General features: G+C 62.6%; 54 protein-coding genes and 3 tRNA genes (2 of these 57 only partly in view). 26 read left to right on the plus strand and 31 right to left on the minus strand.

What is annotated here, in order from left to right; translation table 11 throughout:
- The 8 genes from D3250_RS11350 to D3250_RS11385 all read right to left on the minus strand — a co-directional run.
- A protein-coding gene (locus D3250_RS11350; RefSeq protein WP_119903482.1) for a rhodanese-like domain-containing protein crosses the window boundary here: on the minus strand, window positions 1-545 show its 5' portion. Its footprint begins 37 nt before the window's first position; only the first 545 of its 582 coding nucleotides appear in the window; its start codon is at window positions 543-545; the stop codon falls past the left edge of the window.
- A gap of 61 nt (window positions 546-606) precedes the next feature.
- On the minus strand, window positions 607-1140 hold the full coding sequence (locus D3250_RS11355) for a DUF421 domain-containing protein (protein ID WP_119903483.1): 534 nt from the start codon (window positions 1138-1140) through the stop codon (window positions 607-609).
- Between the two features lie 53 nt (window positions 1141-1193).
- Window positions 1194-2147 carry an acyltransferase family protein gene (locus D3250_RS11360; protein ID WP_158583135.1) on the minus strand — a complete coding sequence of 318 codons (954 nt, stop codon included), beginning with the start codon at window positions 2145-2147 and terminating at the stop codon, window positions 1194-1196.
- Between the two features lie 61 nt (window positions 2148-2208).
- Window positions 2209-3834 (minus strand): peptide chain release factor 3, encoded by a 1626-nt coding sequence (locus D3250_RS11365; protein WP_119903485.1) that lies wholly within the window; start codon window positions 3832-3834, stop codon window positions 2209-2211.
- A 111-nt stretch (window positions 3835-3945) separates the two neighbouring features.
- Window positions 3946-4683 (minus strand): ion transporter, encoded by a 738-nt coding sequence (locus D3250_RS11370; RefSeq protein WP_147383531.1) that lies wholly within the window; start codon window positions 4681-4683, stop codon window positions 3946-3948.
- Window positions 4684-4783: 100 nt separating this feature from the next.
- Window positions 4784-4856: transfer RNA gene (locus D3250_RS11375), tRNA-Arg, on the minus strand.
- Window positions 4857-4917: 61 nt separating this feature from the next.
- Window positions 4918-5232 carry an antibiotic biosynthesis monooxygenase family protein gene (locus D3250_RS11380; RefSeq protein WP_119903487.1) on the minus strand — a complete coding sequence of 105 codons (315 nt, stop codon included), beginning with the start codon at window positions 5230-5232 and terminating at the stop codon, window positions 4918-4920.
- A gap of 65 nt (window positions 5233-5297) precedes the next feature.
- Complete coding sequence (locus D3250_RS11385) at window positions 5298-6368, minus strand: Rv2578c family radical SAM protein (RefSeq protein ID WP_119903488.1); 1071 nt, start codon at window positions 6366-6368, stop codon at window positions 5298-5300.
- A gap of 174 nt (window positions 6369-6542) precedes the next feature.
- Here D3250_RS11385 and D3250_RS11390 point away from each other — a divergent pair, with 174 nt between their 5' ends.
- Window positions 6543-7556, plus strand: a complete 1014-nt coding sequence (locus D3250_RS11390) for a CorA family divalent cation transporter (protein ID WP_158583136.1) — start codon at window positions 6543-6545, stop codon at window positions 7554-7556.
- Window positions 7557-7645: 89 nt separating this feature from the next.
- On the opposite strand, the gene D3250_RS11395 is transcribed toward D3250_RS11390, so the two are convergent.
- On the minus strand, window positions 7646-8680 hold the full coding sequence (locus D3250_RS11395; RefSeq protein ID WP_158583137.1) for a YeiH family protein: 1035 nt from the start codon (window positions 8678-8680) through the stop codon (window positions 7646-7648).
- A gap of 54 nt (window positions 8681-8734) precedes the next feature.
- Here D3250_RS11395 and tgt point away from each other — a divergent pair, with 54 nt between their 5' ends.
- From tgt to D3250_RS11415, 4 genes are all read left to right on the plus strand, one after another.
- A complete protein-coding gene (gene tgt / locus D3250_RS11400; protein WP_119903489.1) occupies window positions 8735-10012 on the plus strand; it encodes a tRNA guanosine(34) transglycosylase Tgt in 1278 nt (425 codons plus the stop codon).
- Between the two features lie 83 nt (window positions 10013-10095).
- On the plus strand, window positions 10096-10758 hold the full coding sequence (locus D3250_RS11405; protein ID WP_119903490.1) for a hypothetical protein: 663 nt from the start codon (window positions 10096-10098) through the stop codon (window positions 10756-10758).
- Window positions 10759-11027: 269 nt separating this feature from the next.
- Window positions 11028-11579: a copper chaperone PCu(A)C gene (locus D3250_RS11410; protein WP_158583138.1), complete on the plus strand. Its 552-nt coding sequence runs from the start codon at window positions 11028-11030 to the stop codon at window positions 11577-11579.
- The gene (locus D3250_RS11415; RefSeq protein WP_119903492.1) at window positions 11569-12837 is read left to right on the plus strand and encodes a Dyp-type peroxidase; all 1269 of its coding nucleotides are present in this window, start codon (window positions 11569-11571) and stop codon (window positions 12835-12837) included. The genes D3250_RS11410 and D3250_RS11415 overlap by 11 nt, the downstream gene beginning before the upstream one ends.
- Before the next feature lie 116 nt (window positions 12838-12953).
- Here D3250_RS11415 and D3250_RS11420 read toward each other — a convergent pair whose 3' ends face one another.
- Entirely contained in the window at window positions 12954-13922 is a 969-nt protein-coding gene (locus D3250_RS11420) for a 2-hydroxyacid dehydrogenase (protein ID WP_119903493.1), read from the minus strand.
- 117 nt (window positions 13923-14039) lie between these two features.
- On the opposite strand from D3250_RS11420, the gene D3250_RS11425 reads away from it, so the two are divergent.
- Genes D3250_RS11425 through D3250_RS11440 form a run of 4 tightly spaced genes read left to right on the plus strand, consistent with a single transcriptional unit; the run spans window position 14040 to window position 17993 of the window.
- Window positions 14040-14741: an NUDIX hydrolase gene (locus tag D3250_RS11425; RefSeq protein WP_119903494.1), complete on the plus strand. Its 702-nt coding sequence runs from the start codon at window positions 14040-14042 to the stop codon at window positions 14739-14741.
- Window positions 14738-16012, plus strand: a complete 1275-nt coding sequence (nadA, locus tag D3250_RS11430) for a quinolinate synthase NadA (RefSeq protein ID WP_119903495.1) — start codon at window positions 14738-14740, stop codon at window positions 16010-16012. Before D3250_RS11425 ends, nadA begins: the two co-directional genes overlap by 4 nt.
- A gap of 38 nt (window positions 16013-16050) precedes the next feature.
- Window positions 16051-16887, plus strand: coding sequence for a carboxylating nicotinate-nucleotide diphosphorylase (gene nadC, locus D3250_RS11435; protein WP_225973295.1), 837 nt, complete (start codon window positions 16051-16053; stop codon window positions 16885-16887).
- Window positions 16884-17993 carry a cysteine desulfurase family protein gene (locus tag D3250_RS11440; RefSeq protein WP_119903497.1) on the plus strand — a complete coding sequence of 370 codons (1110 nt, stop codon included), beginning with the start codon at window positions 16884-16886 and terminating at the stop codon, window positions 17991-17993. The genes nadC and D3250_RS11440 overlap by 4 nt, the downstream gene beginning before the upstream one ends.
- 20 nt (window positions 17994-18013) lie before the next feature.
- On the opposite strand, the gene D3250_RS11445 is transcribed toward D3250_RS11440, so the two are convergent.
- The gene (locus D3250_RS11445) at window positions 18014-18421 is read right to left on the minus strand and encodes a DUF294 nucleotidyltransferase-like/CBS domain-containing protein (protein ID WP_119903498.1); all 408 of its coding nucleotides are present in this window, start codon (window positions 18419-18421) and stop codon (window positions 18014-18016) included.
- Complete coding sequence (locus tag D3250_RS11450) at window positions 18418-18720, minus strand: STAS domain-containing protein (protein ID WP_147383532.1); 303 nt, start codon at window positions 18718-18720, stop codon at window positions 18418-18420. Before D3250_RS11450 ends, D3250_RS11445 begins: the two co-directional genes overlap by 4 nt.
- A 186-nt stretch (window positions 18721-18906) precedes the next feature.
- Between D3250_RS11450 and D3250_RS11455 the strand changes: the two genes are divergently transcribed.
- Window positions 18907-19638 (plus strand): GAF and ANTAR domain-containing protein, encoded by a 732-nt coding sequence (locus D3250_RS11455; RefSeq protein WP_119903500.1) that lies wholly within the window; start codon window positions 18907-18909, stop codon window positions 19636-19638.
- A gap of 21 nt (window positions 19639-19659) precedes the next feature.
- Here the strand turns inward: D3250_RS11455 and D3250_RS11460 are convergent, their stop codons facing one another.
- A complete protein-coding gene (locus D3250_RS11460) occupies window positions 19660-20394 on the minus strand; it encodes an SOS response-associated peptidase (protein WP_119903501.1) in 735 nt (244 codons plus the stop codon).
- 117 nt (window positions 20395-20511) lie between these two features.
- On the opposite strand from D3250_RS11460, the gene D3250_RS11465 reads away from it, so the two are divergent.
- The 3 genes from D3250_RS11465 to D3250_RS11475 all read left to right on the plus strand — a co-directional run bounded on the left by D3250_RS11465 (window position 20512) and on the right by D3250_RS11475 (window position 21985).
- Entirely contained in the window at window positions 20512-20751 is a 240-nt protein-coding gene (locus D3250_RS11465; protein ID WP_119903502.1) for a DUF6480 family protein, read from the plus strand.
- A gap of 42 nt (window positions 20752-20793) precedes the next feature.
- On the plus strand, window positions 20794-21483 hold the full coding sequence (locus tag D3250_RS11470) for an SDR family NAD(P)-dependent oxidoreductase (protein WP_119903503.1): 690 nt from the start codon (window positions 20794-20796) through the stop codon (window positions 21481-21483).
- Between the two features lie 124 nt (window positions 21484-21607).
- Complete coding sequence (locus D3250_RS11475) at window positions 21608-21985, plus strand: DUF1622 domain-containing protein (RefSeq protein ID WP_119903504.1); 378 nt, start codon at window positions 21608-21610, stop codon at window positions 21983-21985.
- Window positions 21986-21999: 14 nt separating this feature from the next.
- Here D3250_RS11475 and D3250_RS11480 read toward each other — a convergent pair.
- Window positions 22000-22073: transfer RNA gene (locus D3250_RS11480), tRNA-Pro, on the minus strand.
- Between the two features lie 189 nt (window positions 22074-22262).
- Here D3250_RS11480 and D3250_RS11485 point away from each other — a divergent pair.
- A complete protein-coding gene (locus D3250_RS11485; RefSeq protein ID WP_119903505.1) occupies window positions 22263-23705 on the plus strand; it encodes a serine hydrolase in 1443 nt (480 codons plus the stop codon).
- Window positions 23706-23711: 6 nt separating this feature from the next.
- On the opposite strand, the gene der is transcribed toward D3250_RS11485, so the two are convergent.
- The 8 genes from der to D3250_RS11525 all read right to left on the minus strand — a co-directional run bounded on the left by der (window position 23712) and on the right by D3250_RS11525 (window position 32412).
- A complete protein-coding gene (der, locus tag D3250_RS11490) occupies window positions 23712-25244 on the minus strand; it encodes a ribosome biogenesis GTPase Der (protein ID WP_119903506.1) in 1533 nt (510 codons plus the stop codon).
- Window positions 25244-25906: a (d)CMP kinase gene (gene cmk, locus D3250_RS11495; RefSeq protein WP_225973315.1), complete on the minus strand. Its 663-nt coding sequence runs from the start codon at window positions 25904-25906 to the stop codon at window positions 25244-25246. Before cmk ends, der begins: the two co-directional genes overlap by 1 nt.
- A gap of 50 nt (window positions 25907-25956) precedes the next feature.
- Window positions 25957-27087 carry a prephenate dehydrogenase gene (locus D3250_RS11500; protein WP_119903508.1) on the minus strand — a complete coding sequence of 377 codons (1131 nt, stop codon included), beginning with the start codon at window positions 27085-27087 and terminating at the stop codon, window positions 25957-25959.
- On the minus strand, window positions 27080-28015 hold the full coding sequence (locus D3250_RS11505) for a pseudouridine synthase (RefSeq protein WP_225973296.1): 936 nt from the start codon (window positions 28013-28015) through the stop codon (window positions 27080-27082). Before D3250_RS11505 ends, D3250_RS11500 begins: the two co-directional genes overlap by 8 nt.
- A 48-nt stretch (window positions 28016-28063) precedes the next feature.
- Window positions 28064-28687, minus strand: a complete 624-nt coding sequence (gene scpB, locus D3250_RS11510) for an SMC-Scp complex subunit ScpB (RefSeq protein WP_119903510.1) — start codon at window positions 28685-28687, stop codon at window positions 28064-28066.
- Window positions 28680-29510, minus strand: a complete 831-nt coding sequence (locus D3250_RS11515) for a segregation and condensation protein A (RefSeq protein WP_225973297.1) — start codon at window positions 29508-29510, stop codon at window positions 28680-28682. The genes scpB and D3250_RS11515 overlap by 8 nt, the downstream gene beginning before the upstream one ends.
- 2 nt (window positions 29511-29512) lie before the next feature.
- Window positions 29513-30400, minus strand: coding sequence for a ParA family protein (locus D3250_RS11520; protein WP_119903512.1), 888 nt, complete (start codon window positions 30398-30400; stop codon window positions 29513-29515).
- Between the two features lie 92 nt (window positions 30401-30492).
- Window positions 30493-32412 carry an acetate--CoA ligase gene (locus D3250_RS11525; RefSeq protein ID WP_119903513.1) on the minus strand — a complete coding sequence of 640 codons (1920 nt, stop codon included), beginning with the start codon at window positions 32410-32412 and terminating at the stop codon, window positions 30493-30495.
- 160 nt (window positions 32413-32572) lie between these two features.
- Between D3250_RS11525 and D3250_RS11530 the strand changes: the two genes are divergently transcribed.
- From D3250_RS11530 to D3250_RS11545, 4 genes are read left to right on the plus strand one after another with little or no spacing between them, the layout of a single operon-like run.
- The gene (locus D3250_RS11530) at window positions 32573-33214 is read left to right on the plus strand and encodes a GntR family transcriptional regulator (protein WP_119903514.1); all 642 of its coding nucleotides are present in this window, start codon (window positions 32573-32575) and stop codon (window positions 33212-33214) included.
- Window positions 33215-33230: 16 nt separating this feature from the next.
- Window positions 33231-34748 (plus strand): MmgE/PrpD family protein, encoded by a 1518-nt coding sequence (locus D3250_RS11535; protein ID WP_119903515.1) that lies wholly within the window; start codon window positions 33231-33233, stop codon window positions 34746-34748.
- Window positions 34748-35674, plus strand: coding sequence for a methylisocitrate lyase (gene prpB, locus D3250_RS11540; protein ID WP_119903516.1), 927 nt, complete (start codon window positions 34748-34750; stop codon window positions 35672-35674). Before D3250_RS11535 ends, prpB begins: the two co-directional genes overlap by 1 nt.
- Complete coding sequence (locus tag D3250_RS11545; RefSeq protein WP_119903517.1) at window positions 35671-36807, plus strand: bifunctional 2-methylcitrate synthase/citrate synthase; 1137 nt, start codon at window positions 35671-35673, stop codon at window positions 36805-36807. The genes prpB and D3250_RS11545 overlap by 4 nt, the downstream gene beginning before the upstream one ends.
- A 106-nt stretch (window positions 36808-36913) precedes the next feature.
- Here D3250_RS11545 and D3250_RS11550 read toward each other — a convergent pair whose 3' ends face one another.
- Window positions 36914-37996 carry an alcohol dehydrogenase catalytic domain-containing protein gene (locus D3250_RS11550; RefSeq protein WP_119903518.1) on the minus strand — a complete coding sequence of 361 codons (1083 nt, stop codon included), beginning with the start codon at window positions 37994-37996 and terminating at the stop codon, window positions 36914-36916.
- A gap of 210 nt (window positions 37997-38206) precedes the next feature.
- Between D3250_RS11550 and D3250_RS11555 the strand changes: the two genes are divergently transcribed.
- The 4 genes from D3250_RS11555 (at window position 38207) to nrfD (ending at window position 45192) form a co-directional block, all read left to right on the plus strand.
- Complete coding sequence (locus tag D3250_RS11555; RefSeq protein ID WP_225973298.1) at window positions 38207-39745, plus strand: OFA family MFS transporter; 1539 nt, start codon at window positions 38207-38209, stop codon at window positions 39743-39745.
- Window positions 39746-39818: 73 nt separating this feature from the next.
- Window positions 39819-43121: a formate dehydrogenase gene (gene fdh, locus D3250_RS11565; RefSeq protein ID WP_225973299.1), complete on the plus strand. Its 3303-nt coding sequence runs from the start codon at window positions 39819-39821 to the stop codon at window positions 43119-43121.
- Entirely contained in the window at window positions 43118-44128 is a 1011-nt protein-coding gene (locus D3250_RS11570; protein WP_119903521.1) for a 4Fe-4S dicluster domain-containing protein, read from the plus strand. Before fdh ends, D3250_RS11570 begins: the two co-directional genes overlap by 4 nt.
- 92 nt (window positions 44129-44220) lie before the next feature.
- Window positions 44221-45192, plus strand: a complete 972-nt coding sequence (gene nrfD / locus D3250_RS11575; RefSeq protein ID WP_318778955.1) for an NrfD/PsrC family molybdoenzyme membrane anchor subunit — start codon at window positions 44221-44223, stop codon at window positions 45190-45192.
- Window positions 45193-45214: 22 nt separating this feature from the next.
- Here nrfD and selD read toward each other — a convergent pair whose 3' ends face one another.
- Window positions 45215-46228, minus strand: a complete 1014-nt coding sequence (gene selD / locus D3250_RS11580; protein ID WP_119903523.1) for a selenide, water dikinase SelD — start codon at window positions 46226-46228, stop codon at window positions 45215-45217.
- Between the two features lie 97 nt (window positions 46229-46325).
- Between selD and D3250_RS11585 the strand changes: the two genes are divergently transcribed.
- From D3250_RS11585 to selB, 3 genes are all read left to right on the plus strand, one after another.
- Window positions 46326-46420, plus strand: a tRNA-Sec gene (locus D3250_RS11585).
- A 40-nt stretch (window positions 46421-46460) separates the two neighbouring features.
- Window positions 46461-47804, plus strand: coding sequence for an L-seryl-tRNA(Sec) selenium transferase (gene selA / locus D3250_RS11590; RefSeq protein WP_119903524.1), 1344 nt, complete (start codon window positions 46461-46463; stop codon window positions 47802-47804).
- The gene (selB, locus tag D3250_RS11595) at window positions 47804-49591 is read left to right on the plus strand and encodes a selenocysteine-specific translation elongation factor (protein ID WP_119903525.1); all 1788 of its coding nucleotides are present in this window, start codon (window positions 47804-47806) and stop codon (window positions 49589-49591) included. Before selA ends, selB begins: the two co-directional genes overlap by 1 nt.
- A 22-nt stretch (window positions 49592-49613) precedes the next feature.
- Here selB and D3250_RS11600 read toward each other — a convergent pair whose 3' ends face one another.
- From D3250_RS11600 to D3250_RS11615, 4 genes are read right to left on the minus strand one after another with little or no spacing between them, the layout of a single operon-like run.
- Window positions 49614-51134, minus strand: coding sequence for a bifunctional PIG-L family deacetylase/class I SAM-dependent methyltransferase (locus D3250_RS11600; protein ID WP_119903526.1), 1521 nt, complete (start codon window positions 51132-51134; stop codon window positions 49614-49616).
- Window positions 51131-52099: an acyl-CoA dehydrogenase family protein gene (locus tag D3250_RS11605; protein ID WP_225973300.1), complete on the minus strand. Its 969-nt coding sequence runs from the start codon at window positions 52097-52099 to the stop codon at window positions 51131-51133. Before D3250_RS11605 ends, D3250_RS11600 begins: the two co-directional genes overlap by 4 nt.
- Window positions 52096-52785: a glycosyltransferase family 2 protein gene (locus D3250_RS11610; protein ID WP_158583139.1), complete on the minus strand. Its 690-nt coding sequence runs from the start codon at window positions 52783-52785 to the stop codon at window positions 52096-52098. The genes D3250_RS11605 and D3250_RS11610 overlap by 4 nt, the downstream gene beginning before the upstream one ends.
- 9 nt (window positions 52786-52794) lie before the next feature.
- Window positions 52795-53526 (minus strand): YwaF family protein, encoded by a 732-nt coding sequence (locus D3250_RS11615; protein WP_119903528.1) that lies wholly within the window; start codon window positions 53524-53526, stop codon window positions 52795-52797.
- 233 nt (window positions 53527-53759) lie between these two features.
- Between D3250_RS11615 and D3250_RS11620 the strand changes: the two genes are divergently transcribed.
- Window positions 53760-53975, plus strand: coding sequence for a YciI family protein (locus D3250_RS11620; protein WP_192892601.1), 216 nt, complete (start codon window positions 53760-53762; stop codon window positions 53973-53975).
- A gap of 46 nt (window positions 53976-54021) precedes the next feature.
- On the opposite strand, the gene D3250_RS11625 is transcribed toward D3250_RS11620, so the two are convergent.
- The 3 genes in view from D3250_RS11625 to pyrG are tightly spaced (at most 27 nt apart) and all read right to left on the minus strand, a layout consistent with a single transcriptional unit that may run on beyond the window.
- The gene (locus D3250_RS11625; RefSeq protein ID WP_119903529.1) at window positions 54022-54648 is read right to left on the minus strand and encodes a trimeric intracellular cation channel family protein; all 627 of its coding nucleotides are present in this window, start codon (window positions 54646-54648) and stop codon (window positions 54022-54024) included.
- Window positions 54649-54675: 27 nt separating this feature from the next.
- Entirely contained in the window at window positions 54676-55677 is a 1002-nt protein-coding gene (locus D3250_RS11630; RefSeq protein ID WP_119903530.1) for a site-specific tyrosine recombinase XerD, read from the minus strand.
- Between the two features lie 6 nt (window positions 55678-55683).
- On the minus strand, window positions 55684-57140 hold the 3' portion of the coding sequence (pyrG, locus tag D3250_RS11635) for a CTP synthase (protein ID WP_119903531.1). It continues 229 nt past the right edge of the window; the window shows 1457 of its 1686 coding nt (coding positions 230-1686); its start codon lies off the right edge, out of view; it ends in the stop codon at window positions 55684-55686.

Genomic DNA, 57140 nt, shown 5'->3' on the forward strand with positions numbered 1-57140 from the left:
GTCTCTACAGTGGGATTCTCACACGTGCGATTCCACGGCAGAAGGCTCAACGCCCTGGCCATGGCGCAGGTGTTCGTAGCGGCGGCGAAGATCAGTCCGCTCCCCACACCAGCGGACACATACGCAAGTCTCGGATGAATGAGCTTGGCTCCGATGAGCCCTCCCACCACCAGCGTCCCGGCAACCATGCGGACCTGACGTTCCATGGCCCAGCGCTGCTCGTCACGGAGTGCCTCGCCGCCGCAGTTCTGATACCCGATAATGCCACCAGCTAACACTGAGGTGTGTTGTGAACCGGCAGCGCCCAGCGTCTCGGCGGCTTCCCTGGAGCGGGCGCCAGAGTGGCAGATCAGGACCGTCTCTGCAGGCAACTGTTCGGCAAGTTTCTTAGGGTTTCGACGCAGCTGGTCCAGCGGGAGGTTCCGAGAACCTTCAATGCGGATGCTCTCAAACTCGGCTGGAGTCCGGACATCCACTAGAAACGGAGGCTTACCGTCGGTTTTCTTGTCGCTCAGATCTTCAGGAGCGTACAAAGCGATAGTCATATAAAGCTCAACCTTCAACGATGATCGGGGGAATCATGGGGCGGGTGCTGGATGTGGGTGGTTAGGTGGGCTCGGCGTTGCCGGTGTAAGGCAGGATGCTGGAGGAGTCGCCTATGACGTCATCCCCGATGACCTCCAGGCTTCCGTCCTGTTCCAGAATGATCGCTGAGACATCCTCGAGCGAGCCCTTGCTGGATGAGCGCACGGCTGTGTGGACATCATCTTCGACCAATTGGTGCTTGCGCATCGCTTTGCGTTGAAAATTGCCTTGGTAGTAGATGAGCACCGGTGGGGAATCGACGAGCCGGCGCAGCCGGGGTGAGCGTCCCCGCAGCCACGCGAGAACCCACTGCAGGAGGACCAGGAGGACCAAGGCGAAGACGGTCTGCGCCAGGGGCACGTCCACTGCGGTGACTGTGCGGCCAAATGCTGATCCGATGGTAATAGCGATGATCAGGTCAAGCGGTGTCATTGAAGCCATGGTGCGCGCCCCAGAGATGCGCAGCAGCACTAATAGGGTCAGATAACCGGCCACCAAGGTGACCAGCGTGTGAACGATCGGATCCCAACCGTCCCAGTACTGTGAAATATCCATGGGTGGACCCTGTCAGGTCTCGTGTGTGATGTCCATATCAGGCCTGGCAGGGCTTATCTAAGAAGCGTCATAACTCGCGTGCTGCGGGGCAGCACATACAACCACGGCGTCCACGGCCGTGCCCACACAATGGCTAACGTCAGGCTCAGCGCCAGTACCGTAATCGCAGTGACGTACACCCCAGCCGGTAGCTCTGCACCTGAAAGCACCGTATCTCTCAGAAAGATCACTACGGGGAAGTGCGCCACATAGACCACAATCGAGTTCCGGCCCGTCCAGCTGAACAGGCGAACCACCCCTGAGCGAGGAGTCCGCGGGGCCAGCCACACCACCACCGCAATCCCCAATACGGCGAGAACACCCAAAGCAGGTGTGCGGAGGTTCGCGCTCGCCCCGTTCACGCCTATGACTGATACTCCGGCGAGCAGCACAAGAAGCAGTGCGACGACCCACCAGGGCGCGGTGATCCAAGAAGTAAGACGCTCCTGAGCCCATGCGCCGAGAAAAAAGAAGGAGCCATACCACAGGATATTGCCCAGTAACCCGAGAATCGGCTCGCTGAGCACTGAGGCCGTCATCATCAGGACGAAGACCCCAAAGAAGACCCAGTCGCATCTCTTAGGATCCCGAACCATCAGCGGCCTAAACACGGCAGCGAAGAAGTAACAAGCAAGGAGCGCCATGAGGAACCACAGGTAGTCACCCGTCACCACGAAGTCACCCATATCGTCTGGCCAGCCGACCCCGCCGCGCACCAAGAAGCCGTAGAGCACCAGCCACACCGCGAGCGGCCACCCCACGGCCGCTACTTTGCCCCAGAGATAAAGAGTGAGCGGCTTGAGCAGCGAGCGGGCCAACAGAATGCCAGATAGAAACATCAATAGCGGCATGCGGAATGGCGCGAGGAATCGGTTGGCCTCGTCCCACCAATGCACAGTTGCTCCTCCGTGCTGGGCGGCGTGCAGCACCACCACAAGAACAACTGCCAGGCCGCGGAGAAAGTCCATCCAGTGCATCCGAGAGGCTCCAGAAGTCACAGCTCTCCGGCCATCTTCGGGGGCATCAGTGTCACTTCTGCGGTTGGGCTGAATACTGCAGCTGTTCGGCGATTCCGCGCATTGGCTCCAGAGTGAGGTCGGGGTATTGACGTTTCACGCTGCGCAGCTTCCATGAATTGGGGAACAACCCCAACAGCGTCCCGTCCTCTCGAGCGACGACTTCACAGTCACGGTGACCGGTGAGAACTTCCCCAGCCTCCTGGTCAATCTGGCAGGCAAAACTGTAGTCGAGCACGTCGAGGTGGAGCGGAGCGTTGAATTCACCCCGCATTCGCTCCACGACGACATCAAACTGCATGGGACCCACGGCTCCGAGCACGGGATGTTGTGCACCACGACGTTCTGAATGGAGGACCTGAACTATTCCTTCCTCCCCAAGCTGGTGAATGCCGCGGCGGAACTGCTTGTGCTTCCCGGCATCCGCGCACCGCGCCTCACGAAAGTACTCTGGTGCGAAGTGCGGCAGCCGTGGATAGACGACTGTTCTTTGCCCGCCGTAGAGCGTATCGCCGGGTCGCAACGCGGCCGCGTTCACCAGGCCCACCACATCACCGGGCCATGCGGTGTCGACGGTCTCACGCTCGCGCCCGAAGGCCTTCTGCGCGTACTTAGTGGCGAAAGGCTTTCCCGTCTGCGCGTGGGTGGCCACCATGCCACGCTCGAAGACACCCGAGCATACGCGCGCAAACGCAATCCGGTCCCGGTGGGCCGGGTCCATCCCTGTTTGAATCTTGAACACATAGGCCGAGAAGTCTTCATCCACGGGGTGCTTACGGCTATCGGTATCAGCGCGGGCTCCAGGAGGCGGAGCTTCTTCAGCCACGAACGCGAGCAGCGCTTCGATGCCTATGTTCTGAACTGCCGAGCCGAAGAACATTGGCGTAGCTTCCTGAGCAAGGAAAGCACGGCGGTCATATGAGCCCGCATCGCTTTCGAGCAGGCAAGCCTCTTCCTTGGCCGTTGCCCATGCATCTGAGTATTCGGCCTGCGCCTGCGCGTCACTCAGCTGGTCCGCGACCACTTTCTTGGTTCCACCGGGGGTACGTCGAAAGCGCTGCATTGTCTGGTGTTGGGGGTCCAAGAGGCCATGAAAGAAACCCGCTTCGCCCACCGGCCAAGTCTTGGGCATCGACCGCATACCGGTCCGCTCTGCTATTTCATCGACAAGAGCCAACGCCTCCTTGCCGGGCCGATCCCACTTGTTGATGACTGTGATGACAGGCAGTCCCCGCTCCCGGCAGACGTCGAAAAGTTTCATGGTTTGAGTCTCCAAACCTTTCGAGGCATCAACCAGCATGATGGCAGCATCCACTGCCGTGAGGACGCGGAAGGTGTCCTCAGAGAAATCCGCGTGGCCTGGGGTGTCCACGAGATTGATCAGTGCCTCGTCATACGGAAACTGGATCACCGTCGAGTTCACCGAGATCCCGCGGGCGCGCTCCATGTCCATCCAGTCAGAGACCGTGCTCCTACGTCCGGCTTTTCCGTGCACAGCCCCCGCTTCGCCGATGGCACTGGCATGCAGCAACAGCGCCTCGGTCAAGGTCGACTTGCCCGCATCCGGATGTGAGATGACGGCAATACTGCGCCGTTTGTGCGCCTGCTCTCTCACCTGGGCGCTGCTCTCATTTGCCACAGCTACGACTGTACCCTCACGTCGAGCTGCTTGAGCTCGAGCACATGATCGCCAGGAGCTCCAGTTATGGCCTCCCTGCCGGAAATGCTGAGCTCAGAGGCGACTGTCACTTCAGTCTTCGCTCTGGTCTTCTTCCTCGTCGTCCTCGTCACTTCGAGGTCGACGCACCAGCAGGTACGTGGCTCCGAAGAGCAGCAGACCGGCGCCGGTCGCCGTCGGAACAGCCCACTCCTCGCCCACAAGGTCGTCGAGGAACGATCGAACTGGTGACTCCTCGTCCACCAACGCGACCACGACGAACGCGGAGACCACCAGGGTGGCCAACAGCGTACCGAGATGCCGCCACCAGCGTGAGGAGCTCGTCTTCTGCAGCGAATGTCCCGCTTTGGCCACCTGCTTGGCGCGCAGCACGCGCAGCGCTCCGACGCTGCGCAGCAGCCGCAGGATCTGCATCGGCCCGATGCTGAAGACCACTCCCACAATGACGAGGATCGTGAGCCCGACCAGCCACCAGTTGCGGCGCAGCCAATCGACCTTCTTAGGTGAGACGAGAAAGAGCACCACAGTCTCGAACACTAGAACGACGCTGGTGGCCCAGAGGCCTATATGGCCGATCATTTCGAAAGGTTCGTCCAACAGAGTGAGGAAGACCGCGGGAACTGAGACGATCGCCGCAATCATCACCGGCCAGGCCAGCCAGCGCTCCCACCGCTCTTCTATTTTGCGAGTGCGCTCTTCAGACAACCTCCCTCTCGCCGTATCAGCGAGCTCCCGCGCTGCGGCGGATGCGCGCGCCGTAGGATTCTGCTGCTGGCGCTCGTCGCTATGGTGGAAGGGGCGGGAGTTCATGCTCTTAGGTTAACGGCCCGCACACTGGCTGCTCTGGCACCCCGCACACAAGAAAAAGTGCCAACCCACCGAAATAACGATGTCCTGACACTTTGTACGGTGCCCCCGAGAGGATTCGAACCTCTGGCCTTCGGTACCGGAAACCGACGCTCTATCCCCTGAGCTACGGAGGCGGGGTTCCTCGCGACGTCGTCGCGCTGACCGATCCAGATTACCAGGAAGTGCCCATGCCACCTAGCCGGTGGTGAAGACTGTGTAACTCCACAGCTCGCTCGACATCCCCACCGGCTTCTTGGGGGCTCCACCCTCGCCGTGCCCGTGGGACTCACCGAAACTCTGTGATTTCCGCCAGTCTTCGAAAGCTTCCTCCGAGTCCCACCGCGTAAGCACCAGCCAGGAGGTGCGCCCATCGGTGGGCTGCAGCAGCTCGAACCCTTGGAAGCCTGGGGTCCCCTCCATAGAGTCCCGACGGGCGGCAAAGCGCTCCCCCAGCTGGTCGCCGGAGTCTTCGGGAACGGTGATGGCGTTGATCTTGATGACACTGCTCATGGACCTATTCTGGCACCGCCTCCGAGTCATAGACGAAACTGGACTCCCTACCACCAGGAACCTGGTCAGAATAGCGCCGGCTGAGCGGGGCCTGATGGAATGTCCAGAGGCAACAGCTGAGATTCTTGGTCAGGGATCGACTCCTCAGGTGACGAGCGCTCGCGCCAGGTGGCCTCGACCCGATCCAAGAATCCGTGGCGTTGTCGTGCCGCAGCAGCTTGCTGGGCCAACCACTTCTTGTAGTCCCTGGAGGCGTAGGTGGTGAAGCCCCCGCGTGGCCCTCGGTAGAGCTCCTGATAGCGCGGAACGAGCGCCGGATACTCCTGCTGCAACCATTGCATAAACCACTCTCGTGCCCCCGGGCGCAGGTGCAGCGCTCCCGTAGTGACCCAACCGGCGCCCACCCCAGCCAATTCCCCGTGAAGCTGGTCGAGGTGCTCGGCGGAGTCGGTCAGCCACGGCAGGATCGGCATGGCCAGCACGTTGCACTCCAGTCCTGCGTCAGTGATTGCCCTAACCAAGTTGAGCCTGGCTCTCGGATCGGGGGTTCCTGGCTCCACCTTCTGCTGCAGGTTGGTGTCCATGATGGCCAGTGAGACGGCCACAGAGACGGGGACTCTTTGGGCAGCTTCCTGCAGCAGAGGGAGGTCTCGCTTCAGCATTGGGCCCTTGGTAAGGATCGAAAACGGCGTACCAGACTCGGCCAGCGCTCTGATGATTCCGGGCATCAACCGGTAACGCCCTTCGGCCCGCTGGTACGGATCTGTGTTGGTGCCCAGGGCGACATGTTCCCGCCGCCAACTGGGTTTTGCCAATTCAGCTCGCAGCACCTCAGCCACATTGGTCTTCATCACGATCTGAGTGTCGAAGTCACGCCCGGAGTCCATCTCCAAGTACTCGTGCGTCTTCCTAGCGAAGCAGTATCGGCACTTGTGCAGGCATCCACGCGTGGGGTTCACTGTCCAACCGAAAGGCATGTTCGACGCCTGCGGCACCTTGTTCAGTGCGGTCTTCGCCGCGACCTCATGGAAGGTGACACCCTCAAACTCGGGGGTCTGCACTGTCCGTACCAGGTTCTGAAGTGGAAGCAGCGCGGGAGCCGAGGGCCCATCGATCTTCTGACTATCCCACCGCATCACACTATTCGAACACATATTCGATTCATCTTCAATAGTCATCGTTCACCGTCCAACACCTCAGGCACAGCGGTGCCAACGCCACAAACTCGCAGAGGTGCATCTCACCAGTTATGGTTTGCTGCAGGCAGCCGTTACAGAACATTCGCCGTTCGACGATCAGTGAGGCCCCCGATGAGCATCACCCAACAATTGCTCGGGCCAGGGTGCGATTCCAGTGCAAGTGCCTCTCTGAAACTCGCCGAGGGTAGGCCTCCGGCGGGGACCGTGCTCTGGGTCGACCTTACGAACGAGGACCTACCTCAGTTCGACGCGACTGCTCAAGCCCTGGAGCTCAGAGAAGAAGAGCTCAGCTTCCTCACAGGCAGTCACGTGGCGATGTCGACCCCCGCCAAGGATTCCATCACCACCGTGGCCCACTGCGTCACGATCAACGGGGAAGGACAACTGACTTTCGATGAGTTGCGCCTCCTGACAACACAAGGCCTCCTTATCTCTGTCCGCGTCCGGGACAAGAGCCCAGAGCATCCACTGGATATTGCCGAAGCCCTGCCTATCTCAGATCGGGAACTCAGCTCGGTAGATGCACTTGCGGGGCTACTCAGTGCTTTGCTGAGCAACTACCCCTTAGCCGCGGACACGCTCGAATCAGCCATCGAAGAGATGGAGGACTTGTTAGTTCTGCAGACCGATCTAGATTCCCTCTTAGCCCATCGGCTCTACCAACTGTTGCAGACGGCTCATAGATTTGAGTGGGCTCTGAGACCATTGGAATCACTAGCTTCCGAGATCGTGGGCACTCCCGGTGGGCCTGCGAGCCTGGTACCCGCCCTGCCGCTTTGGCCCGACTTAGCTCGGCGAATCAAACGACTGCGTTACAGAGCGGAGTTGCTTCGGTCTCACCTGCAGAACACCGTGACGCTGTATTCCACGATGCTCACGCTGGAACAGAACGATGCGACACGGCGAATCGCTGATGCCTCTTATGCGCAGGGTGAGCAGAGCAAGAAGATCTCTGCCTGGGCTGCAATCATCTTCGCCCCTACGGTCATTGCCTCAATGTATGGCATGAATTTTCGTCATATGCCAGAGCTGGAGTGGATCGCCGGCTACCCCTTGGCTGTGGCACTGATGCTCATTGTCAGCCTGACCCTGTGGCTGATCTTCCGAGCAAGACGCTGGCTGTGAAGCGCCTCGACCCCCCCCCTAGTGTTCACAACTGAGTGACCATGGGAACCGAGGGCCCCTGTGCGTTCAGATCCGAGGGGGTCTTCAAGTCACAGGAACAGCACGACGCCGCCGAGGGCAGTGGAGGCCGCCAACACGCTGCCTGCACCGCCCAATAACAGCGCGGGGGCACCGGTGCGCAGGAGCTGCCTCAGGTCTACGGCAGCACCGATGCCGACCATAGCGAAGGTGATGAGCATGGTGGTCAGTTGGGCGATGAAGTCCGCAGTCTCACCCGGGATGTCAGCCACCGAGTTCACCACTACAGCCATCAAGAAACCCAGCACGAACCACGGCATGATGGGTGGGCGCTTTCCTCCCGCGGCCGTGCCGCCGGCATCACTCAGGCGCAGCGCCACCACGGCCGGGGCCAGCAGCAGCACACGCGCCAGCTTCACCACGGTGGCAACGGTCAGTGCCGTGGCGCCGACCATGCCGCCAGCTGCCACCACCTGGCCCACTTCATGGACACTGGCGCCGATCCACACACCTGCTGGTCGGCCCCCTAGACCCAGTGCGGCACTGAGTGCAGGGAGCGCGACCATCGCAACCGTCCCCCAGATCGTCACCACCGCCAGAGCAGTGGCCGTGGGACCGGCGATGTCCCGGGCCTGGCGGTCCCGCCCGTCGCCACGATCCAGAACCGCTGAACCTGCCGCCACCGCAGACGCCCCGCAGATCGCGGTGCCGGTGGCCACCAGCGCAGAGGTGGTCCGGTCAGTCCGGAACAATGGGCCCAGCACACGTATGCCGATGAACGTCACGGCGACAGTCGCGGCCACAATGACCAGCACTTCCCACCCCAGGCCCAGGATGTCAGCAAGCGCCAGCTGCAGGCCCAAAAGCACGATTCCTAGACGCAGCGGAAACTTCGCCGCCCATTTCAGCCCAGCTTCCCCCCACACCGGAACCCAACCGAAAGTGCGAATCGTCATGCCGATCACAATGGCTATCAGCAGGGAGGAAACTGGCAGCCATTCGCCTAGGAAACGATGAGCCAGGACAGCGCCCACAAAGGCCAACACCGCCCCGGGCAATATCTCGTAACCGCGGTCTGCCCACCGCTCAGGATCAAAGTGTGGCACCGGATTAGTGTAGGTGCACTCCGGGTACGTTCGTGGCACCGGTAGAATCTTCGGGTGCTTGACCCCCAGACCAGCTCCACGCGGCAGCCCCTTCATCCCGACCACGTCCAAGGTGGGTTCGCCTTCGAAGTCCAAGACCGTGTGCCTGGGGAGTTGGGTCGGACCGGGACCATCACCACTCCGCACGGGATCATCCGGACTCCGGCGTTCATCCCGGTCGCTACCAAGGCCACTGTCAAAGCAGTCCGTCCGGAGGAAATGTCCGAACTCGGCACGCAGGCAGTGCTGGCCAATGCGTACCACCTGAACCTGCAGCCCGGCACGGACGTGCTCGACGCCGCCGGGGGGCTCAGTAAGTTCATGAACTGGCCGGGCCCCACCTTCACTGACTCCGGAGGTTTCCAGGTGATGAGCCTGGGGGTGGGGTTCAAGAAGGTGATCCAGATGGATGCCAGTAGGGTCACCAATGATGAGGCTATCTCCGCCGAGCATGAGCGCAGGGCATTCGTCGACGACGACGGGGTGACGTTCACGTCCCATATCGACGGCAGCAAGCACCGCTTCACCCCGGAGATCTCGATGCGGCTGCAGCACGAGATCGGCGCCGACATCATTTTCGCCTTCGATGAGCTCACCACCCTGTTCAACACCCGCGACTACCAGGAAGAGTCACTGGAGCGGACCCGGCTGTGGGCGGAGCGTTGCCTCAGCGCGCACCGTGACCTCACGGAGCAGCGCTGCCACAAGCCGTATCAGGCACTGTTCGGCGTGTTGCAGGGCGCTCAGTATGAGGACTTACGCCGCAAAGCCGCCGGTGACCTCGGCCGGATGGTGGTCGACGGTCAGGAGTTCGACGGTTTCGGCATCGGCGGCGCCCTGGAGAAGGAGAACCTGGGCACGATTGTGCGCTGGGTCAGTGAGGAGCTGCCGGAGAATAAACCACGGCACCTTCTGGGCATCTCGGAGCCGGAGGATTTCTTCACCGCCATCGAGAACGGCGCGGACACGTTTGACTGCGTTCAGCCCTCACGAGTGGCCCGCACTGGTCGTGTGTACACCCCGGATGGGTACTTCAATATCCCCCAGGCCAAGTACAAGAAAGACTTCTCTCCCATACAGGAGGGCTGCGGATGCTACACCTGCCAGCACTACAGCAAGGCATATCTCCATCACCTGTTCAAGGCTAAAGAGATGCTCTACTCCACTCTGTGCACCATCCACAACGAATACTTCACAGTGAAGTTGGTGGACGATATTCGCACCTCGATCACCGAGGGCAGGTTCGCCGAGTTCCGCGACGACGCCCTCGACCGCTACAAAGGAAAGACCTAGTAGCCCCGAAACCTGAGAGCCTGGCGTTTTCTACGCTGTGTAGAATTGTGCCGACGCGGGACGAGAGGAGCGGTCGCTCAGCCATGAATACGCTGGCCAGCCATAGTGCTCACTCTGCCAGCGTGCCCCCTGGGCTGCGTCTGAAGCGGGGGGCCCTCGGTGCATTGATCGCTGTTGCGTCAGCCATCCTGGCGCACACGGGAGCTGGTCATCACGTTCCGCACGCTGTGGTGATTGTGCTGAGCCTGGCCGTGAGCGTCCCCCTCTGCGTAGGCCTAGCAGGTGTGAGACTTAGTCGGTGGCGCATGGCTTTGGGCATAGTGGCTAGCCAAGGCGCCCTCCACGCACTGTTCGCGCTTTTCCCCCATGCAGGATCGTCCGGAAGTTCATTGTCACTGTCCGGACCTGCCGGACACGAGCATCACGTGGACCACGTGGTGGTGACCAACGCCGGGGGTGCGGCAGCCTCTCAAGGGGTTGTTCCGGACGCCCCGATGGCAATCGCTCACATTCTGGCAGCCGGGGTGACATATCTACTGCTTCGTCGTGGTGAGGTACTTCTAGAGGCCCTCGTGGAATGGCTGGTCCTCCGGCCCGCTTTGATACTTTGGGCTCCGTCTCCGGTCGCAGAGAGTTCACGCACTGTGCGTTGGACACAATCGGCTCCGGAAGCCCAGGGGCTCCAGGACCTCTGGCCCGGGGCAGGCCCCCGCACTGTGCGAGGTCCACCACAGCTCGCTGCGTGATCTGCTCTTCTTCACTTTTCTCTCGTCTGTTCATCGCGGTGTCACCTCACCAGGCATGAATGTGCCGATCTTTCGCAGCACCTCGTGAGCCCTCGTAGTCACCAGTAACGCGGTGTGGAGACATGCACTGTGGTGCCCCGAAGCAAATCCGCAGAGACAGCACCGTTTTCGAGCGGATCTCTTTCAAGACTTACTCCTATCTCTCGCTGCCCTGCGACGGAAAATCGCGGGCACAGGGGCCTGCGCGCCCGAAAGGATGCAACATCAAAATGAAAAACTCTTCATGCAAAATCACAGTTCTCTGCGCTGCATCACTCGTTGCTGTGACAGCCTGCAACACCGACACTTCACCGCAGGAGGGGCCCGACCAGGGTCCCACTGAGGAGGGCGGCGCTGACACGCGGATCCACAGTGAAAACGACGACCTGTGGGTCCGTTCAGCTGGGTCCGGAATGACCAGCGTGTTCGGCACTCTCGAAAACCTCACTGATGACGACCTTGAGATCGTGGCAGCTGAGACGCCTGTGGCTGAAAGCGTCGAGCTGCACGAGATCATCCTTGACGATGACGGGCAAGAGGCCATGCAGGAGATTGAGGGCGGTTTTCTCATTCCTGCCGATGCTGCCCTTGAGATGGAGCCGGGAGGAGATCATCTGATGCTCATGGGCCTTCATCACGAACTGCCCCCCGGAGAACTTGTGGAATTCACCCTTGAATTCGAAGATGGCAGCGCGGAGACCATCGAAGCGATCGTCAAGGACGATGGTGGGCAGGACGAACCGTACGAGAGCGACGATCACGGTGATCAGAATGACCACTGACCCGGAACGCTCCGAAAGCAATTTTGATAGCAAGGCTCATCGAGACCTGTCTCGAAGAGGACTCCTGCTGGGCGCAGGAGGCACCGGGCTAGCGGCTACCGCTGCTGCAGCTTTCGGCTTTGGCCGATCGACTGCACCAGCAATCGATCCACGTGAGCCGGTCCATGGAACTAGCACTATCGATTTCTATGGGAACCGACAAGCCGGCATCGATACACCAGCACAGGCTCACGCGGTTCTTCTGGCCCTGGATCTCGATCGCAATGACGACCCTGATGCGGCACGGCGCCTACTTCGGCTACTCAGTGATGATGCGGCTCGGTTGACTCAGGGAAGACCTGCATTAGCGGATACCGAACCGGAACTCGCCGAGACTCCTGCACGGCTGACGGTGACATTCGGCTTCGGTCCGAGCCTAGTGCGAATGCTCAGTCCAACGTCCGTGCCCCATTGGCTAAGGGACCTGCCGCATTTCGACATTGATCGGCTTGAGTCTGATCTGTGCGGAGGTGACCTGCTGCTGCAGATCTGCGGTGATGATCCGGTGTCGGTCGCTCACGCCCGTCGCATCCTGCTCAAAGACGCCCGTGGCTATGGTGCCCCGCGCTGGATACAGGATGGTTTCCGGTCCTCCCGAGGTGCGCGCCCCCGAGGTGAGACTATGCGCAATCTCTTCGGTCAGGTCGATGAGACCGTCCAACCTCGTACTTCTGACGGCTCACGGGAGTTCGTGGTCTGGGGCAACCCTCCACCGGATTCCACGAGCACGGTGCGGCCGTGGATCACGGACGGAACCTCGCTGGTAGTTCGACTGATTTCGATGGACATGGATGGATGGGATGAGCTCTCGCGCAGAGGTAAAGAATCCTCGATCGGGCGCGACCTGCGCGTGGGCGCTCCTCTCACGGGTGTGCATGAGACCGATGAGCCGGACTTTGAGGAAACCTCTGACATGGGCTTTCCCGTGATTGAAGAGTTCGCTCACATCCGACGCGCTCATCCGCATGCCGTGGAGGAGCAGATTCTTCGTCGCAGCTACAACTACGACAGGCCTCCCAAGGACACGGACAGGATCAGCGACACTGGGCAGCTCTTCCTGAGCTATCAGGCCGACGTCGTTGAGCAGTTCCTTCCGATTCAACAGCGCCTAGCTGAAGGAGATCGACTCAACGAATGGACCACGCCTATCGGCAGTGCTGTCTTCGCAATTCCGCCGGGATGCCGCCCAGGTGGTTACATCGGCGACTGCCTCACCTAACCCCCGCCACAAGAAGGAAGAGACATTTCATGGCTCTGGACATCGAGCAACCAACACCACAGAACGCAGCGAAACCGCCATGACCCCGCCCCCGGCACCTGGGAACTAACCCGGGATCAACCTACGGGGGTAATGGGCTGTTCTCCATTCAGTACAGCGATTGCGTTCCGGAACGCAAGAGAGGCCATTTCATCGCGGGTGACGTCACCCGCGGAGCCGATATGCGGAAGCATGACCACCTGCTCCATAGTGCGAAGCCTGGGGTTCGTCGCCGGCTCAAACTCGTGGACATCCAGCCCTGCTCCACCGAGGTGTCCGGAGTCTATGACATCAGCCAAGGCTTCCTCATCCACCAAGGGCCCGCGGGCGGTGTTGATCAGGTAGCTGCCTGGTTTCATGGCTGCGAGCTGCTCGGCGCCGATCAAGTGCTTGGTGTCCTCGGTCAGCGGGCAGTGCAGACTGACAATATCCGCAGTCTCCAGCAGCTCATCGATGGAGGATGCGGGGCTCACGCCCAAGCTTCGGGCGTCGTCGTGATGTGCCCGCCGCCCGGTGGCTATGATCGTCATGCCGAATGCTTGGGCGCGTTTGGCTACCGCCATGCCGATTCGCCCCAATCCCAAGATCCCCAGCGTGGCACCAGCGGAGACATCGAGACCCACATAGCTTTCCGGACTCCAGATCCACTCGGTGCCGGTGCGGATGAAACGGTCCCCTTCGGCCACGCGCCTCGTGGTGGCGAGCAGTAGTGCCAGAGTCAGGTCTGCCACTGCCTCGTCCAGGACCCCAGGGGTGTTGGTGACAATCACGTTGCGTTCAGCTGCAGCGTCCAGATCAATATTGTCGTAGCCGACGGCCACATTAGCCACTACTTTCAGCTGGTCTCCGGCGGCGTCGAGGACCTCGGCATCGATCCGGTCGGTCACGAGGCTGATGATGGCTTCAGCACCCTGGACAGACTCTAAGAGCTCCTGGCGTGTAGGCGGTAAGCCTGAGGTGCGGTGAACACGCAGCTCGCCGGGTAGTTGCTGACGGAACTGTTCTACGACATCGCCCAGCGGGCGGGTGAGATAGACGTGACCCATGCCTCACAGAGTACAGGGGGCACCCTCGAATGACTTCAGGTTGACCTGACCACAACTAGTAAGGGATAGTGTCAACTAAACCAGAAGTCCTTCAGATGTGATCCCCAGGGCGGTGAGATGTCCGCAGAACCGGAACAGCACCTGGTGCTGGCTGTTTCCACAGTGATCTTTTCGCTGCGTCCGCACCCGGACACTGGCGAGTTCACCCTCTGGCTCCCCCTAGTGCGCCGCATCCGCGAGCCCTTCAAGAACCGATGGGCGCTGCCCGGGGGGCCCCTGGACAACACGCATGACCTCTCGGAGTCGGCCAAGAGGACAATGCATGAGACTACTCGGGTGCAGCCGCGCCACCTCGAGCAGCTCTACGCCTTTGGTGATGTTGACCGATCCCCGCAGGCGCCCGAACGAGTCGTATCAATCGTCTACTGGGCGCTGGTCCGTCAGGATGAGGACCTCCAAGTGGTGGACGCCGACAACGTGGAGTGGCACCCGGTGGAGGAGATTCCTGGCCCGTTGGCGTTCGACCATGATCTGATAGTCCGCTACGCAGTGGACCGGTTACGTGCCAAGGTCACCTACTCCCCCATCGCGCATGCCTTCCTGCCCGATGAGTTCTCTCTGGCTGACCTGCGGCGGGCCTACGAGGCGATCCTGAACCGGGCACTGGACCCGTCGAACTTCCGCCGCCAGATCCTGTCTCAGGGCACGGTGGAGGACACCGGACGCAGGATGACCGGCACCGCGCATCGTCCACCAAAGCTCTACCGCTCCGCACCGCAGAGCAGCCGCTACGCACTCACCATTAAGGAGAACCCGTGACCGCGTCTGTCACACAACGAATCGACCTGGCACCCACCAGGTCCTGCAACCCAGAACTGGCCGCTGGCCCCTGGGCGTTCGACTCACAGCCCGGCTATGGGCCCGGCGCTTCACAGGCCGACCCGATGCCGAGTCCAGTCACGCACCCGGGACAGCTGCCGCAGGCCTACCGGGAGATGTCCTCAGATCAGCTTCATGACAGGATCCGCCGCGCGAAAGCGATCTTGGCCGAGAGGTTAGTGATTCTAGGTCACTTCTACCAACGCGACGAGGTGGTTCAGCACGCCGATTTTCTGGGTGATTCATATCAACTGGCCAAGGCTGCGCTGTCCAAACCGGAAGCGGAGCACATTGTCTTCTGCGGGGTGCACTTCATGGCGGAGACCGCCGATATCCTCTCTGCGGCTGACCAGCAGGTCATACTGCCGAATCTTGCAGCCGGGTGCTCGATGGCGGATATGGCCGACGAGGACTCCGTGGAGACTGCGTGGGAGGAGATCTGCGAAGTCTATGGGGTGGATCCGCATCATGTGACACCCGGACCCGACGGCAAACTGCCGATTCTTCCGGTGACCTACATGAACTCCTCTGCAGCGCTGAAGGCGTTCTGCGGCCAGCATGGTGGGATCGTGTGTACATCTTCCAACGCCTCGGCCGTGTTGGAATGGGCATTCGAACGCGCCCACCGTGTGCTGTTCTTCCCCGACCAGCACCTGGGGCGCAATACGGCCAAGGCCATGGGTGTTCCGCTAGAGCAGATGCCCCTGTGGAATCCGCGCCGACCCTTAGGTGGCAACAACCCAGCTGACCTGCAAGAGGCCAAAGTCCTGCTGTGGCACGGATTCTGCTCGGTGCACAAGCGGTTCAACGTCCGCCAAATAGCGAAGGCCCGGGCCGAGCACCCGGGCTGCCGGGTCATTGTGCACCCGGAGTCGCCAATGCCGGTGGTGGACGCCGCCGACGCCGCAGGCTCCACCGATGCAATCAGAAAATATGTAGCAGCCAGCTCACCGGGGGACGTGATCGCCATAGGCACTGAGATCAATCTGGTAAATCGCCTCGCTGCTGAATACCCGGATCGGACAATCTTCTGTCTGGACCCGGTGATCTGTCCCTGTTCCACCATGTACCGCATCCATCCCGGCTACCTGGCATGGGTGCTCGAGGAGCTGGTGGAGGGCCGCACACCGAATCAGATCAGCGTCTCGGCAGACGTGGCACAGCCCGCGCGAGTTGCCCTGGACCGGATGCTGGCGGCCGTACCCAGATGAACACACGAACGGGATCGGGTAGTCTGTCGACGAGCCACATGGACCGTGTGATCCATCTCGCCTTGGCGGAGGATGTCCCGTTCGGGGACCTGACTACTGAAGCGTTCGTGCCGGAGCATGCTCAGACGCAGGCGTCGCTCCGAGCCCGCGAACCAGGTGTGCTTTCCGGCGGAGAGGTTTTTGCTCGGGCGCTGCAGGCGGTCGATGGCAGAGTCGGCGTTGATCTCATACACTCTGATGGCGCCGAATTCAGCGCCGGCGATCTGCTGGCCCGGATCCACGGGCCGGCGCGCGGAATCCTCACGTGCGAGCGCACCGGGCTGAACCTTGTACAGCGGATGTCCGGGATCGCGACGCTGACAGCTCAGTTCGTGGACGCAGTGCGAGGCACGAGCGTCCGCATCACTGATACTCGGAAAACGACGCCGGGCCTGAGGGTGCTTGAGCGGTACGCGGTCCGCTGCGGCGGTGGGCATAATCATCGGTTTAGTCTCTCCGACGCGGTGATGGCAAAGGACAACCATCTGGCAGCAGTCTCTGCCTCGGGGACTGATCTGGCCCAGGCGATCCGTGAAGCCAAGACCCGACTGCCGCACACTGCCCATATTGAAGTGGAGGTGGATCGGATAGGGCAGATTCTTCCCGCACTGGAGGGTGGGGCCAACACGATAATGGTGGACAACTTCGGCCTCGATGAGACGGCGCATGCGGTGCAGCTCATTGCCGGGCGCGCTTGCGTGGAAGCCTCCGGCGGGGTCACTTTAGAGACCGTCGGCGCGATTGCGCGCACCGGTGTGGATGTGATCAGCGTGGGCGCACTGACTCACAGTGCTCGAGCGTTGGATCTGGGGCTCGACTTCGAGGTCAGCACATGATCTACCTGGATGAGGCCGCCTCAGCGCCGCCCCGGCGTGAGGTGCTGGAGGCGATGTGGCCGTATATGACCAGCAGTTTTGCCAATCCCGCCAGTCGGCATGATCCCGGCCTGGAGGGCGAACATGCGGTGGAAGACGCTCGCCGGAGAGTAGCGAAGCATCTGGGAGCCCGACCGGCGGAAATTGTGTTTACGTCTGGGGGCACCGAGTCGGACAACGCCGCAGTGAAGGGCCTTGCCCTTGCGGACCCCCGGGGCCGGCATGTGCTCGTATCGGCTATTGAGCACCCGGCGGTTCTGGAGTCCGCTGCGTGGTTGGGCCGGCTGGGGTTCGCCGTGGAGTGGATCCCGGTCGAGGCTGACGGCACGGTGACCCCGGAACGACTGGAGGCGGCCCTACGTCCCGACTCCACGCTGGTCAGCGTACAGGCGGCCAATGGCGAGATCGGAACTGTGCAGGACGTCACTGCCTTGAGCGTTGTCACGGCAGCATACGGGGTGCCCTTCCACACTGATGCAGTGCAGGCCGCCGGCACAATGCCGCTGCGGGTCGATGACCTCGGCGTACAGGCACTGAGTCTTGCCGGCCACAAGCTCGGCACGCCGAAGGGTGTTGGGGTGCTGTACGTGCACCGCCGTACCGCGTGTGAGCCGCTGATCCACGGTGGTGGTCAGCAGCGTGGACGTCGCGCTGGAACAGAGAATGCAGCCGGAGCCGTGGGAATGGCCGTGGCCCTGGAGTGCGCAGTCGGAGCTGACGTGGCCGGCTGGCGGCGTCGTCGTGATATGTTCATTGCCGCTGTCGAGGAGGCTGTGCCCCAGGCACGACTCACGGGACACCGCACTCGGCGCCTACCGGGACATGCCTCCTTCGTTTTCGCTGGACGCAGTGGCGAGTCCCTTCTGCTGGATCTTCAGCAGCAGGGGGTAATCTGCTCGTCCGGTTCGGCATGTTCGGCTGGCAGTAGCGCTCCTAGCCCGGTGCTGCGCGCGCTGGGACTTTCCGCCGATGAGGCCCATAGCGCGGTGCGTTTCACATTCGGACATGACCTGCCGGAGGAGGCGCTCGAACGGACTGTGGAAGCCCTCAGACAGGCGGCGCGGTGACTCTTGAACGAGCGCGCTGATCACTCCAAGCGTTCGGTCATCTCGGAGGCGGGCTCGTTCAAGCTCTCCGCGAAAACCATGTTCGGGTAGAGGATTCCGACGGCCCGCTCATCCTTAATCACCGCGAACGGACGGGCGCCCCCGGCACGGTATAGGTCAACCACGTCTTCAACACTGTGATCTGGCCTGACCGACTCAAACTCCTCCGGGATGACGCAGGCGCAGCGTTTCTTCTGCCACGTTTCGGGATGCTCTGCCACTATCTGCGCAACATCTGCTTCTGTAATCAGACCCCGCGGCAGGTTGGACAGACCGAGCACCAATACAGCGTTGTCCTCACCGCTGACGAGCTGAGCTGCTTCAGCAAGGGAATGGGTCACCGACACTGCGCTCGTGATCGGGGACATGAGGTCACTGACGTAAGTCACGGCAGCACCTTCGCTTCCTCCAATGGCAAAGCCGGAAACTCCACAGCGGGTTCCGGTAGTCCCAATGCCTGGCGCACCTGGGTGAGGTAGAGCTGAAGAGCAGCGAGTCCTGCGGGTTCAATGTTCTCGGCACCCTGGAGGTCCAGAACCAAGTCCGGACATGCCGCAGGGTGAATGCCCCGGTCCAGAGCAGCGGTGAGGGCTTTCGAACTCTCGAGCGTGAGACCGCCCGAGAGCGAAAGGCGCAGAGGCCCATTGATATCTGAGAGGCTGATATCCAGCCGAGATGAGTGCTCCATGAAATTCATCAACCCTTGGGAAATTACGACAGGAGCCCTCTGCTTGAGCAAATACCAGGCTACCAGATCGTCCAAGTCCGAATAAGGCCCCTCGGCTGGGCAGAGGTCCCTAAGAGTACTGACTGGCGTAGAGTCCCAATTAGTATTGGATCTCCGGAAATGTCGGAGTAGGGAACGGAGACTGCTGTGGAGACTCTCGAGGACACACGCGACTTCTCGGCTGAGCTGAGCCAGCTGCTGATGCACGATCACGACATCGTCCAGGTGCTGAACTCCCTCGCCAAGATGGCCGAGCATCGCTTGTCCAGCGGTCGCACCGTACGGTGCGGAATTGTTCTGGAACGTCCTAGACGGAACATCGTGGTGGCGAGCGGCTCTGCCGAAGCCCAGCAGATGGAAGAGACTCAAACTGGGTTCGGCGACGGCCCCTGCCTGGAGGCCCAACGCACAGGAAACGTGATCAGAATCCCTGACGTGCGCCATGAGCGCCGCTGGCCACCGTATATGGAGGAGGTGCGCAAGAACGGTCCCTTGAGTGTCCTCGCGGTCCCCCTGAAGATTGACGCTTCATCTACCGCTGCTATGAATTTCTACTCCTACGAGGCGGGAGATTTCGCCGACGACTCTTTGGAGGTCGCGGTGGAGTTCGCCAACACTGCCTCCACGACGGTGGCCATAGCTCTGCGGATCGCGGAGCATTCTGAGACCGCTGAGGACCGTAAGCGCGCCATGGAGTCTCGCACCACGATTGATATTGCGGTCGGCATCATCATGGGGCAGAACCGATGCAGCCAGGACCAGGCCGTGCAGATCCTGAAGAGGGCTTCCAATCACCGCAACATGAAGCTGCGTGAACTTGCCGAGCAGATCATCAGCAAAGTGGGTGAGGCTGCGCCCTCGACGAGCTTCGAGTCCTAGGAGAGGCGCCCCGGCGCAGGATTAGCCCCGCTGCAAAGGTGCTATCAGCTCAGGTGAATTGTGACGGACGTTGCCGACCTCACGCCCCACCTCGTAGATCTCCCAACCCGAGGCAACCTCCAGTGCCTCAGCGCGTACTTGGAGAAGGAGCAGCGCAGCGTCGTCCTTGTCCAACTTTTCAGCACTCAACCACTCACTGAAGTGTTTGGGCCCCAGCGGCAGTGGCATTCTGTCGTGCAATGCGGCGAGATCATCGAGCACCCCGCCTGGCCCAGGCTCGGGCGAGGGTCCGGTCAGAATACTGGTGGACAGCACCCATTGGTCAGCACTGGGGTCCTTCCACCACTCATAGAGCCCGGCGAAGGTGATGAGTCGCCCGTCAGCGGGGCGAATAACATGGGGGCGCTTCTGGGTTCCCTCGGTCAGCCATTCGTAGTAGGCGTCAGCCGGCACAGCGCAGCGTCTGGACCGCACAGCAGCACGGAACGTCGGCTTCTCAATCACAGTCTCGCTGCGGGCGTTGAAGGTCTTGTACGACTGTTTAGCGTCCTTGGCCCATCCGGGCAGTAAACCCCATCGGGCCACGTGAATCTCACGGCGCAGCTCGTCTTCATCGAGGCGCTCCACCACGATCGGCACATTGGTGGTGGGGGCGACGTTCCAAGATGGCCGAACTTCCGCACCTTCTGCCAGATGGACACCGAGGTCAGCTGCGAGGTCGGCCCCGGCACGGGCTTGGACGTATCTGCCGCACATAAAACGACCATACGCCGCAGCCCGCTCATGACGCCAGACTCAGCGCGGAACGACTCACCGTCTTCACGGGGTCGCGGAAGAGCTGGTCAGCACAGACCTAACTAGTACGATGTGCCTATGAGCGAACGTCACCCCGAGCCCGGACCGGGCCCAGAAGATTCACCAGGCCTCGATTCCGGCGGCAGCGTGCGGCCCGGCGACACCCCACCTGACGCAGGCACTACTGATGATCAGAGTCACGGGGCGCCGCCAGCCAAGTCACCCAGTGGCGCCAAGCCCCTCATCATTATCGGGAGCATCGGCGTCGCCATCCTGCTACTGATCTTCGTCGGCTATATCGCAGGTATCATCGCCTGACCCACGGCGAGCGTGTGAGGTGGCTGATGAGAAAGGTTCCGTATGACTGCGAACGTGGAGAGCTCAGAGCAGAAGACGGCGCTAGTCACCGGTGCAAGTAGCGGAATCGGCCGCGAAGTCGCACGCCAACTAGCGCAGTGTGGGTGGCGTGTCATCGCCGTCGCCCGGGGCGAAGAGCGTCTGAAGCAGCTGGCCGGCGAAGTACCTGGAATCGAGCCACGCCCGGCAGATCTGACCACGTTCCCCTACCCGGACCTGATCCCCAGCCGCGTCGACGCACTGGTCCATGCCGCAGGAATCGTCCCAACCGGGTCGGTCGAGAGGGCAACGCCGGAGGACTGGAGCTCGGCATTCACCCTCAATGTGACCGCCGGGGCAGAACTCGTGCGCCTATCCCTGACCAGTCTGCGACAGCGCCGGGGAACGGTCGTATTCGTCAACTCCGGCGCAGGAGTTACTCCCCTACCGCGCAATACCGTCTACGGAGCCACCAAACATGCCCTGCGCGCACTTGCCAACGGCTTGCGACAGGAGGAACAGGAGCACGGGGTACGGGTGACGTCTGTCTTCCCAGGTCCCACCGACACCCCCCTGTTCACGGGCAATGTCGATCGGGCTCGGCTGATTCGGCCTTCGACTGTGGCGCAAGTGATCGTCAACGCCATCACCGCAGGCGACGACACTCAACTCACCGAGATCCAAGTACGCCCGCGCCAGGAGCTCTCCTGGTAGAGATCCGCCAGACGCTGACGGCGACACAACGCTCACCTAGTGACGGCCAGCAAGTTCGTTACACCCCGACCACCACGCCCTCCGACTAGGAGCAGGCACTCCGATCCGGCCTACGAGGGAAGCTATGGACTTCGACACAATCATCGGCTACATCGGCCAAGCCGTCGACGCTGCCGGAGTGGCAGTTATGGTCGTTGGCATCGGCGTCGCCTCCGTCGTTGCCGGCTGGAGGCGCCTGCGCAGCAAGAGTCCCGTTTTCGACGACTACCGCCGCTGGGTCGGGAAATCCATTCTGCTGGGATTGGAGATTCTCATCGCTGCCGACATCATCCGGACAGTAGCTGTAGGTTTCGCCCTAGACGCGATTCTAGCGTTGGGTCTGATCGTCCTCATCAGAACATTTCTGAGCTTCACCTTACAGCTTGAAATGACCGGCCGCTGGCCGTGGCAGACTTCCGCCGCGGGGCTTCGCAGAGAATTGTCGGACGATCCATCTCCGTAGTACTTTCCACAATGTCGGGCTAGCGGGATTTGAACCCACGACCTTCCGTCCCCCAGACGGACGCGCTACCAAGCTGCGCTATAGCCCGTAATTGCGCTTCAGGGGTCCAGCAAAGCTGCCCAAAGCACCGGAATAGTCTACATGATGAGCAGAGCATTTCTGACACCAGGCAGTGGTCCCGCACCTGAGAATTTTCTGCGACCCGTGATGAAATCGTAACTCTCACAAGTGACGGAAATCCCAGGTCGCCGCCCCAGACCTGGATACCGTACCCCTTATGCACTCGCGTCTTCCCCATTTTGCGGGTGTGCCCGGACGGCTCTCCGTTGCTGCAGCTACTGCAGCTCTGGTGGTCTCCGGTTGCGCACCGAACTTCCACGCCACCGAGCCCTCCACCATGGCGCCGACGAGCGACTCCCAGGACCTCCCACAATCGGTGAAGAGCACTGCGGACACCACCATGCGAGACGCCGCCGCGGCTGTGGTGCAACAAGTCGCCGAGCATCAGCCGCAGGCTCCCGGCACAAGGACTGAGGAGCCCGGTCCCGAAGACGCTGAGGAAAGCCCCTTGGAGGGGAATGCCGATTCCGGTCACCGGGAGCAACCGACACCAGAGGTATCAGTACCCTCGGACGAGCTGGAGGACTGGGCTGATTCGCTCGCCCGCGCTCGCGAGGTCGCTGAGCAAGAAGAGGGCCAGCACCAAGCCGAAGTGGAGGAAGAAGCCGGCCGTCAGGCCCAGACTGAAGCTGACACCGAGGACGAAGCTCAGAGCGACGCAGAGGCGGAGCAGGAGACAGAAACAGAGACAGAAGGACCTGCCGAAGAGGAATCAGCCGAACAAGAGCACGCAGAACCCGACACAGAAGACCCCACCGAAGAAGAACCCGCCCAACAAGAGCACGCAGAACCCGACACAGAAGACCCCACCGAAGAAGAACCCGCCCAACAAGAGGATCCCGATCCCGAACCTGAGCCGGAGCCGGAGCTCGAAGAGCCAACACCGGCACCTGAGCCCCCTGCAGAGTCTCCAGAGGTTAGCTTCGACGGGGATCTGGACGCTTTCCTCACCGAGACAGCCAACGTCTATCCGGGGCGGATTTCGATCAGCCTCCAGGAAGTTGGCGGTCAATCCCGCAGTGGTTCAACCGGGGGCGCAGATTCGTTCGTCACTGGAAGCACTTATAAGCTGCTCGTGGGGTACAGCCTCATCAGAGAAGTGGAATCCGGCGAACGCAGCTGGGAGGACACAGCGCTAGGCGACCGGGACCTGGCACAGTGCTTCAATGACATGCTGGTGATCAGCGACAACCCATGCCCAGAGGCCATCGGGCCTGAGATTGGCTGGACCGAAATTTATGCCGACGCCGCCGCTGTGGGCGCCACCAACACTTCAGGAGGCGAAGGTGGGATCCGTACAAACGCTCATGACCTCACCCGTTTCATGACAAGTCTGGCCACCGGCTCCATGTCGATGAGCGACTCAGGGCACGAGCGTCTACGCAATGCATTGGCCGCCAATGTGCACCGGCAGGGCATCCCCGCCGGTTCCACCGGCCGTGTACTGAACAAGCCCGGGTTCATCAACGGCAACCTTCATGACACGGCAATCGTCCACCACCCGGCAGGAACCTACGTGCTGACTATTCTCAGTCAGGGCTCCAGCTGGAGCTCATTGGCCGGAATCACCCGGGACATAGAGTCCGCCCTCTACCGCTGAGGATGTTCAGCGGCGTTTGCGCTTCTCCCGGACGCGCATCTGGACCTCGATCGGAGTTCCGCTGAAGTCGAAGGTCTCGCGCAGCCTGCGGATGATGAACCGCCGGTAGCCCGGGTCCAGGAATCCCGTGGTGAAGAGGACGAACGTCGGCGGACGGGTAGACGGCTGGGTGCCGAACAAGATCCGTGGCTGCTTCCCACCTCGCACCGGGTGCGGATGAGCGGCAACGAGTTCCCCGAGGAAGGCGTTGAGGCGTCCGGTGGGAATCCGCTGCTCCCAGTTCGCCAGGGACCTCTGCAGAGCTGGGGCGAGCCTGTCCTTATGCCACCCGGTGAGCGCGGAGATATTAACCCGCGGAGCCCACGAGATGTGCGCCAGATCCCGCTCGATCTCGCGTTCCAGGTAATACCGGCGCTCATCATCCAGTAGGTCCCATTTGTTGAAGGCCAAGACCACAGCCCGGCCGGAGTCCAGGGCCATCTGCACGATCCGCACATCCTGCTCGCTGACCGGCTCCTCCACTGACAGCAGGATCACCGCCACCTCAGCACGCTCCAGTGCGCGCTGGGTGCGGAGCATCGCGTAGTACTCTGAACCGGACGCCATGTGCTGACGACGGCGGATCCCTGCCGTGTCCACAAAGGTCCATTCTTCGCCGCCGAGCTCGATCAGCTCGTCCACAGGATCCCGTGTTGTACCGGCGACCTTGTCCACCACCACACGTTCGGCGCCGGCGAGCTTATTGAGCAGCGACGACTTCCCCACATTGGGCCGCCCCACCAGCGCCACCCGGCGCGGTCCGCCCAGGGGCACCATTCCCCCGTGCTGGGCGGTCTGCGGCAAGTGCTTCAGCGCCGCGTCCAACAGGTCACCGGTTCCGGTGCCGTGCAGAGCAGAGACTGGAAACGGTTCTCCCATACCGAGGTTCCACAGTGGGTAGACCTCGGACATTTGGGCGCTGGAGTCAATCTTGTTGGCCACCAGCAGCACCGGTTTCTTCTTCCGGCGGAGCATCTTCACTATCGCCTCATCTACCGCGGTCGCCCCGACAAGGCCATCGAGGACGAACACCACAGCATCAGCCTCATCCACCGCAAGCTCAGCCTGTTCAGCCACCCGTTTGTGCATACCCTTGGCATCGGCCTCCCAGCCGCCGGTGTCGACCAGGGTGAAGTCACGGCCGTTCCACTCGGCCGGGTAGGATACGCGGTCTCGGGTCACCCCTGGTACGTCTTCGACCACGGCTTCCCGGGCCCGGATGATCCGGTTGACTAAGGTGGATTTCCCCACATTAGGGCGTCCAATGATGGCCAGCACCGGTGGTGCGGGCACATACGGACGGCTTTCGACGTCGTCGGCGTCCACATCCAGCAGCGCTGAGTCGTCTGGGGCGAGCTCGTAGTCCGCCAGTCCCGCGCGAAGGGCAGCGGCACGGGCTTCGGCCTCTTCCTCCGTGATCGCAGCAAGCCGCTGAGCTAGCCGCTCGTCGTCTCCGGACGGTACGTATTCCTCCCCGGTGTCCTGCGAATCGTGCGCCATCAGCTCCTTGCTCCCTGGGCAAGTTGCACCCGGCTAATCAGTGAATCAACTGTCTGCTGAAAACTCAGTTCTGAGGAGTCCAGCACAGCCACCCCATCGGCAGCTACGGTGAAGTTCGACGCCGCAGAATCCTTTGTGTCACGGTCCAACACCTGCCGCCGCAGCGCTTCATCGTCCTGGGTGCCGCCCAACTGGGCTCCCCGACGGCGCAGCCTGGCCTCGGCAGAGGCGGTCAGCAGCACCCGCACCTGCGCGTCCGGGGCCACCACGGTGGTGATGTCGCGACCTTCTGCCACGATGAAACCCTCCCGGTCAATGATGGCGCGCTGGGCGGCGATCAGCAGCGCACGCGCTTCCGGGTTGGTCGCCACCTGTGACACTTTCTCCGAGATGAGGGCCACGCGGATCGCTGCGGTGACATCCGACTCACCCACGGTGATGACCTGGTGGTCTGGGTTAGTAGAGATGTTCAGCGGAAGTTCCTCGACAGCGACCGCCACCGCTTTGTGATCGTCGAGATCCACCTCCTGCTCGAGGCAGTACCACGTGGCAGCCCGGTACATGGCACCGGTGTCCAAATAGGCGGCACCGAGTGTGGTGGCTGCTGCCCGACAAACGCTTGACTTGCCGGACCCTGAAGGACCGTCGACAGCCACCACCATGCGACCTGTGTACTGGGGGGCCTCAGGAGGCACCTCATCAGTGTGTGTACTCACGAAAGAACTACCTTCCATCCCATAGTCGTCAACGCGTCCGCCAATTCGTTGCGGCGGGCGGGCAGCACCGAAAGTTCCACCATACCGACTTGGTGGCCAGCCGAATGTGCCATATGCAGGTCCTCGACGTTGACTCCGACATCTGCGACGTCATTAAGGACAGCGGCAATCTGTCCAGGTCGGTCGTCCACGATCACAGTGAGCTGCGCGAAGGACTGCGGAGGGGCACCGTGCTTGCCCGGCACCCTGGCCACCCCAGCGTTGCCCTCAGCAATGAGTTGGGCGATGTCCGCCTGACCCCCGGGGGCCGCCGGGTCCTCAAGGGTGCTGATCAGCCTTTCCACGTCGTCCCGCACTCCGTACAGGATCTCCACCACATGGTGAGCGTTAGCGCTCAGGATCTGCACCCAGAGGTTGGGGTCGCTGGCAGCGATCCGAGTGACATCGCGCAGGCCGTTGCCGGATAGCGCCAGCGCGCCAGGCGCAGCCTCTTGGAGACGTGAGGCCACCAGGGAAGCGGCGATCTGCGGCAGGTGCGAGATCAGCGCGACGGATTCGTCATGCTTGACCGCACTCATCTGGTGCGCACTGGCACCCAGCCGCCGCGCCAGGGCGGTGACGGAATCCACTGCATCGGGGTCCGAGATCTGTTCCTCTGTGTGGGGGTTCACCGCCGGGCAGATGACCCACGGCATGGAGGTGAACAGCTCTCCACGTGCGGCCACCGGTCCGGACTTCTCGCGTCCAGCCATGGGATGTGTGCCCACATACCGGCGGAGGTCCTCGTACGTGAGCGGGTGATCATCATCCTTGGCCCAGTGCAGGAGGTCCTGCAGCACCGCTGCTTTCACGGAGGCGATGTCCATGACGACGCTGCGCGGGTGGGTTTGCAGCGCCTGGGCCACCTCCTGAGCTGTGACTTCTGGTGGGGAGGCCACCACCACCAAATCAGGCTCATCCGCAGAGGACAATAGGGTGCCAGCGCCCACATCTTCTGCGATGCGCTGTGCAGTGGGCGACGGGTCGGACAGCCACACTTGGTGACCGGCGGCGCGCAGTCCCAGGCCGATGCTGGTGCCCAGCAGGCCGGTTCCGCGGACTAATATGGTGGCGCGCCGCTCAGCCATTTTCAACGCCCCCGGCCAAGTCTTGCAGGTGGCCGATCTCCTGCTTCTCCAGGTCGCGCAGGGTGCCCTGCGGCTGATCACCGATGACGATCTTGCCGATCGCCGTGCGAACCAGCCGTGTCACCGGGAAGCCGATGTGATCGAACATCCGCCTCACGATCCGGTTCCGGCCCGAATGCAGGGTCACCTCGACCATGGTGCGAGACCCGGTGGAGCCGATCACCCAGCAGCGGTCCGCAGCGATTGGGCCGTCGTCCAGCTCGATACCGGCCTGGAGCAGCTTGGCGGTCTTGACCGGCAGCTCCCCCTGGACTTCGACCATGTAGGTCTTGGGGACCTCGTAGCGGGGGTGGGTGAGCCTGTTGGTCAGGTCACCGTCATTCGTGAGCAGCAGCAGGCCCTCTGTCTCATAGTCCAATCGACCCACATGCACCAGCCGTGCCTCGCGCATGCTCTCATCCAGATAGTCCCCGACGCAGCGTCTGCCCTCCGGGTCCCGCATGGTAGTCATCACTTTGGCCGGCTTATTCAACATCACATACCGGTGCGTGACATCCAATGTGACGCGCACGCCGTCCACATGGATCTTCGCGGTGTCTGGATTCACACGTACTCCGGGCTCAACTATCACTTTGCCGTCGACGGTGACCCGTCCTTCGGCGATGAGATCTTCACACACTCGGCGCGAGGCTACCCCTGCTTGGGCCAGAATCTTCTGAAGCCGGGTGCCGTCCTCCTGATGCACGGAACGGAAGTTCGCCTCGGCCTCATCGGCGCGGATCTTCACGGGCTTGGGCTCTGCGGAGATGAGGCGCTCTGGTTTGGTCTGAGCGAACGGCCCACCGTCGGAACCTGGTTTGGGGGTGCGGGCGGCCCTTGCGGCGCGCTGCGGCGGGGCCTTCCGGCCCTTCTTCCCCGAAAAAGTCATGCCGGCCATCCTACCGCCCGGAAGAGGTCTGACAGTCTCCGCCCATGGTCACACCTCAGGGTGATCATGCTCTTCGAGATCTTCGACCCCGGGAAGGTGGGGCGAAAGTCGAGGAAGGTCCGCCAGGGAATCCAGGCCCAGCCGTTCGAGCAGCTGCGCGGTAGTCACATAGAGTGTGGCCCCGGTGACCGGGTCATGGCCGGCGGTGTCCAACAGTCCGCGCTGGACCAGAGTCCGCACCACACCGTCAACATTGACTCCGCGTATCGCCGAGACTGCAGAGCGGGCGACTGGCTGCCGATAGGCGATCACAGCCAGAGTCTCCAACGCCGCGGCCGAGAGCCTGGAGGTCTGAGCGCCCAGGACAAACGCTGAGACCTGTTCCGCGAAGCGGGCCCGGGAGTAGTACCGCCACCCACCGGCGACCTCACGCAGCTCGTAGCCGCGCTGCCTGCCACCCGCCGCGCCGTCTGCTTCGGCCCGCAGCTGATCCAGCAGCACCACCACCTGGTGCTCAGACACATCCACAGCGGCAGCCAATTCCGCCGGGGTCACCGGCTCCTCCGTGACCATAAGTACCGCCTCCAATGCGGCGAGGTGTTCGTCATGCGAGACCAGCTGGGGAGAGTCAGCCTCCTCCAAGGCCGGATTCCGGCCCTCTGCATCACTCATTATTGCCCCCATCCCATTCCACCCCGGCCCGGGCGATGGCGTGCGCGGCGTCGTCGCTGCTTTCACCGGCCCAGGTGACGGTCAGCTCGCCCAGCGGTGACTGCTGGTCAAACTCCACGGCCCGGTCTCGGAAGAGCTCCAGCAGTCCCAGGAAGCGAACAACGACCACAAGCCGGCTCTCCGATCCGGCGACCAGCTCCTGAAACCGGCAGGACCCTGCGCTGCGAAGCTGTTCGGCCATGGCTGCCATTTCCTCTTGGATGTTCACCGCTTGGGTGTGCAGGTGCTCCATCGCAACGTGGTCAGGTTCCAACTGCTGGCGCATCAGTGCGTGTTCTGCGAGCTCTTTGAGCTCCTCAGGGGTGGTCTTCCACTCCAATTCCGGCAGCAGGTGAGCCATATCCGGATGTGCGCCCGGGCGGCGGGGGTACCGGCCGGCATTGTCAGCCACGGCCGCGCCCATCTGCTCTGCGATCTGTTTGAACGCCTTGAACTGCAGCAGGCGGGCGAAGAGCAGGTCACGAGCCTCCAGGACAGCGATGTCCTCCTCAGACTCAACCTCAGATCCGGGCAGCAGCTGCACAAGTTTCATGTCCAGCAGGGTCGCCGCCACAAAGACGAAGTTGGACGACTCATCCAGAGCCCGCTGCGCATCAAGGGTGCGCACATAGGCGATGAACTCATCGGTGACCTCGGCGAGCGCGACTGTGGTGATATCCATCCTGCGCTGAGCGATCAGTCCCAGGAGCAGATCGAACGGCCCGTCGAACCCGTCCAGACGTACCTGAAACCCGGAAGCGGCCTCAGCTTCAGCGGAAAGCATGCCTACGGCGAGCATCCTCGGCTGATCAGTTCACGGGCCAGCTGCCGGTAAGCCTTTGCACCGTCGTGTTTGGCTGCGTAACTGGTGATCGGTTCGGCCGCGACTGTGGCGTCTGGGAACTTCACCGAGCGTTTAATCACTGTTTCGAAGACCTTTTCACCGAATGCCTCCACTATCCGCTGAATGACTTCCTTGGAGTGCGTGGTGCGCAGGTCCACCATAGTGACCAACACGCCGTCAATCTCCAGGTCGGGGTTGATGCGATCCTGGACTTTCTCGATGGTGTCCTTGAGCAGAGCAACCGCGCGCAGCGCGAAGAATTCCGCCACCAAAGGAATGAGGACTCCGTGGGCAGCGGTCAGCGCGTTGACGGTGAGCAGCCCCAGTGAGGGCTGGCAGTCAATGATGATGACATCGTAGTCGTTGCGGACCGGGCGCAGCGCACGCTGCAGTACCTGTTCGCGGCCGACCTCGGTCACCAGCTGGACCTCGGCGGCGGAGAGATCAATGTTGGCCGGCAGCAGATCCACTCCGGGCACGTGGGTGGAGACCAGCGCGTCGTGAATGGTGACATCTTTCTCCATCATCACGTTGTACACGGTGGTCTCGAGATCGTGCGGGTTGGCGCCGAAACCTGCTGAGAGTGCACCCTGTGGGTCGAAATCAACCATGAGGACCTTGCGCCCATATTCGGACAGCGCGGCGGCCAAGTTGATCGCCGAGGTCGTCTTTCCAACCCCGCCCTTCTGGTTCACCATGGCGATGATTCGAGCCGGGCCATGACTCTCCAGCGGTTCGGGGTCCGCGAAGTCATGCTTGGGGCGGCCGGTGGGGCCGATGATCGCCTCACCTTGAATGGTGAAGAGCGTTCGCGGCTGATCGGCGTTCACGTGCGGCCCTCCGGTATATCTGATGCGACGGCTGTCGATGTCCAGACCAGATTACCGTCTGAAGCGTTTCGGGCAAGGCGCAGGTTCAACCCCTACAAGTTCCTGCGAAGCACAGGAAGCAGATCGTCAATCACCCCCGCGTCCTCGATCGTCGAGGGCACGATGTAGTCCTTGCCGTCAGCGATCTGGCGCATCGTCTTGCGCAGGATCTTCCCGGATCGAGTCTTCGGCAGTGCGGGCACCACGGCCACCTCTTTGAAGTCGGCCACCGGGCCGATGCTTGACCTCACGTGGGCCACCAGCTCCTTGCGCAGTTGATCCTCAGAGATGTCCGCTCCAGTCTTCAACACCAGGAAGCCTGCTGGACGCTGACCTTTGAGCTCGTCGGCCAGGCCTATCACCGCGCATTCAGCCACGGCCGGGTGCTCAGCTACTGCCGCCTCGATTTCTCCAGTGGAGAGTCGGTGGCCGGAGACGTTGATGACGTCGTCAGTGCGGCCCATAACAAAGATGTAACCGTCCTCATCGACGTACCCGGAATCCCCGGTGGTGTAGTAGCCCTCGAAAGCACTCAGATAAGAGTCGACATAACGGGCGTCGTCGCCCCACAGCGTGTAGAGAGTGCCCGGTGGGAGTGGCAACTTGATCGCAATGTTGCCCTCCTGCCCCGCTGGCAACGGCTCCCCCAAGGGGTCCAGCACCGAGATGTCGTAACCTACCATCGGCAGAGTAGCGGAGCCCACCTTGATTGGAAGCTGTTCGATGCCCACTGGGTTCGCGGCGATGGGCCACCCGGTTTCCGTCTGCCACCAGTTGTCGATCACCGGCACATTCAGTGCCTCGCCGATCCAGCGCTGAGTCTCTGGGTCCAACCGCTCCCCTGCTGAGAAGAGGTACTTCAGGCTGGTGATGTCATATTCGCCGACTGCCGCGGCGTCAGGGTCCGCTTTGCGGATCGCTCGCAGTGCAGTGGGGGCAGTGAAGAGGGAGGTGATGCGGTGCTGCTGGACCATCCGCCAGAATGCTCCCGCATCCGGAGTGCCGATAGGTTTTCCCTCATAGAGCACGCTGGTAGCCCCCGCCAGCAACGGCGCGTAGACGATGTAGGAGTGGCCCACCACCCAGCCGACGTCAGAAGCGGTGAGCAGCGTCTGCCCCGGTCCGACGTCGAATATCGCCGGCATCGACCAATTCAGCGCCACAGCGGTTCCGCCCTGGTCCCGTACCACTCCCTTTGGCTTGCCGGTCGTCCCCGAGGTGTAGAGCACATACAACGGGTGGGTGGCGTCGACGCTGGCCGGTCCGGCTGGTTCAGCCTGCGCGGTGACGGCCTCCCAGTCATGCCATGCAGCCGCAGTCAGCTGGGAGACCTCCTCCACACTGGATTCGAACCCATCACGGTGGACGACGATGACGTCGCGCACTTGATGCTCGGCACGCTGGACTGCCTCTGCCACTTTGGGCAGGTATTCGATCCGGCGGGAGGGTTCGACGCCGCCGGTGGCGGTGAGCACAGTGTCGGGAGCGGCGTCGTCTATCCTGGCGGCAATCTCTCTTGCGGCAAATCCGCCGAAGACCACCGAGTGCACTGCTCCCACTCGGGCGCAGGCCAGCATGGATATCACCGCCTGCGGGATCATGGGCATGTAGAGCAGCACCCGGTCCCCTGATTTCACGCCGAGTTCAGAGAGGGCCCCGGCTGCTGCGGAGACCTCGTTCAGCAGTTCGGAATAGGTGTAGGTGCGGGAATTTTCCGTCACTGCGGAGTCGTAGATCAGGGCAGCCCGGTCCCCGTGTCCGGCCGCGACATGGCGATCGAGCGCATTATGGGTGATGTTGAGCTTACCGTCAGGAAACCAACGGTAAAGCGGTGCGGCAGAGTCATCGACAGCGGTGGTGGGAAACATGTCCCAGTCCAATCCGGCGGCTGCCTCAAGCCAGAACGCCTCCGGCTCAGTGATGGACTTGTGGTGAGTCTCACGGTAGGAAGTGGAGGTTTGAGAGAGGGACATAAATACTCCTTCGCACAGCAACAATGGTGTGGCGTCAGTCACTTGTAGTGTAGCCCGCACATCTAGTCTTGTATACACAGACTGCACGGATCGCCCGAAAAATGACCCCTTTTTCTGGTAGGGAGTGCCTAAACGGGTCATTCTTGTATACACTGCAGGTATGCGAGCCAGTGATACTGCCTACACTGCCCTACAGGAGGACATCCTGGAGGGCCGCTTAGCCCCCGGCACAGTCCTGGGTGAAGTTGGGCAGTCGGAGCGGCTCGGTGTCTCCCGCACGCCTATTAGGGAGGCGTTCTCCAGGCTGATTGCCGCCGGTCTGGCTGTTCAACACCCCGGGCGCGGGACTGTGGTCAGCGATATTTCACTGGAGGACGTGGACCGCCTATTTGAAGTCCGCATCCCCCTCGAAACGCAGGCCGCAGGGTTAGCCGCACAGCGCGGAACCCCGGAGGTCTTCACCGCCCTGGCCGAAGAGTTCCGTCAGGCAAAGCTCGCGCCCGAGGCTGAGAGCCACTACAAGTTGGCTGCCCGTATGGATGAGGCCATCGACACGTCGGTGGGCAACCCCTACCTAAGCACCATGCTTGCCAACCTCCGCGTGCACCTGATCCGGGTGCGCCGCCTGGCAAAGGATCAGCCTGAACGGCTGGCTGAGTCAGCCGCAGAGCACCGAGACATTTGCCTGGGCATCGCCTCCGGGGACTCTCAGATGGCTGAGGCTGCTACGAGCCTGCACCTGCGTCGAAGTCTTGCCTATATTTCCGAACTGCGACAAGCCGAACCGGTACCGTCACCATGAGAGGACACCCCACCACATGATCGAGCACAAAGTACGGGTCCACCCCAGCAAAGCCAACCTGGCCCGCGAAGACCAATTAGCGTACAAGATAGCCCAGGTCGCCGTGGATGAGGTGGCTGTGGAGGACGACGTGACCGAGATGGTCATCAACCGAGTGATCGACAACGCGTCTGTGGCCGTGGCGTCACTGACCCGCGCACCGATCGTCTCGGCCCGAGCCCAAGCGCTGGACCACCCGGTCTCCGCCAACGGCACTGGAGCCTCGATCTTCGGCATCAACCAGAAGTCGTCGCCCGAATGGGCCGCCTGGGCCAACGGCGTAGCCGTGCGCGAACTGGATTTCCACGACACCTTTCTCGCCGCGGACTACTCCCACCCGGGTGACAACATCCCGGCCATCCTCGCCGTGGCCCAGCACACCGGACGCTCAGGTGCTGACGTCGTTCGCGGGTTGGCTACGGGTTATGAGATCCAGGTGGATCTGGTGAAAGCGATATGCCTGCACAAACACAAGATTGACCATGTGGCTCACCTGGGACCATCGGCCGCCGCCGGAATCGGCACCATGTTGGGTCTGGACGCGGAGACCATCTTCCAGGCCGTGGGCCAGGCGCTGCACACCACTACCGCAACCCGCCAGTCACGCAAGGGTGAGATTTCCACGTGGAAGGCCCACGCGCCGGCCTTTGCTGGAAAGATGGCCGTGGAGGCCGTGGACCGTTCGATGCGAGGACAGACCTCACCGGTGCCCATCTACGAAGGTGAGGACGGCGTGATTGCATGGATCCTGGACGGTCCCAACGCCGAATACACTGTCCCTCTGCCTGCTCCCGGTGAGGCTAAACGCGCCCTCCTGGACACCTACACCAAGGAGCACTCCGCCGAGTACCAGGCCCAAGCGTGGATCGACCTGGCCCGAAAGCTGCATCACGAGCACCCAGAGGTGACGGATCCTGCGAATGTGGAGTCGGTCTTGATCCGCACCAGCCACCACACTCATTTTGTCATCGGCTCCGGGGCCAATGACCCCCAGAAGTACGAACCAACGGCCTCCAGAGAAACACTCGACCACTCAATTCCCTACATCTTCACGGTGGCCCTGCAGGACGGCAGCTGGCATCACGGTGACTCCTACGCTCCGGAACGGGCTGGCCGTCCGGACACGGTGGAGCTGTGGCATAAGGTCGCCACTGAGGAGGACCCGGAGTGGACCCGCCGGTACCACTCGTTGGACATCTCTGAGAAAGCTTTCGGTGGTTCCGTGGAGATTCGACTGACTGATGGAGGCACCATCACCGATGAGATCGCTGTGGCAGACGCCCACCCGCTGGGTGCCCGGCCGTTCGCTCGCGAGCAGTACATCGCCAAGTTCCGTTCCCTGGCGGCCGGTATCATCGACGACGCCGAGGCCAACCGGTTCCTCGAGACTGCACAGCGACTGCCCGAGCTGGCCGCCGATGAGCTTGTGGGTCTCAACATCCAAGCTGCTGCCGGCGTCGTCGATCTCTCCGTCTCTCCCAAAGGGCTGTTCTGATGTTGTACGCAACAACCACACCTGAGCAGAAGCGCGCCCACCTGCGGAGGATCCTGACCCCAGGGGCCGGCCGGCAGTTTCCGGGCACGTTCACTCCTCTGAGCGCACCCCTGATCCAGGAGAAAGGGTTTGACGGTCTCTACGTCTCCGGGGCGGTGTTGGCTAACGAGCTCGGTCTGCCAGATATCGGGCTGACCACGCTGACTGAAGTCGCCCATCGGGCTGGGCAGATCGCCCGGATGTCCGATCTGCCCACCATCGCTGACGCTGACACTGGTTTTGGTGAGCCGATGAACGTCGCCCGAACCATTCACGAGCTGGAGAACGCTGGTCTTGCCGGGTGCCACATCGAGGACCAGGTCAATCCCAAGCGCTGCGGACACCTGGACGGCAAAGCCACGGTGGATACGGAGACTGCCACCAAGCGGATCCGTGCGGCGGCGCAAGCCCGCCGGGATGAAAACTTCCTGATCATGGCGCGGACGGACCTGCGCGCAGCCGAAGGACTGGACGCCGCTGTGGAGCGCGCTCAGGCCCTGGTCGCCGCAGGGGCTGACGCCATCTTCCCCGAGGCCATGAAGGACCTCAGCGAGTTCGAGGCCATGTGCAGCGCGGTGGACGTACCAGTGCTGGCGAATATGACCGAGTTCGGAAAATCTGAGCTGTTCACCCGCGAGCAACTGGCTGCCGCCGGGGTGGCACTCATCATCTATCCGGTCACGTCGCTGCGCTCGGCGATGGGCGCCATTGAACGTACGCTGGACACCATAGCCGCCCAAGGTACCCAGGAGCCGGCGGTGCAGGAGATGATGACTCGTGCACGGCTGTATGAGCTGGTGGACTACGAGGCCTACAGCAGTTTTGACGCCGGGGTCTTCGACTTCGACGTGCCAGAACGTTTTACAGATCAAGGAGCGCAAGGATGACTGAGAACACTGTGTACAAGGGCCTAGCTGGCGTCGTCGCTGACTACACCGCCGTCTCCAAGGTCAACCCGGAGACGAACTCTCTGCTCTATCAGGGCTACCCGGTGCAGCAGCTCGCCGCTGAGCTGAACTTTGAAGCCGTGGCGCTGCTGCTGTGGAACGGTGACCTGCCGAACGACGATGAGCTCAGGGAGTTTGTTGAGTTTGAGCGCAGCCACCGGGCGCTGGCGCCAAATGTGCGGGCCGCAGTTGATCTGCTCCCCACTGACTGCCATCCCATGGACGTAGGACGCACTGCAGTCTCGGTGATGGGCGCAAATGATCCGGATTCGGAAGACTCCGAACGCTCCACAGAGTTGCTCAAGGCCAAGAAGCTCTTTGCCGCGTTTCCTGCAGTGGTGGCATATGATCAGCGCCGCCGGCGTGGCCAGGACCTCGTTGAGCCTCGCGATGATCTGGACTACTCGCAGAACTTTCTGTGGATGACATTCGGTGAGGAAGCCCCGCCGGAAGTTGTGGACGCGTTCCGAGTATCGATGGTCCTATACGCTGAGCACTCCTTCAACGCCTCCACGTTCACTGCCCGGGTTGTCACTTCAACTTTGGCAGATCTGCATTCGGCGGTTACTGCGGCCATCGGAGCGCTGAAGGGTTCCCTCCATGGCGGTGCGAATGAAGCTGTAATGCACACCTTTGAAGAGATTGGAATCCGCAAGGAGGAGACGCGTGACGAGGCTGCGACGCGTTCCAAGGCGTGGATGGAGAACGCTTTGGCCGAAAAACGTAAGGTGATGGGCTTCGGCCACCGCGTGTACAAGCATGGTGACTCCCGCGTGCCGACGATGAAGAATGCGTTGGACGCTATGGTGGAGCACTACGGCCGGGGTGAGATCATGGGCCTCTACGACGGGCTCGAATCTGCCATGGACGAGGCTAAGGGCATCAAACCCAACCTTGACTACCCGGCTGGACCCACCTATCACCTCATGGGCTTCGACACAGAGATGTTCACGCCCCTGTTCATCGCTTCCCGGATTACTGGATGGACTGCCCACATTATGGAGCAGCGCGCGAATAACTCCCTGATCCGCCCACTGAGTGAGTACAACGGCCCAGACGAGCGGCACATCTAGAAGAGGGCATCACCTACCTGCCGGGAGGTGGTGCCGCCGGCATCACGGATGGCTGCCTTGTCCGCCCCAGCCCGCACCACCGCCCAAAGGGCCCAAGGGCCCAAGTTCAGGGTCGAATGACTGCAACCCCCGGCTGAGTGCCACGCGACATCGCCGCTAGAGCATCAGGCACATCATCGAGCCCGAGCTCTCGAGTGACCAACACACCAGGGTCCACTGCCCCTGTAAGGAGCAGGTCGAGGAGCGCTGGATAGTCTGCCGCGGCCATGCCATGGCTGCCCAGAATAGACAGCTCCAGAGCCACTACTCGAGGGATGAGGGTGCGCGGGACCTCCGCGAAAAGTCCTACCTGTACGTGGCGGCCCAGGGGGTCGAGGCTGCGTAGGGCGGCCTCGAGAGTTTCAGAACGGCCGAGGGCCTCCAGTGTGACGTGCGGCCCGGGTAAGGCGCTTTGGCTGCCTGGCGCCTGGACACCCTCTCTCGTCAGATCCGACGCAACAGCACGGACCTCCGCTGCTACTTCCTCAGGGGATAGCCCGGTGGGGTTCACACAGCCTGCGGCTCCGATGCTTCGTGCGAGCTCAAGGGCCCCGGGAGACACGTCGACCGCAATGGCCCGGGCCCCCATAGCCTGGGCGAGCATCACCGCAGAGAGCCCTACACCTCCACAGCCGAAGACTGCCACAATTTCACCGCGGCGCACTTGCGCACGATCACGTAGCGCACGGAATGCGGTGGCGAAACGGCATCCCAATGAGGCGACGCTTGCTCCGGGAAGGCTTTCCGGGACAACAACGAGGTTGTGTGAGGCGGCCGGCACTACCACCTGCTCGGCCCAAGACCCGTCATAGGTGAAGCCAGGTTGGGTCTGGTTCGGGCAAATTTGGGATTCACCTGCGGTACACCAATCGCAGTTCCCGCACCCACACACAAATGGGGCAGTCACTCGCTGTCCGACCGACCACCCAGTGACTCCGGCACCGAGCGCTGAGATGCGTCCGACAAACTCGTGTCCGGGCACGTATGGAAGGAGTACGCCGTCGTCATGACCGGCGAAGGCGTGGAAGTCACTGCGGCACAGGCCGGTGAGCTCAACGTCGATCACGGCTCCTCCGGCGGCGGCCGTGGGGGTGGGAAGGTCGACAACCTGAGGAACCTCACCGAAAGCTGTGATGTGGACGGCACGCATCAGAGCATTCTACGAAACGCTGCTGAAACTCTCACCGGTGAGAGTATTGCGATGAACTGTCGTTATCCAAAAAACCAGCCAAATCACGGTTTGCGTTCAGGAAAAGATGCATTTTGGCAAGCTTCTCATAAACCATTGCCCTACCACTATATTCGCTGATATCAATTAGTTGTCGTGACCGCCGTCACCCGCCCCAGCTGAGGAGCTCGCATGACAACTGTCCAGACGCCGACTAGATCCGCACCCATGCAACGCATCACTGCGGGCCCCGGCTTCAACCGCTGGCTGATCCCACCTGCAGCATTGGCAGTGCATTTCTGCATCGGACAGGCATACGCCACGAGCGTCTACAAGGCAGAGCTGGTCGCCCACTTCGAGTCCAGCCAGACTGCGGTCGGCATTATCTTCTCCATCGCGATTGTCATGCTCGGGCTCTCAGCTGCGCTCTTCGGCACGTGGGTCGACCGGAATGGGCCACGACGTGCCATGCTTGCCGCCACGACCTGCTGGGTCACCGGATTCGCCGTCGGCGCGCTGGGCATCTACGTCGAACAACTGTGGCTGGTGTATCTCGGCTACGGCTTCATCGGCGGCATAGGCCTAGGTATCGGCTACATCTCCCCTGTCTCGACGCTGATCAAGTGGTTCCCAGACCGGCCAGGTTTGGCCACAGGAATGGCGATCATGGGCTTCGGCGGGGGCGCAATGATCGCCAGTCCCCTCTCGTCTGCGGTGCTGCGCCTGTACGACGGCGGCGTTCCCGACGAGGGCCTACACACCGGCAACGCCGTCGCCGCTCTGTTTCTCACCCTCGGTGCGGTCTACCTGGTGGTCATGCTCTTCGGCGCGCTGATCGTTCGGGTTCCGCACCCCGATTGGAAGCCGGAGGGTTACGATCCCAACCAGGTGAAGCAGAAGTCGATGGTCACCACGGGGAATGTGAAAGCCAACACGGCTCTCACCACCCCGCAGTTCTGGCTGCTGTGGATCATACTGTTCTGCAATGTCACCGCCGGCATCGGGATACTGGAACATGCTTCTCCGATGATCCAAGACTTCTTCCGGGGCGAGGACGGCAGTTCGACCGTAGCTGCCGCTGCTGCCGCCGGGTTCGTGGGCTTCCTGAGCCTGACAAACATGGCGGGCCGATTCATCTGGTCCTCGGTCTCCGACATTATCGGCCGGAAGAACATCTACTTGCTCTACCTGGGTGGCGGACTGCTTCTCTACGTGTCGCTCGCTGTCTGGGGTAGCGTATCGATGGCACTGTTCATCGTCATCACGGGCATTATTCTGAGTTTCTATGGGGGCGGATTTTCAACCGTTCCAGCCTATCTTCGTGATCTCTTCGGCACCCTCCAAGTTGGCGCCATCCACGGTCGGCTGCTGACGGCCTGGTCCGCTGCGGGCATTGCCGGACCGCTCATAATCAACAGCATTCTCGACGCCAGCGGAGAACCAGGCACACTCACCGCCGCAGACTACCGGCCAGCTCTGTTCACTATGGTCGTGCTGCTCGCGATCGGGCTGACTGCCAACATATTGGTTCGCGCGGTCAGCGATAAGCACCACGCAGAAAACGCGCCCAAGGAGCAAACCGACCGGACCGCAGCCGAAGAGTCCGAGGAGGTGGTGGAGCGCGCTAAGCATCCACGCGTCCCGATAATGCTGGCCTGGATAGTCGTCGGAATCCCCCTGGCCTATGGGGTGCTGATGACCCTTAACAACGCCGTTCGGCTCTTTGCGTAGGGGCGTGTTTGACTCGCTCCGTCAGGTAAATGCGCGCCTCCCCAGCTTCATGACCGCGTGCTAACATCGCGATATGGCAAGGATCACGCCGTTGGAATGGCCGGTCTTCCGTCAGCTGCGCTCCCGGGACTCCAGCGGACGGGGCGCCGCCGTGACCTCCAAGAAAACGCGCGAGACCACCCCGAGGACTGACGCAGCAGACACGGTCGTCCAGAGCATCTGCCCGTACTGCGCTGTCGGGTGCGGACAGAAGATCTACGCCAAGGACAACCGCGTCATACACATCGAGGGCGACCCGGATTCGCCAATATCCCGCGGACGGTTGTGCCCCAAAGGCGCTGCCAGCGAACAGCTCGTCAACTCAGTGGGCCGCCAAACCAAGGTTCTTTACCGCGCTCCTCGGGCCCGTGACTGGGAGGCGCTCAGCCTCGACCGTGCGATCGACATGATCGCAGATCGGCTCCTGGAAGCCCGCAAGAAGCATTGGGAGGACACCGATCAGCATGGCAAACCAGTGCGCCGCACTATGGGCTTCGCCAGTTTGGGCGGAGCAACTATCGACAATGAAGAGAACTACCTGATTAAGAAGCTGTTTTCAGCAGCGGGAGCGGTCCAGATCGAGAACCAAGCCCGCATTTGACACTCTTCCACAGTTCCCGGTCTGGGGACTTCGTTCGGGCGAGGGGGCGCCACCCAACCCCAGCAGGATCTGGCGAATGCCGACTGCATCGTCATTCAGGGGTCCAATATGGCCGAGTGCCATCCTGTGGGATTCCAGTGGGTCACTGAGGCCAAACAGCGCGGCGCCCGTGTCATTCACGTCGATCCCCGCTTCACGCGGACGAGTGCGGTCGCGGACCGCCACATTCCGCTCCGCGCTGGAAGCGACATTGTGCTGCTCGGAGCGCTGATCAATTACGTGCTGACCCATGGACTGTGGTTCAAAGAATACGTCCGCGCCTACACCAACGCAGCCACTATCATCTCCGAGGACTATCAAGACCCCGAAGACTTGAATGGGCTCTTCTCCGGTTACAACCCGGAGGACGGCTCCTACGACAAGTCCTCCTGGTCCTACCAGGCCGCCGGAAACAAGAAGAAGGTGGGCGAACCCGGAGCTGAGTCCGAGGGGGACGCGGCTGAGCCTCACGAGTTCGGCGCAGGAGGCCCCCCACTCAGCCACTCCAATGTGATCCGGGACGAGAGCCTCCAAGACCCCAGGTGCGTCTTCCAGCTGCTGAAACGCCACTACGAACGCTATACGCCCGAAATGGTGGAGCGCACTTGTGGCATCTCCGCTGACGACTTTGCGTACCTTGCCGAGTCCGTGACTCAGAACTCCGGCAGGGAGCGCACTACCGCCTTCACTTATGCAGTCGGCTGGACCCAGCACGCGCAGGGCGCTCAGTTCATCCGCACCGCCGCAATACTGCAGCTTCTGCTCGGAAATATGGGCCGCCCGGGCGGCGGCATCATCGCTCTCCGGGGGCACGCGACGATCCAGGGCTCCACCGACATCCCCACCTTGTTCAACCTTCTGCCCGGCTACCTTCCGATGCCCGAAGCGGGCCAGCACGACACCCTGGACGAATATCTGGATACGATCCGTTCCAAGAAGCAGAAAGGCTTCTGGACCAACGCAGACGCCTACACCGTCAGCCTGCTGAAGGCCTGGTGGGGCGACGCTGCGAAGAAGGACAACAACTTCGCCTACGACTATCTGCCCAAGCTGACTGGAGCTCACGGCACCTATCAGACCGTCGAACGCATGCTCCGTGATGAGCTCGACGGCTACTTCCTGATTGGTCAGAACCCGGCCGTGGGGTCAGCCAACGGAAAGATGCAGCGCATGGGCATGTCCCGACTGAAGTGGCTGGTGGTGCGGGACTTCAGCCTCATTGAGTCGGCCACATGGTGGAAGGACGGCCCTGAGATCGAGTCCGGTGAGCTGCGCAGCGAGGACATCGAGACCGAGGTGTTCTTCATGCCGGCGGCAAACCACACAGAGAAGGCTGGTTCCTTCACCCAGACCCAGCGGCTGGTCCAGTGGCGTCATCAAGCAGTCACCCCACCGGATGATGCCCAGAGTGAACTGCATTTCTTCCACGAGCTGGGCAAGCGGATCCGTGAGCGCCTTGCCGACTCCCAGGACTGGCGGGACCGCCCACTGCTGGACCTCACCTGGGACTACCCCACCGATGAACACGGCGAGCCGGAAGCGGAAGCAGTGTTGGCTGAGATCAACGGCTTTCACGTCACAGGACCTGACAAGGGCGAGCCGCTGTCAACTTTCAACGACATGCGCTCCGACGGCTCCACTGCAGGAGGCTGCTGGATCTACACGGGGATCTACGCCGAACGGGTGAATCAGGCAGCGCGCCGCAAACCTGGCCAGGAGCAGGATGAGACGGCTGCTGAATGGGCATGGGCTTGGCCGGCAAACCGCCGCCTGCTGTACAACCGTGCCTCCGCCGATCCGCAAGGCCGCCCATGGAGCGAGCGCAAGAAGTATGTGTGGTGGGACGCTGAACAGCAGCGCTGGACGGGTAAGGATGTTCCCGACTTCCCTGTGGACCGGGCACCTGATGCGAGGCCGGATCCCGACGCGGGCGGTCCGGAGGCACTGGCAGGCGATGACCCGTTCATCATGCAGGCTGACGGAAAGGGTTGGCTCTTTGCTCCCCACGGGATGGTGGATGGACCTATGCCTACGCACTATGAGCCCCCCGAGTCCCCCATCGACAACCCGCTCTACGGTCAGCAGAGTAATCCCTCCAGAATCCGTTTTCCGCGCGAAGACAATTTGCTCGCACCCTCTGCCTTGCAGCCGGGCTCGGAGATTTACCCACATGTCTTCACCACCTACCGGCTGACCGAGCATCATACCGCTGGGGGCATGAGCCGGTTCCTGCCCTATCTCGCTGAGCTGCAGCCAGAGATGTTCTGCGAGGTCTCCCCGGAATTCGCAGAAGAGATTGGCCTAGAGGCCTATGGCTGGGCCACCATCATCTCGCCGCGTTCAGCAATCGAGGCCAGAGTCTTCGTGACCGAGCGGATGACCTCGCTCACGATCGCCGGCCGTCGCGTCCACCAGGTGGGGCTGCCCTACCACTGGGGCGTCGGAAGCGAGGCGGTGGTGGAGGGTGATGCGGCCAACGACTTACTGGGGCTCTCCTTGGACCCGAACGTGCACATTCAGGGCTCCAAAGCCGCTCAGTGTGCCGTCCGACCCGGCCGTCGGCCCCGCGGGCCTGACCTTCTGAGACTCGTCGAAGATCTTCGACACCAGGCTGGTCTTACAGTCGAGACGGGCAACGCACGGCTCACGGTGCCGTGGAACGCATCGGAGGGCCAACCCAAGGGGAAGAAATCATGAAGTCGCTCACCGAAGATACCCGACTTAGCGCCGAGGCCTACGCGGAACGTGCGGGCACCCGCAAAGCGTTCTTCACCGACACCTCGATCTGCATCGGCTGCAAAGCCTGCGAGGTCGCCTGCAAGGAATGGAACCGCAACCCGCAGGACGGCAATCTGGAGGTGCTGGGTTCCTCCTACGACAACACAGGAGAGCTCGGCGCAAACACCTGGCGCCACGTGGCCTTCGTGGAACAGGACAAGGACCGGATCGAGAAGGCCCGCGAATCCGGCCGCAAATTGGTCAACCTAGGCATCCCCAGCGTCGGCCCGCCCTCCCAGGGTGGGCCCGGACCGGCCGGAGCTGGCCAGAATGGCACCGCCCCTCCGGATACCGCCGAGTTCCGGTGGCTGATGTCCTCCGACGTCTGCAAGCACTGCACCCACGCTGGCTGTCTGGACGTCTGTCCCACCGGTGCGCTGTTCCGCACCGAATACGGCACGGTCAAAGTCCAGGAAGACATCTGCAACGGCTGCGGCACCTGCGTGGGAGGCTGTCCCTTTGGGGTGATCGAGCGTCGCGACGAAGGCATCATCCGGGCCAAGACCGAACGGGCGCAGTCCCAGTACGCGCAGGAGATCCCAAACCCTGGCACGGCGAACAAGTGCACCTTCTGCTACGACCGACTCGTGGACGGCCAGACCCCAGCCTGCGCCCAGACCTGCCCCACCACCTCCATCAAATTCGGCGACCGCGAGGACATGGTTGAGCAGGCGCGCCAGCGAGTCGCCGAACTGCACAAGCAGGGAATGACCGAGGCCCGCCTCTACGGAGCCAACCCGAACGACGGCGTCGGTGGCACCGGTTCGGTCTTTCTACTGCTGGACGAGCCGGAAGTCTACGGTCTGCCGCCTGACCCTCGAGTCCCCACGAAGGATCTGCCGCGCATGTATAAACAGGCTGTGATGGCTGCCAGCGGCATGATCGCCGCCGTCGGCCTCTCCTTTGTGCTGGGAGCCCGCCGGTGACGACTTCTCAACACGACCACCATCGCCCACCTGAACCTTCCCGCAATGGCCGAAGGGGCCGTAAGGCTGCTGAGGGCGCACGGGAAATTCCGATGGTCGAGAAGCCCCAATTCAGCTCTTATTACGGTCGCGCTGTGGTCAAGGCGCCCCCCTGGGGTGACGAGATCGCTGCTTACCTCTTTCTGGGCGGACTGGCCGGCGGGTCGTCTCTGCTGTCCCTGGGAGCGCAGGTCACTGGCAGCCGCACACTGCAAAGAAACGCACGACTGACTGCTCTGGGCGCCGTGGGCCTGGGCACTGTGGCACTGGTGCACGACCTCGGCCGACCCGAACGATTCCTCTACATGCTGCGAACGTTCAAAATCACCTCACCGATGAGTGTGGGAAGTTGGGTGCTGACTTCGTTCAGCACCGGTGCTGGGGTGACAGCAGCGGTCGAGGTGGACCGGCTGACCAGCCAGCGGTTGCCGCTGGGCCCCCTGCGACCGGTGCTCTACGCGCTCGAAGGCCCGGCCGAGGCGCAGACCGCCCTGCTGGCAGCACCCTTGTGCAGCTACACTGGGCCGCTGCTGTCCAACACTGCAGTCCCCACGTGGAACGCTGCGCGTGACGAACTTCCGTTCGTCTTTGTATCGTCGGCCGCACTTGCTGCCTCCGGCGCAGCGCTGGTCTCCACCCCAGTGCGAGACACCCAGCCGGCGCGAGCGCTTTCCGCCCTCGCCGCAGTGGGGGATGTGATTTCTATGAAGCTGATGAAACAGCGTATGCATCCCGCCGAAGCCGAACCCCTCCAGACGGGCGCGCCCGGAACCATGCTGAAGTGGGCAGAACGTCTCGCCGTCGGCGGCGCGGCAGGGGCAGTCCTGCTGGGCAGGTACCGAGCACCGGCAGTTGCCAGCGGAGCGCTGATGATGGGTGCCTCTGCACTGACTCGCATCGGTATCCTGAGGGCAGGTATCGCCTCCGCTAGGGACCCGCGGCACACCATAGAACCGCAGAAGGCCCGGCTTCAGGCTCGCCAGGCCGACGGCGTGGTGCACGACTCCATCACCACCGCCGGCTGACCGAACCCGTGAGGCGCAGCCTCTAGCGGATCTCGATGAAGCTTTCGGTTACCTCGGTGGTGTGCCCGATGATCGGATAACCGGGGACTTCTCCGACGACGAGCAGCCCCCCGGACGTTTGGGCATCGGCCAAGGTCAGCAGGTGCTCCTCACTGATCCCAGGGCCTGCGATGAGATGTTCGCGGACCCAGGCCAGATTTCGTCTGGTGCCACCGGATATATAACCCTCGCGCAGCGCATCTTCTGCGCCATCTATGAGCGGGACCGCCGATGCGTCCAGCCGTGCGCCCACACCCGAGGCTCGGCACATTTTGTAGAGGTGCCCAAGGAGCCCGAACCCGGTGACATCCGTTGCTGCGCGGACCCCAGCACGGACCGCTGACCTAGCCGCTTCGCGGTTCAGCGTCACCATGGTCTCCACGGCTTCAGCAAACACCTCGCCCGTTGCCTTGTGCCGATTGTTCAGCAGTCCCAGGCCGATGGGCTTCGTCAGCGTCAGTGGCAGGCCCGGCTCGGCGGCGTCGTTGCGGAGCAGCTTATCGCTGTGGACCGTGCCAGTCACTGCGAGTCCATATTTCGGCTCCGGGTCGTCCACCGTATGCCCTCCAATCAGGGGACATCCTGCCTGCTGCGCCACAGCCTGGCCACCGCGCAGCACTTCCGTGAGCAGCTCCAGGGGAAGGATGTCCCGAGGCCAGCCCACAAGGTTGATGGCGATGGTCGGCGTTCCGCCCATCGCGTAGATGTCAGAGAGCGCATTGGCTGCGGCGATGCGACCCCAATCGTAGGCGTCATCGACTACGGGGGTGAAGAAGTCAGCGGTGGAAAGCACGGCGAGGTGATCGTTGAGGCGCACCGCGGCGGCATCATCACCGCCGTCGAGCCCTACCAGGACGTCGTCGGACAGTTGGGCGGGCAACCCGGCCAGTACCTTCTCAAGTTCCCCGGGAGGTATCTTGCAGGCGCACCCCCCACCGTGGGCGTAGGTGGTGAGCCTGGGGGCGGTGGAAGCTGCCGCTGAAGCCTGTGCTGTCATGGTGTTGAGTATAGGTCCGGGGGCGCTCACAGTGCCGCGGACCCGAGTCCCCCAAAGTCATACGCTCCGCAGGCCGGCGTCATGGTACTTTGACCGAGGAGGTGTCTGGGTCCTGGTGGGCCCCACGGTCTTCAAAACCGCTGAGACCGAGCACCTCGGTCTGGCGGGTTCGATTCCCGTCCACCTCCGCCAAGTTGCCCAGCTGTCCCCATCCGCCACGAGGAGGTCAGACGTGGTCAGCCCAGATCCCCGCCGCCTCATCCCGGGTACCGATACCCTCCTGGCCCGGCCCCACATTCGGGACGCCTCCGCAGGACTCAGCCCGCATGTGCTCAGGCATATCATCACCCAGACCCAGCAGCGCGCTCGCCAGGGCCGTTTGGCACCTGACCAGGTAGAGACTGAAGTGCTGTCGCGACTCGTGAGCTACCGACCTTCGACGATGCGCCGGGTGGTCAATGCCACCGGGGTGGTGGTCCACACCAACCTCGGGCGCGCGCCACTGTCTGAGGGAGCCCGGGAGGCCGTCGCTGAGGCTGCAGGCTATGTCGACGTCGAAATCGACTTGAACACCGGCCGTCGCTCCGGACGTGGTGGCGGGGCCCGCCGCGCACTGCTGGCCGCCTGTCCCCAAGCCGAGGATGCCCTGATCGTCAACAACGGCGCGGCTGCGTTGGCACTGGCGGCTGCGGCGCTCGTGGGAACCAACGAAGTCGTGATCAGCCGCGGCGAGCTTGTCGAGATCGGCGCCGGGTTCCGACTCCCGGAGCTGATCGAATCCACTGGGGCACGTCTGCGGGAGACCGGCACCACCAACCGCACCCACCTCAGCGACTACGTCTCCGCTCTCTCACGGCAACCGAGCGAACCAGTCGCTGCCGTGCTCAAAGTGCATCCCAGCAACTACAGAATCGCGGGATTCACCTCTTCGGTGAACGTGCGCGAGCTCGCCGCACTCTGCAAGCACCATGGGGTGCCGCTGATCGTTGACGCGGGCAGCGGGCTGCTCAATCCGGATCCGACCCTCCCCGAGGAGCCCGACCTCACCAGCGCTTTGGCCGACGGAGCCGACCTGGTCATTGCCAGCGGAGACAAACTGCTCGGTGGGCCGCAGGCAGGTCTGCTGCTCGGCAGTGCTTCCATCATCGCAAGACTGGCGAAGCACCCGTTGGCCCGCGCTGTGCGGACCGACAAGCTCACACTCGCTGCACTGGAGGGGACCCTCAATGGTGGACAGACTCCGGTGGAAGCTGCCCTGCACATCGACCCCGACACTCTGTTGGCCCGCGCACAGCGCATGGCCGAGGCACTGAGCGCGGAAGTGGTGCCGCATGAGGGTCGGGTCGGCGGCGGCGGCGGTACGGAGGTGCCGCTTCCCGGGTGGGCCGTGCGCCTGCCGGAGGAGGCCGCTGCGCCGCTTCGAGCGGTCCATCCGGCCATTCTCACCCGTATCAGTGATTCCTCGTGTCTGTTGGACCTTCGTTGCGTACCTGAAGCAGAGGATGATGCCGTGCTCAGCGCGGTGGAGGGTGTGCTGCGTGCCCTGCGCGATCCCACTGAGGAGCTGTCCAAGTGATGTATGTCATGGCAACGGCAGGGCACGTCGACCACGGCAAGTCAACACTGGTGCGGGCACTGACCGGTACTGAGCCGGACCGGTGGGAGGAGGAGCGCAGGCGGGGCCTGACCATCGACCTGGGATTCGCCGCCATGACGCTCCCTTCGGGACGGGTGCTGTCCTTTGTGGATGTTCCCGGTCATGAACGGTTCCTGGGGAACATGCTTGCCGGTCTGGGCCCTGCGCCCATGGTGTGCTTTGTGGTCGCGGCGGATCAGGGTTGGCAGGCCCAGTCCAGCGACCACCGCGACGCCGTCGCCGCCTTAGGGATTGACAGCGGCCTGATCGTCATCACCCGCACAGATCGAGCCCCGGGACGCGCACCCGAAGTGTTGGAGCAGGCCCGGCGGGAGCTTGCGGGCACCGGGTTGGAGGCAGCGCCTGCAGTGGCCGTTTCCGCGGCGCAGGGCTCCGGTCTGACCGAGCTGCGCGAGACGCTCGATTCAGTGCTTGCACACGCCCCCCGGCCGGCACCGGATACGCCGGTGCGGATGTGGGTGGACCGTGCCTTCAGCCTTCGCGGAGCAGGCACTGTGGTCACGGGGACCCTCGCGGCAGGATCGCTGCACCAAGAGCAGCGCCTTCAGCTGCTTGGTGCGGCCGTCGACGAGACCGTGAGTGTGCGCGGACTCCAGGCCCGTCACCACGAAGTGGAAACATTGGAAGCCGTCGACCGCGCAGCGGTCAACCTGCGCGGTGCGCCGACTGAGCGACTCGCTCGCGGTGATATGCTGCTGACCCCCGGGGCCTGGCATCTGACCACAGTCATCGACGTGCGGCACAGCACCGGGGAGAGTTTTGAGGATGCTCCCCAGAGTCTCACTGTTCATCTGGGAACCGCTGCCGTCCCGGCACGGTGCCGGCGTTTCGACAACCTCCACGCTCGGCTGACCCTGGACCGCCCGCTCCCCGCGAGAATCGGCGACCGGGTGCTTCTGCAGGGCTCCAGCAGCCGGCCGGTGCGCGCAGGCGCCCTGGTGCTGGATGTGGAGCCGCCGCAGCTCCATCGGCGTGGGGCAGGAAGACGACGCGCCGAAGCATTGGCCAACATGCCTCCTGACGGAGATCTCCTGGGTGAGGTCACACGTCGGACGGCGGTCAAGGAAGACGCCCTGATCCGGATGGGCCTCGAGGTGCCCACTGAGCTAGGCCCGGAAGTGGAGCGGGTGGGCAGTTGGCTCGTGGATGCGAATCAGATGCAGCACTGGGCTGGTCGATTACGTGCCGCCGTGGAACAGCATCTGGATCAGGACCCACTCTCCGCAGGGCTCTCTGCGGGTGCCGCAGCTGATCGCCTGAGCCTCCCTGACCGCGCACTGCTTTCGCCACTGGTCAGTCAGGCCGGGCTGCTCCACAGCGCCGGGCTCATCACAAGCCCCCGCTTTCGACTCAGTATGGGTCCCGCGGAGGCCTCCGTCGTTGACCTCGAAAACCAGTTGGCCGCGGCACCGTTCCTTGCTCCGGAGGCCCAGAGACTCACCGAGCTGGGACTAACCGAGCGAGAGTTGGCGGCCGCTGAGCGCCAGGACCGCATCTTACGGCTTGCCGGAGGCGTCATACTGCTGCCCAGCGCCCCCGCCCGGGCCATGGGCGTGCTATCCCGCTTGGATCAGCCGTTCACGATGAGCGCGGCTCGCCAGGCCCTGAGCACCAGCCGCCGGGTGGCAGTCCCACTGCTGGAGCATCTAGACTCGCGCGGGTGGACCCGCCGGGTCGACGCCGCTCTCCGTGAGGTTGTGCGCTGAACACCTCGTCTGAGTGAAGATTTTATGCGGGGAGCGCGGCCTGAGGTCCCTCACTCCTTGTCGGACTGCGGACCTCGAAGACCTCAAGCAGGTAATCGCGGTGGCTGGCATCCCGGTGGAGCCTCCTGAGCTGCGGCTCCGTCATGAGAACCTCATGGGTGTCCGATCCTCCCCCAGACCAGCCAGTGACAGGGTGCCGCCAGTGGACCGCCACCAGATGCGCGCCTGCCGCCGCCCGTGCGCACAGTCCGCTGATGATCTCCGCCAATTCCGCGCGCGGGAGGAAGTACAGCACCTCGGAGATGACCAGCAGATCAGAGCCCTCCGGTCCCAGCTCATCTTCCTCGATGGACAGCGCGCGCTGCTCAATTTTCACCTGGTCGGCAGAAAGAGTGCCATCGCGCACTAGGCTGCGGATTCGACCCTGGGCTGTCCGGACCGCACTTTCAACGGGCTCCCAACCAATAACGCGGTCGGCCCGCTGCGCCAGATCTGCGGTGAGCACCCCAATGGAGCAGCCGGGTTCGAAGCACAGCGAGTAGCGGCGACGGGGAAGCGATGTAAGTGTCGCGGCGCGCTTCTTCTCTTCATAGACGGACGTCTCCATCTCCCATGGGTCTCGAGAGGCGTCGTAAAGACCGCGCAAATGGTCTAAACCGTCGACATCTTCGTCACCGTCGTGACACCCGGGCACAGTGCCGGGAGGCACAGCAATCGGGACGAACATCTCCGGGACAGAAAGCAGCCGTTCCATCACATGGGCAGGCATCACCGGCTGGTGGGTGCTGCCTTCTGGCCAGCGTGTGATTTGGGAGGTGAAGCATGCCGCCGCTTCCCGCTTCGCTGACTGCAGAGGCGGCGACATCGACCCGCGAAATGCCCGGTGAACCGGAAACCAGCCCTGGCGCGGGGAGTCCCAATGAAGGGCCCAGATTGGAAATTCCAGAAGATGAACAGGACGGCCTCGTGCCCGCAGATCTGCTGCTGCCAGGCGTGCAGCGCGGCTCACGGCCTCATGGTCCGGATGGCCATCGGACTGCCAATGCGTCAGGAGAGTCACCGGCGTTGTCGTTTCAGTCAGCTGAGAGTCCCCCGGTATGGCGTTGAGGATTCCTTTGACATTGTCGATGATCGCTTCTTGGTGCGCGGCCAGCTCACCATCGGGATAACCCAAGAAAGTCGGTGTCGGTGTCCCTAGGGCACCCGCTGCCGCACGGGATTCTTCCCTGCGAATCTCACCCAGGTGCGCAGCATGGACCGTGGGGTCGTGGGCATGAGACTTGTCACCATCCGAGACGATGATCGGCTGCACTGCCCTTCCCTGCCGCACCAGGTCTGCGACCAGTGCACCCGGTCCAAGCACCTCATCGTCTGGGTGGGCAACCAGGATCACAACCCGGTGAGTATCGTCCACGCGTATCTCAGGCAGATCACGCGCGGCACTCAACCATACCTCGGGAGCAGTACCGGGGTCCTCCAATGGAGCCCTGGCGAAGCTTTCGGTGCTGGAGGTCGGATGTCGACCCGCTGCAAGGCCGTTCATCGGGTCACCTCTGTATCCTCCGCGAGGACCAACTCGGCGAGTTCGACGTCATCGGCCTCAGCATGACTCTGCCGTATGTATACCTGCAGATCCTGCAGTCGCTGCGCGGCTCGCTCGTCCCGAGCGAAGGGCGTTGCCCCCAGCGCTCGGCCGAATCGGTGTACGACGTCAGTGCACGCCCGTTCCACCATAGAGCGCACGGCGAATGCCCGCTGCCGCGCCGCCGCCAAATCCTCAGGTGCCGCATCCAGGTCCTGGGCTGCGGAATCCAGGGCCCCGGTGATCACGGCGTCCCAGGAGAGACACGCTCCCAGATGCGCCAAGGTATGCGGGTTATTACGCAGACGTTGAGACGCGGCGATGGTAAGTCGCAGGATATCCACCAGGCCTTGAGCGCCTCCCCACCAGCAGCTCGCCACCCCCACGCCACCGTGCCAGAAACCTGGCCTATCGAGGTAACTGGAAGGAGTTCCTGCGGCAGAGGCAGTGACATTGTCGAAGTGGACTTCACCGGTGGCTGTTTGCGTCATGCCAGCAGCAGCCCATCGCAGGCTTCCTGCAGACACTCCCGGTTGACGGAGATCGACCGCGAACAGTCGGGAGCCCTCCCCCGCGCGGGCGGTGACCAGAGCATGAGTGGCGTAACCTGCTCCGGAGCACCACGGCTTGGTGCCGGTGAGCTTCCACTGACCCTCATGGAAATGCGCGTGAACGACTGGGGTGGGCGGCTCAGCGGCCCAGACTGCCCACAGGGAGTCCGCCTGAGGCCTCTGTTCCAACCGCAGCTCAGCGCAGATCGCCACGGCGTCGGCATGCGCCTCGATCATCCGGGCCGCCGGGAGATCCTCACGTGCAAGCTGACGCAGGACGTCCCACCGGGCCGCTGTCGCACCAACTCCTGGGAGTGGGATATCAGCGCGCCCCTGGCTGATCCATCTGCGTGCCGTGCTAATCGCCTGGGTCACGAGGCAGCCTCCAGCGAGTTGAGGTAGTGGCCGAAACCATGTTCTGCGCGGGTGACGGACCGAGCCGACGTCACCACTGGAGCGCGCGAGCAGAAGTCGACGCGCAGTCCAGCGGCTGCTATGCGGTCCACCAGCCCCTGGTCCTCCCCTGTGGCTCGCCCACTGAAGCCCCCCACGGCTCGGTACGTGGCGGCCGTGAAACTTAGATTGGCGCCGTGGACGTGTGTCGCCGACGCAGCATATGCCCGCTCATACTGCGCCTGGAGTGACGGTCTCCGTCCCGCCCAGTCGCGCACACTCACCATGCCAGCCACAGCGTCTGCCCCCGATTCAGTGTGGCGCAGGTGTTCAGTGAGCCATGTGCGGGGAACAAGTGAATCCGCATCAGTACACAGCAGCAGTGCCTCGTCGGGAACCCGAGTGTTTCCAGAGTCAAAAATAGTGGCAAACCCCGCAGAGCGAGCCGCTCCGACTGACCCGGCGTCGAGAGTCATCACCTCGTCAGCCCACTGTGCAGCCGCTGCGGCGGAGTTGTCGCGGCACCGGTCAGCCACCACCGTGATACGAGCTGAGACGGGCTGATGCTCGTGATGAGCGGCATAGTCAATGGCCTGCCGTACCGCACCAAGTGACAGCGGAAGCAGATCTTCCTCATTGCGAGCCGGGATGACGATTCGGACCTCCACCCTATTCACCTAGTACCTCACCTGTCTTGTCACCGGAACAGCCCTGCGGAAAGTCCACGGCCAGGTCATGAGAGCCCAGAGGCAGGCGGCTATCACCGCGAGCCAGAGGACATAGACCGGCCATGGTCCCAGGAAATCCAGCAGTGACGCCCCCTCAGGGTGGCGGTTCAGAAAGGCGTAGTTCGTTCCGAGGATCGCGTTGGCGGCCATGGCGAATGCCGCCCACACCAGTGCAGCACCATAAGCGACCCTGAAGTCCCACCATCCGGGGCGATACCCCACGCCCCAGATCAGCGCCAGCGGGACCAGCAGAACAGCAATGTGCAGACCCCAGTAAAAGAAGAAACTCAGCGACGGCCCGATGAGCATATTGGGGTGAGGTGTCAACAGTGCCTGAGGGTTGAGTGTCAGCCCCCAAAAATAGGAGATCGCGATCGCCCAGCGTGACCTGGTGATCAGCGCGATGGCGGCAATGAACCGCAATGCATCGGAAAAGTGCAGGGGCAGCGAGTTTTCGATATTCCAGTTCTGCGGAAGCAGGAACCAGACCATCCTCCAGAGAGAAACCCCCAGCAGGGCCCATCCAGCAATGCTGATGGCATAGGCTTCCGTGGCCGTTCCACGGATACGCCGCACACCCCACAGCGTCAAGACGCTCAGCACCACCGTCAGGCCGAGCAGCCCGAGGTGAACCCCGCCGAAAACCTCGGGGGGCTGGGCTGATGCAGTCACTAACGCCATTCCCTCCAGTCTAGGGAAACCATCGCAGCTCAGCAGTGAATTGCAGCGGCGGAACGCCGTGTTGGGAGGTGAAGTATGAGCAATCACGGCCCCCTGTCGGGTCTTCGGCCAGCACCGGGCGAAGCTGGTGGTACTCCGCGACCAATCGTGTTCGACTAATGGTGATTGCACATTGCAATCGCTTTCGGGGGTGTGCCACAGTTCACCGAGCCTCTGTCGTGTCTCATCCAATAATGGCACTGGCGACGAGTGGCCTTTCCAGGGCAGCCAGTCCAGGTCCGCAATCCTTCGGGACGCAGCGAAAACCCGGCGCTTTCATGACCTCTGGGCTGCCCGTGGCCGGCTTCATGGTGATCGAAGCTGACGATCTTGATCACGCCGTAGCCATCGTCTCAGATACTCCCTGCGCGGTCCCACACGGCGGCGTCGAGGTCTGGCCGCTGAAGTGAGACTTAGGTATCGCGCAGCTCGCGGAGGTGCAGTATGCCTTGGAGCCTACTCTGCTTGAGGCTGCTTGCCTGACAGAGGAATCCTCCATCCGAACCTGAGGGAGAGCATCCGCACCGTGAAGACCAAGGAAGAAATACCGATGCCGAACCAGACATTGAAGACGCCCAGCTCCAAGAAGAGCACAGTGAGCCCAGCGCCGAGCATGGCCGGTAGGGCGTAGATACCGCGGGGCACAACGATCTGCGGGATCTCATTGGCCACCACATCGCGCAGCGTGCCGCCGCCGACCGCAGTGGTCAAACCCAGCAGCGCACAGGCCACCGGGTTCAGGCCCGCCTCGAAGGCGACCACCGTCCCTGTGAGGCAGAACAGCGAGAGTCCCATCGCATCGAACGCCAGCATGGTCCGCCGCAACCGGTTTTCGTGCAGAAGCCGCGTGGCCACCAACACAACAGCCAAGAGCACCGGCAGGAGAAGCAGCGGATTCGCCAGAGCCACCGGCAAACCCTGCGAAATCATCACGTCACGGGTCACGCCCCCACCCAATCCGGCAAGGCTGGCCAAGAGCAGCGACCCCACCAGATCGAACTTTTTCCGGGCAGCCAGGAGCGAGCCCGAGACCGCAAACGCGAATATACCCATCAGCTCCAGCAACAGCAGCAGAGCATCCATGTTAGGCCTTTCTTCAGCAACGAGCGCTCAGAGCGCTCGCGGATGTGCGGTGAGATAGGTCTCCTGCAGTGTCTCCGCTGTGACCTTGGTGTAAATCTGCGTGGTGGTCACTGAGGCATGACCCAGCAGCTCCTGCACTGTGCGGATATCCGCACCGGCTTCGAGCATATGAGTCGCGCAGCTGTGCCGAAGAGTGTGCGGCGACACCACATCACTCAGCTCAGCCGCCTGAGCGGTCTTCCTCAGCATCTCCCACGCGGACTGGCGCGAAAGTCGTCCTCCCAGCTTGTTGACGAACAAAGCCGGGGAGTTTCTCCTGGGGCGCCCCGGCGACGTCTCCGCGAGAGCTGGCCGACCGGCGGTGAGATAGTCGCCCAGTGCCTTCTGCGCCATGCGACCTAGGGGCACCATGCGCTGCTTATTGCCCTTGCCCGTCACCCGGACCAGCACCAGGCCCTCTTGGCCGGTGGCCTGCAGTGAGTGCACGTCATCGACGTCCAGCGCCACGGCCTCCCCGATTCGGGCACCGGTGGCATAGAGGAACTCCAACAGAGCCTGGTCTCGCAGCCCGAGCGGAGTCGCGGCGTCCGGGGTGTCGATCAGCCGGGTGACCTGATCCACGGTCAGCGCCTTGGGGAGTGACTGCGCCAAGGTGGGGGCTGCGACGTCGTTGGCGGCGTCGAACCCTGCTCTTCCCTCCTGAGCCCAATACTTGTGCAGCCCCCGCACGGAGGCGAGCATCCTCGCCACCGAACGCTCCGCGAGGAGAGACCCCTCATCTGCGCCAGTGGTGACAGCCTGCAGATAGTCTGCGACATGCCCAGTGTCCACAGCGGCCGGCGACTCCACCCCCCTGCTGCTGAGGTACGCCGCGTACCGACAGAGGTCGCGCTCGTAGGAGGCCAGGGTGTTCGTGGAGGAGCCACGCTCAATGCGGAGGTGGGCCAGGTAATCTGCCACCTCCGGCCACAGCGCAGAGGACGTCGCCTCCTTGCGGAAAGAACCCCGCTGACCCTCCCGGCCGCTCACAGCAGGTCAGCCTCGGCGCGCGAGCCCGGCTCCGATAAGCCCAGCGAACAGCGGGTGCGGGTTCGTGGGGCGGGACTTCAGCTCCGGGTGCGCCTGAGTTGAGACGTAGTAGGGATGCACGTCCTTGGGGAGCTCCACGAACTCCACCAGCAGTCCGTCCGGGCTGGTGCCGGAGAACACCAGTCCTGCGGCAGTAAGCTGCTCGCGGTAGGCATTGTTGACTTCGTAGCGGTGCCGATGACGTTCTGAGACCGCGGTCGATCCATACGCCTCTGCTACCACGCTGCCCTCAGCCAGGGCAGCCTCGTAGGAACCCAGGCGCATGGTTCCGCCCAGATCACCTGCACCTTCCACGAAGCTCTTCTGTTCGGCCATGGTCGCAATGACTGGGTACTGCGTCTCCGGATCAAATTCCGTGGAGTTGGCCTGCGCCATGCCGAGCACGTTCCGGGCATACTCCATGACCATGGTCTGCAGTCCTAAGCAGAGCCCCAAGGCGGGAACTCTGTTCTCGCGGGCATACCGCAGTGCGCCAATCTTGCCGTCCAGGCCGCGCACGCCGAATCCTCCCGGGACACAGATGGCGTCCACGCCGGCAAGGCTCTTGGCAGCTCCCTCCGGATCGGAGCACAAATCAGAGGGAATCCAGCGGATCCTAGTCCTGGCGTGGTGGGCGAACCCTCCGGCGCGCAGCGCCTCGGATACTGAGAGGTAAGCGTCCGGCAGGTCAATGTATTTTCCGACCAGGGCCACTTCCACCTCATGATCGGGGTGGTGCACCACACTGAGCAGCCGATTCCACTTGGTCCAGTCCACGTCTTTGAACTTCAGGTCCAGGGACTGCACCACATAGGCGTCAATGGCCTGCTTGTGCAGGATCTTAGGAATGTCATAGATGCTGGGGGCATCGGCACAGTTGATGACCGCATCGGCGTCCACATCACACATGCGGGAGATCTTGCCGCGGATATCGGCGGGAAGCTCCCGGTCGCTGCGCAGCACGATGCCGTCAGGCTGGATGCCCAGTGACCGCAGGGCTGCCACCGAGTGCTGGGTAGGTTTGGTCTTCAGCTCCTGGCTCGGTCCGATGTAGGGCACCAGGGAGACATGGAGGAAGAACACGTTCTCCCGGCCGATGTCCTGACGCAGTTGGCGCGCAGCCTCCAGGAATGGCTGGGATTCGATATCGCCGACGGTGCCGCCGATTTCTGTGATGATCACATCCGGTGCCTCCGCGGATTCTGCGGGCAGCCGCATGCGGCGCTTGATCTCATCAGTGATGTGCGGAATGACCTGCACGGTGTCACCGAGGTAGTCACCGCGCCGTTCCTTCTCAATGACCGATGAGTAGATCTGACCGGTGGTGACATTGTTGAGCCCGTCGAGGTTCTCGTCCAGGAAGCGTTCGTAGTGACCGATGTCGAGGTCGGTTTCAGCTCCATCCTCTGTGACGAACACCTCGC

The sequence above is a fragment of the Nesterenkonia natronophila genome (assembly GCF_003595215.1).
In the GTDB taxonomy this organism is placed as follows: Bacteria; Actinomycetota; Actinomycetes; order Actinomycetales; family Micrococcaceae; genus Nesterenkonia; species Nesterenkonia natronophila.

Coding starts and splice junctions, on each gene's coding strand:
- D3250_RS11505 (WP_225973296.1), bottom strand. CDS start 28,015: ATGACTTTTTCGGGGAAGAAGGGCCGGAAGGCCCCGCCGCAGCGCGCC.
- scpB (WP_119903510.1), bottom strand. CDS start 28,687: ATGAGTGATGCAGAGGGCCGGAATCCGGCCTTGGAGGAGGCTGACTCT.
- D3250_RS11465 (WP_119903502.1), top strand. CDS start 20,512: ATGAGCGAACGTCACCCCGAGCCCGGACCGGGCCCAGAAGATTCACCA.
- D3250_RS11470 (WP_119903503.1), top strand. CDS start 20,794: ATGACTGCGAACGTGGAGAGCTCAGAGCAGAAGACGGCGCTAGTCACC.
- prpB (WP_119903516.1), top strand. CDS start 34,748: ATGTTGTACGCAACAACCACACCTGAGCAGAAGCGCGCCCACCTGCGG.
- D3250_RS11615 (WP_119903528.1), bottom strand. CDS start 53,526: ATGGCGTTAGTGACTGCATCAGCCCAGCCCCCCGAGGTTTTCGGCGGG.
- nrfD (WP_318778955.1), top strand. CDS start 44,221: ATGGTCGAGAAGCCCCAATTCAGCTCTTATTACGGTCGCGCTGTGGTC.
- D3250_RS11570 (WP_119903521.1), top strand. CDS start 43,118: ATGAAGTCGCTCACCGAAGATACCCGACTTAGCGCCGAGGCCTACGCG.
- D3250_RS11625 (WP_119903529.1), bottom strand. CDS start 54,648: ATGGATGCTCTGCTGCTGTTGCTGGAGCTGATGGGTATATTCGCGTTT.
- der (WP_119903506.1), bottom strand. CDS start 25,244: ATGGCGCACGATTCGCAGGACACCGGGGAGGAATACGTACCGTCCGGA.
- D3250_RS11380 (WP_119903487.1), bottom strand. CDS start 5,232: ATGAGCAGTGTCATCAAGATCAACGCCATCACCGTTCCCGAAGACTCC.
- D3250_RS11550 (WP_119903518.1), bottom strand. CDS start 37,996: ATGCGTGCCGTCCACATCACAGCTTTCGGTGAGGTTCCTCAGGTTGTC.
- D3250_RS11535 (WP_119903515.1), top strand. CDS start 33,231: ATGATCGAGCACAAAGTACGGGTCCACCCCAGCAAAGCCAACCTGGCC.
- D3250_RS11600 (WP_119903526.1), bottom strand. CDS start 51,134: ATGAACGGCCTTGCAGCGGGTCGACATCCGACCTCCAGCACCGAAAGC.
- D3250_RS11360 (WP_158583135.1), bottom strand. CDS start 2,147: ATGGACTTTCTCCGCGGCCTGGCAGTTGTTCTTGTGGTGGTGCTGCAC.
- D3250_RS11530 (WP_119903514.1), top strand. CDS start 32,573: ATGCGAGCCAGTGATACTGCCTACACTGCCCTACAGGAGGACATCCTG.
- D3250_RS11525 (WP_119903513.1), bottom strand. CDS start 32,412: ATGTCCCTCTCTCAAACCTCCACTTCCTACCGTGAGACTCACCACAAG.
- D3250_RS11620 (WP_192892601.1), top strand. CDS start 53,760: ATGGCACTGGCGACGAGTGGCCTTTCCAGGGCAGCCAGTCCAGGTCCG.
- D3250_RS11370 (WP_147383531.1), bottom strand. CDS start 4,683: ATGAACTCCCGCCCCTTCCACCATAGCGACGAGCGCCAGCAGCAGAAT.
- D3250_RS11405 (WP_119903490.1), top strand. CDS start 10,096: ATGAATACGCTGGCCAGCCATAGTGCTCACTCTGCCAGCGTGCCCCCT.
- D3250_RS11450 (WP_147383532.1), bottom strand. CDS start 18,720: ATGGAGCACTCATCTCGGCTGGATATCAGCCTCTCAGATATCAATGGG.
- D3250_RS11555 (WP_225973298.1), top strand. CDS start 38,207: ATGACAACTGTCCAGACGCCGACTAGATCCGCACCCATGCAACGCATC.
- D3250_RS11500 (WP_119903508.1), bottom strand. CDS start 27,087: ATGGCTGAGCGGCGCGCCACCATATTAGTCCGCGGAACCGGCCTGCTG.
- D3250_RS11515 (WP_225973297.1), bottom strand. CDS start 29,510: ATGCTTTCCGCTGAAGCTGAGGCCGCTTCCGGGTTTCAGGTACGTCTG.
- D3250_RS11485 (WP_119903505.1), top strand. CDS start 22,263: ATGCACTCGCGTCTTCCCCATTTTGCGGGTGTGCCCGGACGGCTCTCC.
- cmk (WP_225973315.1), bottom strand. CDS start 25,906: ATGGTGGTGGCTGTCGACGGTCCTTCAGGGTCCGGCAAGTCAAGCGTT.
- D3250_RS11390 (WP_158583136.1), top strand. CDS start 6,543: ATGAGCATCACCCAACAATTGCTCGGGCCAGGGTGCGATTCCAGTGCA.
- D3250_RS11415 (WP_119903492.1), top strand. CDS start 11,569: ATGACCACTGACCCGGAACGCTCCGAAAGCAATTTTGATAGCAAGGCT.
- D3250_RS11355 (WP_119903483.1), bottom strand. CDS start 1,140: ATGGATATTTCACAGTACTGGGACGGTTGGGATCCGATCGTTCACACG.
- selD (WP_119903523.1), bottom strand. CDS start 46,228: ATGACAGCACAGGCTTCAGCGGCAGCTTCCACCGCCCCCAGGCTCACC.
- D3250_RS11440 (WP_119903497.1), top strand. CDS start 16,884: ATGATCTACCTGGATGAGGCCGCCTCAGCGCCGCCCCGGCGTGAGGTG.
- selB (WP_119903525.1), top strand. CDS start 47,804: ATGTATGTCATGGCAACGGCAGGGCACGTCGACCACGGCAAGTCAACA.
- D3250_RS11545 (WP_119903517.1), top strand. CDS start 35,671: ATGACTGAGAACACTGTGTACAAGGGCCTAGCTGGCGTCGTCGCTGAC.
- D3250_RS11420 (WP_119903493.1), bottom strand. CDS start 13,922: ATGGGTCACGTCTATCTCACCCGCCCGCTGGGCGATGTCGTAGAACAG.
- D3250_RS11460 (WP_119903501.1), bottom strand. CDS start 20,394: ATGTGCGGCAGATACGTCCAAGCCCGTGCCGGGGCCGACCTCGCAGCT.
- D3250_RS11410 (WP_158583138.1), top strand. CDS start 11,028: ATGAAAAACTCTTCATGCAAAATCACAGTTCTCTGCGCTGCATCACTC.
- D3250_RS11475 (WP_119903504.1), top strand. CDS start 21,608: ATGGACTTCGACACAATCATCGGCTACATCGGCCAAGCCGTCGACGCT.
- nadC (WP_225973295.1), top strand. CDS start 16,051: ATGGACCGTGTGATCCATCTCGCCTTGGCGGAGGATGTCCCGTTCGGG.
- D3250_RS11385 (WP_119903488.1), bottom strand. CDS start 6,368: ATGCGGTGGGATAGTCAGAAGATCGATGGGCCCTCGGCTCCCGCGCTG.
- D3250_RS11425 (WP_119903494.1), top strand. CDS start 14,040: ATGTCCGCAGAACCGGAACAGCACCTGGTGCTGGCTGTTTCCACAGTG.